The sequence below is a fragment of the Vibrio nomapromontoriensis genome (assembly GCF_050337205.1).
Taxonomy (GTDB): domain Bacteria; phylum Pseudomonadota; class Gammaproteobacteria; order Enterobacterales; family Vibrionaceae; genus Vibrio; species Vibrio nomapromontoriensis.
In genome coordinates this window covers 1-57,671 of record NZ_JAKJSS010000008.1, presented here as the reverse complement: position 1 = coordinate 57,671, position 57,671 = coordinate 1, and the positions used below count along the sequence as shown (strand labels likewise).

55 protein-coding genes are annotated in these 57,671 nt (G+C 43.4%); 20 read left to right on the top strand and 35 right to left on the bottom strand.

The features are described from left to right. Positions 1 to 155: 155 nt before the first annotated feature. A complete protein-coding gene (locus L4D05_RS08125; RefSeq protein ID WP_428793604.1) occupies positions 156 to 1,505 on the bottom strand; it encodes a sigma-54-dependent transcriptional regulator in 1,350 nt (449 codons plus the stop codon). A gap of 157 nt (positions 1,506 to 1,662) precedes the next feature. Between L4D05_RS08125 and L4D05_RS08120 the strand changes: the two genes are divergently transcribed. The 3 genes from L4D05_RS08120 to L4D05_RS08110 all read left to right on the top strand — a co-directional run bounded on the left by L4D05_RS08120 (position 1,663) and on the right by L4D05_RS08110 (position 6,417). Then, positions 1,663 to 3,732, top strand: a complete 2,070-nt coding sequence (locus L4D05_RS08120; RefSeq protein ID WP_428793990.1) for a sensor histidine kinase — start codon at positions 1,663 to 1,665, stop codon at positions 3,730 to 3,732. 164 nt (positions 3,733 to 3,896) lie between these two features. Then, positions 3,897 to 5,987 (top strand): alpha-amylase, encoded by a 2,091-nt coding sequence (locus L4D05_RS08115; RefSeq protein ID WP_428793603.1) that lies wholly within the window; start codon positions 3,897 to 3,899, stop codon positions 5,985 to 5,987. A 184-nt stretch (positions 5,988 to 6,171) separates the two neighbouring features. Further along, positions 6,172 to 6,417 carry a hypothetical protein gene (locus L4D05_RS08110; protein WP_428754270.1) on the top strand — a complete coding sequence of 82 codons (246 nt, stop codon included), beginning with the start codon at positions 6,172 to 6,174 and terminating at the stop codon, positions 6,415 to 6,417. A gap of 89 nt (positions 6,418 to 6,506) precedes the next feature. Here the strand turns inward: L4D05_RS08110 and L4D05_RS08105 are convergent, their stop codons facing one another. Further along, positions 6,507 to 7,298 (bottom strand): ribonuclease H1 domain-containing protein, encoded by a 792-nt coding sequence (locus tag L4D05_RS08105; RefSeq protein WP_428793602.1) that lies wholly within the window; start codon positions 7,296 to 7,298, stop codon positions 6,507 to 6,509. A gap of 327 nt (positions 7,299 to 7,625) precedes the next feature. Continuing rightward, the gene (gene hpf, locus L4D05_RS08100; protein ID WP_265674444.1) at positions 7,626 to 7,982 is read right to left on the bottom strand and encodes a ribosome hibernation-promoting factor, HPF/YfiA family; all 357 of its coding nucleotides are present in this window, start codon (positions 7,980 to 7,982) and stop codon (positions 7,626 to 7,628) included. Between the two features lie 784 nt (positions 7,983 to 8,766). On the opposite strand from hpf, the gene L4D05_RS08095 reads away from it, so the two are divergent. Continuing rightward, positions 8,767 to 8,979, top strand: coding sequence for a hypothetical protein (locus tag L4D05_RS08095; protein ID WP_428754267.1), 213 nt, complete (start codon positions 8,767 to 8,769; stop codon positions 8,977 to 8,979). On the opposite strand, the gene L4D05_RS08090 is transcribed toward L4D05_RS08095, so the two are convergent. Together L4D05_RS08090 and L4D05_RS08085 are read right to left on the bottom strand one after the other, a co-directional pair. Beyond that, entirely contained in the window at positions 8,953 to 9,630 is a 678-nt protein-coding gene (locus L4D05_RS08090) for an HAD-IA family hydrolase (RefSeq protein ID WP_428754266.1), read from the bottom strand. The two genes, L4D05_RS08095 and L4D05_RS08090, sit on opposite strands and share 27 nt — an antisense overlap. Before the next feature lie 125 nt (positions 9,631 to 9,755). After that, complete coding sequence (locus tag L4D05_RS08085) at positions 9,756 to 10,268, bottom strand: hypothetical protein (RefSeq protein ID WP_428793601.1); 513 nt, start codon at positions 10,266 to 10,268, stop codon at positions 9,756 to 9,758. A 75-nt stretch (positions 10,269 to 10,343) separates the two neighbouring features. On the opposite strand from L4D05_RS08085, the gene L4D05_RS08080 reads away from it, so the two are divergent. Continuing rightward, positions 10,344 to 10,817, top strand: a complete 474-nt coding sequence (locus L4D05_RS08080) for a CreA family protein (protein ID WP_428793600.1) — start codon at positions 10,344 to 10,346, stop codon at positions 10,815 to 10,817. Positions 10,818 to 10,887: 70 nt separating this feature from the next. Here the strand turns inward: L4D05_RS08080 and L4D05_RS08075 are convergent, their stop codons facing one another. Then, positions 10,888 to 11,838, bottom strand: a complete 951-nt coding sequence (locus L4D05_RS08075; protein ID WP_428754262.1) for a sensor domain-containing diguanylate cyclase — start codon at positions 11,836 to 11,838, stop codon at positions 10,888 to 10,890. Positions 11,839 to 12,047: 209 nt separating this feature from the next. Between L4D05_RS08075 and L4D05_RS08070 the strand changes: the two genes are divergently transcribed. Beyond that, positions 12,048 to 13,352, top strand: a complete 1,305-nt coding sequence (locus L4D05_RS08070; RefSeq protein ID WP_428793599.1) for an inosine/guanosine kinase — start codon at positions 12,048 to 12,050, stop codon at positions 13,350 to 13,352. A gap of 171 nt (positions 13,353 to 13,523) precedes the next feature. Then, positions 13,524 to 15,272 (top strand): formate--tetrahydrofolate ligase, encoded by a 1,749-nt coding sequence (locus L4D05_RS08065; protein ID WP_428793598.1) that lies wholly within the window; start codon positions 13,524 to 13,526, stop codon positions 15,270 to 15,272. A 150-nt stretch (positions 15,273 to 15,422) separates the two neighbouring features. Here L4D05_RS08065 and L4D05_RS08060 read toward each other — a convergent pair whose 3' ends face one another. Further along, on the bottom strand, positions 15,423 to 16,055 hold the full coding sequence (locus L4D05_RS08060) for an OmpA family protein (RefSeq protein ID WP_428793597.1): 633 nt from the start codon (positions 16,053 to 16,055) through the stop codon (positions 15,423 to 15,425). Between the two features lie 181 nt (positions 16,056 to 16,236). On the opposite strand from L4D05_RS08060, the gene L4D05_RS08055 reads away from it, so the two are divergent. Then, positions 16,237 to 16,860 (top strand): thioredoxin domain-containing protein, encoded by a 624-nt coding sequence (locus L4D05_RS08055; RefSeq protein ID WP_428793596.1) that lies wholly within the window; start codon positions 16,237 to 16,239, stop codon positions 16,858 to 16,860. 62 nt (positions 16,861 to 16,922) lie between these two features. After that, positions 16,923 to 17,396, top strand: a complete 474-nt coding sequence (bamJ, locus tag L4D05_RS08050) for a BamJ family beta-barrel-assembly machinery protein (RefSeq protein ID WP_428793595.1) — start codon at positions 16,923 to 16,925, stop codon at positions 17,394 to 17,396. A 121-nt stretch (positions 17,397 to 17,517) separates the two neighbouring features. Here bamJ and L4D05_RS08045 read toward each other — a convergent pair whose 3' ends face one another. The 3 genes from L4D05_RS08045 to L4D05_RS08035 form a co-directional block, all read right to left on the bottom strand. After that, entirely contained in the window at positions 17,518 to 17,883 is a 366-nt protein-coding gene (locus tag L4D05_RS08045) for a RidA family protein (protein ID WP_265674455.1), read from the bottom strand. Between the two features lie 449 nt (positions 17,884 to 18,332). Further along, a complete protein-coding gene (locus L4D05_RS08040) occupies positions 18,333 to 18,866 on the bottom strand; it encodes a GNAT family N-acetyltransferase (protein WP_428793594.1) in 534 nt (177 codons plus the stop codon). After that, entirely contained in the window at positions 18,863 to 19,132 is a 270-nt protein-coding gene (locus L4D05_RS08035; RefSeq protein WP_428754251.1) for a type II toxin-antitoxin system TacA family antitoxin, read from the bottom strand. The genes L4D05_RS08040 and L4D05_RS08035 overlap by 4 nt, the downstream gene beginning before the upstream one ends. A gap of 331 nt (positions 19,133 to 19,463) precedes the next feature. Here L4D05_RS08035 and L4D05_RS08030 point away from each other — a divergent pair, with 331 nt between their 5' ends. Then, positions 19,464 to 19,802, top strand: coding sequence for a cytosolic protein (locus L4D05_RS08030; protein WP_428793593.1), 339 nt, complete (start codon positions 19,464 to 19,466; stop codon positions 19,800 to 19,802). A gap of 150 nt (positions 19,803 to 19,952) precedes the next feature. Here L4D05_RS08030 and L4D05_RS08025 read toward each other — a convergent pair whose 3' ends face one another. The 9 genes from L4D05_RS08025 to L4D05_RS07985 all read right to left on the bottom strand — a co-directional run bounded on the left by L4D05_RS08025 (position 19,953) and on the right by L4D05_RS07985 (position 31,249). After that, positions 19,953 to 20,195 (bottom strand): hypothetical protein, encoded by a 243-nt coding sequence (locus L4D05_RS08025; RefSeq protein WP_428754247.1) that lies wholly within the window; start codon positions 20,193 to 20,195, stop codon positions 19,953 to 19,955. A 40-nt stretch (positions 20,196 to 20,235) separates the two neighbouring features. Then, positions 20,236 to 20,451 carry a DUF3820 family protein gene (locus L4D05_RS08020; protein ID WP_265674459.1) on the bottom strand — a complete coding sequence of 72 codons (216 nt, stop codon included), beginning with the start codon at positions 20,449 to 20,451 and terminating at the stop codon, positions 20,236 to 20,238. Between the two features lie 60 nt (positions 20,452 to 20,511). Then, on the bottom strand, positions 20,512 to 20,829 hold the full coding sequence (locus L4D05_RS08015) for a cupin domain-containing protein (protein WP_428793592.1): 318 nt from the start codon (positions 20,827 to 20,829) through the stop codon (positions 20,512 to 20,514). A gap of 97 nt (positions 20,830 to 20,926) precedes the next feature. Continuing rightward, positions 20,927 to 21,670 (bottom strand): alpha/beta fold hydrolase, encoded by a 744-nt coding sequence (locus L4D05_RS08010; RefSeq protein WP_428793591.1) that lies wholly within the window; start codon positions 21,668 to 21,670, stop codon positions 20,927 to 20,929. Positions 21,671 to 22,066: 396 nt separating this feature from the next. Next, on the bottom strand, positions 22,067 to 23,860 hold the full coding sequence (locus L4D05_RS08005; RefSeq protein ID WP_428793590.1) for a DUF4955 domain-containing protein: 1,794 nt from the start codon (positions 23,858 to 23,860) through the stop codon (positions 22,067 to 22,069). A 4-nt stretch (positions 23,861 to 23,864) separates the two neighbouring features. Further along, a complete protein-coding gene (locus tag L4D05_RS08000) occupies positions 23,865 to 25,667 on the bottom strand; it encodes a methyl-accepting chemotaxis protein (protein ID WP_428793589.1) in 1,803 nt (600 codons plus the stop codon). Positions 25,668 to 25,766: 99 nt separating this feature from the next. After that, a complete protein-coding gene (locus L4D05_RS07995; RefSeq protein WP_428793588.1) occupies positions 25,767 to 28,862 on the bottom strand; it encodes a chondroitinase family polysaccharide lyase in 3,096 nt (1,031 codons plus the stop codon). 93 nt (positions 28,863 to 28,955) lie between these two features. Beyond that, a complete protein-coding gene (locus L4D05_RS07990; RefSeq protein ID WP_428793587.1) occupies positions 28,956 to 30,287 on the bottom strand; it encodes an autotransporter outer membrane beta-barrel domain-containing protein in 1,332 nt (443 codons plus the stop codon). Between the two features lie 32 nt (positions 30,288 to 30,319). Further along, positions 30,320 to 31,249: a transporter gene (locus tag L4D05_RS07985; RefSeq protein ID WP_428793586.1), complete on the bottom strand. Its 930-nt coding sequence runs from the start codon at positions 31,247 to 31,249 to the stop codon at positions 30,320 to 30,322. 290 nt (positions 31,250 to 31,539) lie between these two features. Here L4D05_RS07985 and L4D05_RS07980 point away from each other — a divergent pair, with 290 nt between their 5' ends. Then, positions 31,540 to 33,918 (top strand): hypothetical protein, encoded by a 2,379-nt coding sequence (locus L4D05_RS07980; RefSeq protein WP_428793585.1) that lies wholly within the window; start codon positions 31,540 to 31,542, stop codon positions 33,916 to 33,918. A gap of 64 nt (positions 33,919 to 33,982) precedes the next feature. Here L4D05_RS07980 and L4D05_RS07975 read toward each other — a convergent pair whose 3' ends face one another. From L4D05_RS07975 to L4D05_RS07955, 5 genes are all read right to left on the bottom strand, one after another. Continuing rightward, complete coding sequence (locus L4D05_RS07975; protein ID WP_428754230.1) at positions 33,983 to 34,189, bottom strand: helix-turn-helix domain-containing protein; 207 nt, start codon at positions 34,187 to 34,189, stop codon at positions 33,983 to 33,985. 9 nt (positions 34,190 to 34,198) lie between these two features. After that, positions 34,199 to 34,747, bottom strand: coding sequence for a DUF2975 domain-containing protein (locus L4D05_RS07970; protein WP_428793584.1), 549 nt, complete (start codon positions 34,745 to 34,747; stop codon positions 34,199 to 34,201). A gap of 174 nt (positions 34,748 to 34,921) precedes the next feature. Continuing rightward, positions 34,922 to 35,284, bottom strand: coding sequence for an antibiotic biosynthesis monooxygenase family protein (locus tag L4D05_RS07965; protein ID WP_428754227.1), 363 nt, complete (start codon positions 35,282 to 35,284; stop codon positions 34,922 to 34,924). A gap of 494 nt (positions 35,285 to 35,778) precedes the next feature. Continuing rightward, positions 35,779 to 36,810, bottom strand: a complete 1,032-nt coding sequence (gene tdh / locus L4D05_RS07960) for an L-threonine 3-dehydrogenase (protein ID WP_428754226.1) — start codon at positions 36,808 to 36,810, stop codon at positions 35,779 to 35,781. A 128-nt stretch (positions 36,811 to 36,938) separates the two neighbouring features. After that, positions 36,939 to 38,132: a glycine C-acetyltransferase gene (locus tag L4D05_RS07955; protein ID WP_428754225.1), complete on the bottom strand. Its 1,194-nt coding sequence runs from the start codon at positions 38,130 to 38,132 to the stop codon at positions 36,939 to 36,941. Positions 38,133 to 38,304: 172 nt separating this feature from the next. Between L4D05_RS07955 and L4D05_RS07950 the strand changes: the two genes are divergently transcribed. Both L4D05_RS07950 and gloA2 read left to right on the top strand, forming a co-directional pair. Then, the gene (locus L4D05_RS07950; protein ID WP_428793583.1) at positions 38,305 to 39,228 is read left to right on the top strand and encodes a LysR family transcriptional regulator; all 924 of its coding nucleotides are present in this window, start codon (positions 38,305 to 38,307) and stop codon (positions 39,226 to 39,228) included. Between the two features lie 65 nt (positions 39,229 to 39,293). Further along, complete coding sequence (gene gloA2, locus L4D05_RS07945) at positions 39,294 to 39,686, top strand: SMU1112c/YaeR family gloxylase I-like metalloprotein (protein ID WP_428793582.1); 393 nt, start codon at positions 39,294 to 39,296, stop codon at positions 39,684 to 39,686. Positions 39,687 to 39,703: 17 nt separating this feature from the next. Here the strand turns inward: gloA2 and L4D05_RS07940 are convergent, their stop codons facing one another. Further along, entirely contained in the window at positions 39,704 to 40,435 is a 732-nt protein-coding gene (locus L4D05_RS07940) for an SDR family NAD(P)-dependent oxidoreductase (protein ID WP_428793581.1), read from the bottom strand. Positions 40,436 to 40,749: 314 nt separating this feature from the next. Here L4D05_RS07940 and L4D05_RS07935 point away from each other — a divergent pair, with 314 nt between their 5' ends. Then, positions 40,750 to 41,520, top strand: a complete 771-nt coding sequence (locus tag L4D05_RS07935; RefSeq protein WP_428793580.1) for a helix-turn-helix domain-containing protein — start codon at positions 40,750 to 40,752, stop codon at positions 41,518 to 41,520. Positions 41,521 to 41,588: 68 nt separating this feature from the next. Here the strand turns inward: L4D05_RS07935 and L4D05_RS07930 are convergent, their stop codons facing one another. From L4D05_RS07930 to L4D05_RS07905, 6 genes are all read right to left on the bottom strand, one after another. Then, on the bottom strand, positions 41,589 to 42,374 hold the full coding sequence (locus tag L4D05_RS07930) for a LytR/AlgR family response regulator transcription factor (protein WP_428793579.1): 786 nt from the start codon (positions 42,372 to 42,374) through the stop codon (positions 41,589 to 41,591). Position 42,375: 1 nt separating this feature from the next. Further along, positions 42,376 to 43,428: a sensor histidine kinase gene (locus L4D05_RS07925; RefSeq protein ID WP_428793578.1), complete on the bottom strand. Its 1,053-nt coding sequence runs from the start codon at positions 43,426 to 43,428 to the stop codon at positions 42,376 to 42,378. 2 nt (positions 43,429 to 43,430) lie between these two features. Then, the gene (locus tag L4D05_RS07920) at positions 43,431 to 44,762 is read right to left on the bottom strand and encodes a hypothetical protein (RefSeq protein WP_428793577.1); all 1,332 of its coding nucleotides are present in this window, start codon (positions 44,760 to 44,762) and stop codon (positions 43,431 to 43,433) included. Next, positions 44,762 to 45,517, bottom strand: a complete 756-nt coding sequence (locus L4D05_RS07915) for an outer membrane lipoprotein-sorting protein (protein ID WP_428793989.1) — start codon at positions 45,515 to 45,517, stop codon at positions 44,762 to 44,764. The genes L4D05_RS07920 and L4D05_RS07915 overlap by 1 nt, the downstream gene beginning before the upstream one ends. A gap of 151 nt (positions 45,518 to 45,668) precedes the next feature. After that, positions 45,669 to 46,958, bottom strand: coding sequence for an ABC transporter permease (locus tag L4D05_RS07910; RefSeq protein WP_428793576.1), 1,290 nt, complete (start codon positions 46,956 to 46,958; stop codon positions 45,669 to 45,671). 35 nt (positions 46,959 to 46,993) lie between these two features. Continuing rightward, positions 46,994 to 47,677 carry an ABC transporter ATP-binding protein gene (locus L4D05_RS07905; protein ID WP_428793575.1) on the bottom strand — a complete coding sequence of 228 codons (684 nt, stop codon included), beginning with the start codon at positions 47,675 to 47,677 and terminating at the stop codon, positions 46,994 to 46,996. 635 nt (positions 47,678 to 48,312) lie between these two features. On the opposite strand from L4D05_RS07905, the gene L4D05_RS07900 reads away from it, so the two are divergent. The 6 genes from L4D05_RS07900 (at position 48,313) to bluB (ending at position 55,139) form a co-directional block, all read left to right on the top strand. Then, on the top strand, positions 48,313 to 48,627 hold the full coding sequence (locus tag L4D05_RS07900; protein WP_428793574.1) for a hypothetical protein: 315 nt from the start codon (positions 48,313 to 48,315) through the stop codon (positions 48,625 to 48,627). A 270-nt stretch (positions 48,628 to 48,897) separates the two neighbouring features. After that, positions 48,898 to 51,663 (top strand): immune inhibitor A domain-containing protein, encoded by a 2,766-nt coding sequence (locus L4D05_RS07895; RefSeq protein ID WP_428793573.1) that lies wholly within the window; start codon positions 48,898 to 48,900, stop codon positions 51,661 to 51,663. 144 nt (positions 51,664 to 51,807) lie between these two features. Further along, entirely contained in the window at positions 51,808 to 53,019 is a 1,212-nt protein-coding gene (locus L4D05_RS07890) for a DUF3103 family protein (protein WP_428793572.1), read from the top strand. 335 nt (positions 53,020 to 53,354) lie between these two features. After that, the gene (locus L4D05_RS07885) at positions 53,355 to 53,900 is read left to right on the top strand and encodes a GNAT family N-acetyltransferase (RefSeq protein WP_428754207.1); all 546 of its coding nucleotides are present in this window, start codon (positions 53,355 to 53,357) and stop codon (positions 53,898 to 53,900) included. A gap of 121 nt (positions 53,901 to 54,021) precedes the next feature. Next, the gene (locus L4D05_RS07880; RefSeq protein ID WP_428754206.1) at positions 54,022 to 54,372 is read left to right on the top strand and encodes a hypothetical protein; all 351 of its coding nucleotides are present in this window, start codon (positions 54,022 to 54,024) and stop codon (positions 54,370 to 54,372) included. A gap of 92 nt (positions 54,373 to 54,464) precedes the next feature. Continuing rightward, positions 54,465 to 55,139 carry a 5,6-dimethylbenzimidazole synthase gene (gene bluB, locus L4D05_RS07875; protein WP_428793571.1) on the top strand — a complete coding sequence of 225 codons (675 nt, stop codon included), beginning with the start codon at positions 54,465 to 54,467 and terminating at the stop codon, positions 55,137 to 55,139. A gap of 135 nt (positions 55,140 to 55,274) precedes the next feature. Here the strand turns inward: bluB and L4D05_RS07870 are convergent, their stop codons facing one another. The 4 genes from L4D05_RS07870 to L4D05_RS07855 all read right to left on the bottom strand — a co-directional run. Beyond that, a complete protein-coding gene (locus tag L4D05_RS07870; protein WP_428754328.1) occupies positions 55,275 to 55,637 on the bottom strand; it encodes a cytochrome b562 in 363 nt (120 codons plus the stop codon). A 205-nt stretch (positions 55,638 to 55,842) separates the two neighbouring features. Continuing rightward, the gene (locus L4D05_RS07865; protein ID WP_428793570.1) at positions 55,843 to 56,598 is read right to left on the bottom strand and encodes a phosphatase; all 756 of its coding nucleotides are present in this window, start codon (positions 56,596 to 56,598) and stop codon (positions 55,843 to 55,845) included. 155 nt (positions 56,599 to 56,753) lie between these two features. After that, positions 56,754 to 57,308: an RNA-binding S4 domain-containing protein gene (locus L4D05_RS07860; RefSeq protein WP_428793988.1), complete on the bottom strand. Its 555-nt coding sequence runs from the start codon at positions 57,306 to 57,308 to the stop codon at positions 56,754 to 56,756. A gap of 121 nt (positions 57,309 to 57,429) precedes the next feature. After that, on the bottom strand, positions 57,430 to 57,671 hold a 242-nt coding region (locus L4D05_RS07855; RefSeq protein WP_428793569.1), incomplete at its 5' end, for an IS3 family transposase.

Here is a 57,671-nt window from a genome sequence, read left to right as displayed (position 1 = left end):
TCACTTCACGAAATGAGTTTGCAACTAGTCCTACTCTCTACTCTCTACTCTCTACTCAAGAATAAAAACAATCAATTTGCCAACTTCATCGACACAAATCTCGTTGCTTCGTTACTCCGATGCTTATTGCTTAGTTGCTCTGTAGTTTAGTTACGTTAGGTATAATCCCCTCGATTCAGGCCCAGCTTTTGCATTTTTTGATTAAGCGTTCGCCTTGGTATATCTAACTCAAGCATGACATCGGTAATACAACCATGATGGCGAGACAAAGCATCACTCAACACCTTTCTTTCGAAGTTATGTAATTGAATCGCTAGTGGTACACCACTTTGAGTCATTTCTGTCGTAGAGCTAGGGCGCATCGTCAGAATTTCCATGACTGACACGCTATCGTCAAGGGCAAAACGCATTGCGGCGTTCCTTAACTCACGGACATTACCGGGCCACGAATAACTCAATATCGCCTGTCGATCGGCGTCGCTTAGTATTCGTGCATCTTCACGAGTGTGACTAATAAAGTGTTCAAACAAGATCAAGGCATCTTCTTCTCGCTCTCGCAAAGGGGGAATGTGAATTTGAGCAACATTGAGGCGATAATATAAGTCTTGTCGAAATTCGCCGTTGTCACTCAAATCCTCTTTGGCTGCGGCAATCACTCGAAGATCCGTGTTGATCGTCTGATTTCCTCCCACCCGCTCTACGGTATTTTCCTGTAAGCAACGTAGAACTTTAACCTGCATGGCAAGTGGCATACTCTCGATTTCATCGAAAAACAGCGTCCCTTTATCAGCATATTCGAGCTTACCAATTCGCCTTTTACTCGCCCCCGTGAAGGCGCCAGCTTCGTGACCGAACAACTCACTTTCAAATAGATTCTCGGGTACCGCCCCACAATTAATTGGCACAAATTGACGTTTACTGCGCGGACTTTCATTATGTAAACTGATGGCCACCAGCTCCTTACCGCATCCCGTTTCACCATAAATAATGACATGAGTATCAATGCGAGCCAACTTAACCACCTGAGCCCTCAATTGCACCATTACCGCACTTTGTCCAATTAACACTTGCTCAAGTCCGTTAACGCTAGCCAAATATTCTTGCCGATGCTGAGCCGACGCTTGCGCTCGGTACAGGAGCACTGCCTCGTTAACACGTTGCGACAATCTTTCTGGTTGAAAGGGCTTCTCAATAAAATCAAACACACCTTGTTGCAAGGCACTTACCGCCATGTCGACATCGCCGTGGCCGGTAATTAAGATCATTGGGGTTTGAATATTGTTTGCCGTTAGGTCGGCGAGTAGTGTTAAACCGTCTATATCGGGTAGTCGCACGTCACTGACTATCGCATCGTAGTCGCCATTAAGAATCGCAGACTTACCGGCTAACCCTGTGCTAAATGCCTCCACTTCAAAACCTGCAAGTTGTAACCACTGGCTCGTCGCTTGTCGAACAATGTCGTCATCTTCAATTAGTGCTACTCGTGCCGCATCTACGAAAACCATAACCTATCACCCAAATGAATACTCCATATCTACGTTAGGTAAATTTGCAATAGGATAAAAGGAGCTAAGTCGCACTTTTTGATCACAACTCTTTTACATCAATAAGAAACAGCGCAGTCTTTTAATAAAAGAAAATCAGTCTATTGCGGGATTCATGATGAGATATAAGTGGATAATTACTGTCGTTGTCGTCATGTTGATTGGGCTTTTCTATAGCACTAGCCGAGAAGTCTCACGGCAATGGCTTAGTAATCAAACCCAAATACTCGTCCAAGAGCGCTTGCTCGACTATATCGGCGAAGTAAGACGGACATTAAAGCGTTTTTATCACCTTCCTTACCTAGTCACCAATAACCCTAGAACCATCGCATTGGTGGCTGGTGATTTAGCGCAAAAGCAAAGTGTTGAAGACGAACTCTTCCAACTTGATAAAGCTGCAAATACGAAAGGTTGGCTGATTCTGTCTGCCACAGGTGAAGCACTTGCATCTAGTGTTGCGGGAGAACGATTCAGCCTCTCTGATAGACAAGCCATCGCACAACAAATTCACTCCCAAGGCGAACGTGTATCGTTGGTGAGTAAAACCAAAGGTTCGTCTCCGTTTTATTATTTGACCGCCCCAATCTTTATTGGCTTAGACATTGCTGGCATTGCTGTCGTGCAAATTGATCTCAGTCTGTTAACCGAACAAATCATTACCAGTAGCGACGTCATTACCTTTCAGAACCAGCAGGATCAGTTCTTTTTATCCAGTAGTACTCAATACGGTGCTGATTGGCTAAACGACTCTTCCCATCACATTGTGCAAAATGCCGAGTTGCTGTATGACAACACGCGCATTAAAACGTGGCAACTCACCAACTCACAAACCATTTCCGCAGATAGTTACCTTGCCCACACCGTTAAGCTTGACGACTTAAATTGGAAAATCAGTTACCTGACCCCGTTGAAACCAATGCAACAGACGATTAATGTTGTTGGCTGGAGCACAATCACCGTACTACTATTCGTCACTTTACTGATTATCATCTTCTTTCAACGTCATCAAAAGCAACAAAGTAAACAGCAGATCCAATCCATTTTGGAGGAGTCACAACAACGCCTTACTCAGATGATCAATAAGACACATGTCGGTTTAATGGTAATAGATGATCACGGACTTCTATTCGATGTTAACCCTATGGCAAAACGCCAATTCTGTCTTCCAGATAGACATAGCAAAGCGATACATGCATGGGAGTTGTTTGACGCGGGTAACCCCAACTCCACCACGCTCAAACTACTTAAGAATCTGGTGACTCATAAAGAACATACCGAGCTGAGCGCGGTGGATACGATGGCAAAGCGAAGTGATGGCACTCTTTTTCCGGTCCTTTTTTCTTTAACTCTATTCCCATGGCATGGTCAGCATTTTTTCCTTGCCACCGTCATTGATATCAGCAAACGGAAAACTGCTGAACAGGCCCTACAGCAAGCGAACCAAGCGCTTGAGAAACGGGTTGAAGAACGCACTCAGGCTTTAGAACAAGCGCAACACGAACTCGTTCAAGCAAGTAAAATGGCGGCATTAGGTCGAATGTCCAGTGCAATTACTCATGAGTTAAACCAACCTCTCACTGGGCTTCGCACATTGCTCACCACCAACGAGCTTTTAATGGAACGCAATGAGTACGAAATGATGCGTGCTAACCACACGTTAATTCAAACGCTCATCGATCGCATGGCAAATATGACTCGCCAGCTAAAAAGCTTTGCCTATAGCAAACCCGAGTTACTCAACCCAGTTTCGTTATCTGAAGCACTCGAAGAGACATTGCGGATTTATCAGTCAAAACTGGCCACTATTGACGTGCGGGTTCGAGCGCCAGAAGTGCTGCCAACCATCCTAGGCGAAGAGCAACGTCTTAGACAGGTATTAGGCAACCTTATATCCAATGCCATCGATGCGCTCAGCGATACTAAGCAGCCAATACTCACCATCGCTATTAGTAAGGTGAATACCATGATAGAAATACGAATCATAGACAATGGCTGCGGCGTAAACCCTTCTTCAATAGACGCAATATTTGAACCGTTTCACACCAGTAAAAAGATAGGCGACGGACTTGGGTTGGGACTATCAATTACCGCTAACAACATGCGAGATATGAACGGCTCTATCAACGCAGACAATAATGCGCAACACGGCATGACTTTTACCCTAATGCTGCCGGAAGCCAATGTTTAACGCTGGCATTTAGACGCATATATCACCAGATTAATATAGCTTCTACGCCCTACGCGCTCATAATGTGAACAGCAGCAAACTTTGAGGCGTAGAGTACAAGAATGATGTGCCTTGAATATTAGATAAGTACAGTGAGGGTGAAAAATAATAACAACGGAATGACCATGAAACATAAGACTCTGTTCACCTCTTTGCTTATTGCAATGCCGTCACTCTTCGCGTCGTCTGCGCTTTTGGCATCGCCTTATCTCACGATATCTACGACCACAACCAGTCGTGATTACCCGCTAGAAAATGGCAACGCTGTGGTGGTGCCACTTACTAAAGACAAATATCAACTGACTATTTCTGGAATTGATGGGCAATGCGATAATCAGCTTCCAAGCAAAATTAAATTTAATACGCCAATCCCTTTGCTGTGTGGTGAAACCACTCAGTTACCACTTATCATTAGATTCACAGGGGATTATTCGTTTTCCTATCAGGAAGAAAACCAAACCTTGTTGTTTAAGCGGCAACCTAAAAAAGTCGCTCAAACGGCATTTAAACGCCCACTGCCGAAGGTACAGTGTGAAGCGTTTATTGACGGCCCGAAGGATATTAATGTCTCCTCTTCCTTTGCTGATGGCACATTACTTCGGGAGGTATTTTCCGGAGAGGAATTACGCGTCAACAATGGTCAGGTCACGGTAACGCCTTCTCAAGCAAATGGCGGTCTCATCCTTCTAGAGCCGGTACAGGCGCTAGCTAAAACATCCGACGCAGAAATAAACAAAACTATTAACTACCGTAATGCCAACATCTATTTTGTCATGGTAGATCGTTTCAATAATTCTGATAGCCCCAAATCGCAACCGTACTCTCGACACAACGATAACAAGCAAGAAATTGGCACTTTTCACGGTGGTGACTTAAAAGGCGTCACAGAAAAGCTCGACTATATTAAGAGCCTTGGCACTAATGTCATTTGGTTGTCACCAATTGTTGAGCAAGTGCGCGGGTTTGTTGGTGGAGGTGACAGCGGATCTTTCCCATTTTATGCTTATCATGGCTATTGGGCACGGGATTTTACCAAAGTCGATGAAAGTTTCGGTAGCGAGGAAGATCTAAAACGTCTAGTTTCAGAAGCCCATAAACTCGGAATAAAAGTCCTACTAGATGCCGTCATTAATCACCCTGGTTACGCAACGCTAGCCGATGCACAATTTGATGGACTAAATGTTATTACCACACCGGAAAAGCTACCGACTCAATGGGCTGACTGGGCACCTAAGAAAGGGGAAAACTGGCACAGCTTCCATAACAACATCAACTATCAATCATCAAATTGGAAAGACTGGTGGGGATCCGATTGGGTTCGAACTGGACTGCCCGGTTATGACCAACCCGGATCAAGTGACACTACGCTATCTTTGGCGGGATTACCCGACTTCAAAACCGAGTCAACTAAACATGTTCAGCCTCCTCAATGGCTGATGAATAATCCCGGCACACGCGTCACATCAAGAGACAGCTATACCGTCGCCGACTACCTCATAGAATGGCAAACGGATTGGGTGAAGCGCTTCGGTATAGACGGCTATCGAGTTGATACCGTCAAGCACGTAGAGCCAGAAGTGTGGAAGCGACTTAAATCCGAAGCGACTGACAGTTTAGAACAATGGCGCACGTTAAATAACACCTCTGGTCAGCCTTTCTGGATGATGGGAGAAGTGTGGGGACATAGCGCTTATCGCAGTCCGTATTTCGATGATGGGTTTGATGCGTTGATCAACTTTGATATGCAGAAAAAACTCGACAAAGGCGCCGCTTGTTTTAGTCAAATGGCCGACACTTATAAGCACTACTCAAATTCAATTGCTGACTCTACGGACTTTAATCCCGTCAGTTACATGTCATCTCACGATACCGAACTGTTTTTTAGCCGATTTAAAAACTACCAAATGCAAAAAAGTGCTGCCAACGCCCTGCTGCTGAGTCCGGGCGCAGTACAGATTTATTACGGAGATGAAATCGCGAGAGACATAGGACCTTTCGCCGATGATTTCCATCAAGGTACGCGTTCAGATATGCTTTGGTCACTCGACACCAATAAACAGCAACTACTCGAACATTGGAAAACCGTCGGTCAATTTCGAGACCGTCATCCTGCAGTCGGTGCTGGTGTGCACCACGTTATCACTGATGATGATGCATTTGTATTTTCCCGAACCCTCGGTGAAGATAAAGTCGTCGTTGCGTACTTTGGTCGATGAATCGAACTTATGGCGCTCATTGTATGAGCGCTTGTTTTTAAATACAGATAGAACAACGTAGCTAGTGGGATCTAAAATAGGAAAATACCTCCGCTTTCCTCGCCAGTACTATTCACATTTTTTGGCTACCGAGGTAAAGTGCCCGCTCTATTAGTCACATTAATCAACATACAGCGGTAAACCCATGAACACAGATAACAACATTATCGACACTCTTGAATCACTAGAGCAATTCTTGCTTTCGGTCGAAAATGGCGGCCTCGGATTGGAAGGCGTTGCCGGTGTAGGAATGGCGACAAACAATTCTGATGGTCGCCACTTTGTTGCGGTTTTCAATGAGAAGCAAGAGTTGCTTCTTGCTCGCTGGATCAGCGATGAAATATTTGAAACAGGTAAAGAGTTAGTTCGTACCGGACCTAAACGTCATTAATATAGGTTAAACCCGTAAGCGACTAGCCGACATTCTGCTACTTTGTATACTGGGCCACTTAAGTTAAACAAGCCTGTTAAATGAGTGGCTCAACCTGCACGCAATGCAAGTATTTTTGCAAGATCTGAAAGATCCGAATACTGCACCATGGCTTCTTGCTTAGTCTCTACAGCAACGATAGACATTCGGTCCGCCAACTCATTACCTTCAATTCCCACATGCCCGTTAACATGGTGAATGGCCACTTGATTCGAGATTTGCTGATACAGTTCAAACATTGGCTTAATCAAATCTAGGTTTTTGATCTCTCCCCCCGACTTCTTCCAGCCCTTTGCTTCCCATCCTTTCGCCCACGTGGTGATACACTGAATCGCATACATAGAATCACAATATATGGCAACGCTGCTTCCATCCGACACGTACTCTTTTGCCAGCAGCATCGATTGATGCAAGCCATTTAGCTCCGCGGTGTTATTGGTGCCAAACGCCTGATATTTTCCATACCACAGCGCAACCAGTGAATTATGTTGATACACTGCGATACCCGCTCCAGCCTGCCCTGGGTTTGGGTCGCTCGCGCCATCGGTAAATATTTTAATCTCCAATGGCATCGCCGTAATATCTTGTTGAGTAAGGGGAGCAGTTTTAGCCTTTACCGTCTTATTTATCGACGTTTTAGTCGCTGGCACCTTTCCTCCTGTAGCAGGCTTCGACGAGCTCATCGCATAGTTGGAACTGTACGCCTGTTCCGCTTCAGCCAAAGAAGGAAAAGACTTAAACTTCGCACCAGTAAACTTATCCACTTGAGCCTTGCAGTCTGCCCATGTTGAAAAAATGCCGGTTTGTCTTCCTTTCCACACTACGTAATACTTTTTAGCCAATGCTTTACCCTTTTCTACACTTAGAATTACCCGTGATGCTATTAACCCGTGATGTTAGGCTTCATCGCGACAAAAATACATGAACCATAAAATGACTCATCAATGACAGTACAGTAGCCAAGCTGGTATGAAAATACCATCCAACCTTGTCTTTTTTAGTGCACCTGCTGCTATTGTCATCACTTTGCAACTGGATTAACCGATAATGAAATCACAAACCGTAATTTGGTCTGTTTTGTGCGTCTCAGTGTTATTGCCTCTTTCTCATCAAACCATATGAAAAAAGCCAGCACTAGGTGCTGGCTTCAAAAATTAACGGCTTAAAAATTAAACTAGTTTCATTTCTTGAATGATATCTGATGCAATTTCAGGTTTCGTGCTTGTTGGTTTTTCATGAAGCCCTGATTTGAGCTGCCCTTTCCTGTTTCGTAACCCTGTCTCTAATTTCTTAACCGCGCCTGCGATAGCTGGATACATTACGTCGTCAGTCGCTTTTGCTGAAACTCTAACACCTTCATAATTAGTAAAGACTTCCACTTGATGCTGGCCATGTTCCTTTGTGATGATAATGTCACAGCTAATCAGTTGTGGAAAGTGAGCGGAAACCTTCTCAAATTTGCTTTCTATTTCTTTGCGAGAATCGTCGTTGATTGATACATGATGTGTTTGAACATTTACTTTCATATAATTCTACCTTTCCAATCACTGTGTCATTTAAACGTAGCAAACTCCACGTCATTTAACCAAGTGAATTTGTACACTTGTGTGATTAACTTCCTTGTTCTCAAATAATTTTCATACAGCCCCTTGAATACGTAGCCGATAGACAGAATATGTAGGGGCAGGAAAAGGGATAAACGATGTGTTTTTGACCTACCAATAGGTTCAGAGAAAATTCAACCTATTGATAACTAAAGGACGAGTCACGCCCCGCACATAAGCTACACTGTAACTTATTACTTGCAAACTTGTCGCTAGCCGCGACTTTTTACCGGGTCAATGACATGACTTCCGGCAGTTAAACTAACAAAACAGTACAGGTTTAGGCATCGGGTAATCTACTTTGAAAACTTACATTTCAAATACATTCAAGAACTCGCACGATTACTCACCTTTTTTGCCGTAGAGACAAAACCCCACCCTTTCTCCCCAAGCATTACTGCAGACGAGTCCCATACAATCGTTCCATTTTCGTCATCTTGTCGTTAGCTCATGTACAAAACTTCACGCCGTTTATGAAAGTAATCAACAAATCATAAGGGGAGGTAAATACAGCGTCATTACACAGCTCAACCTATAGTCCTGACTAATGGGATCGATATAAGTAACCACCTGGAGCTATAAATTTAGTGATATCAGTCGCAGGTTGTCATGCAAGAGGCTAATTTTTCAACATAAAATTAGTGATGCGTATTATGCTTAGCTTGATGACAGACTAGTCAATTGATTGAATCATAAGGTACTTCCAATGAAGAAATACACTATCGACACGCAACATCGCAACGACTGCCCTGAGTGCGATTCGGATGAATACCTACTGTCAGAAGATGGGGAAACATTCCTTTGTGCAAGCTGTGGATTCTACACGCAAGAATACTCCAAAGATTGGACGGTGATGTATGTGAATAAAGTATTGGTTCAAACACAGCCTAACTCACAACTTTGCTGTCTCATTCATTAAACCGTTAAGCTCGCCAATATGCGCGACGACTTGAGTCATCGCGGACAGGCATGTCACATTGGGTTGATCAACTTTGCATACTTTAGCGAAATGTACTGTCCTAACTCCCGTCGCAATGCCCATGTTGACACCTTTTACCGTGTCATCAATATAAACGCATTCCTTCGGAAGAAAACCCATAATCGTCACAGCGTAACGCAATAGATCGGGTTCTGGCTTCCAACTATTCGCATCAAAAGCCGAAATAACCTTTCCTCGGAACCGTTCAGAAAGGCCAACAATAGACAACATATGCAATGCTTTTTTAGTAGGGCTATTAGTGACAACGCAGTATTCAATCGCCTGATCATCCAAATAATCTAACAGCTTTTCCACACCATGAATTGGCGTGAGTTTTGATTCAAATAGCTCCGTGGTCAAGCGTCGATAAATGGGCTCAAGCAGATCCAGCGACGCATTAGATTTGGTGATACGCTTTGCCGACATAAGCACATCAGCAATTTTGCCTCCTGAGAAGTTTTCAGCCGCCACCTCCAATGATAGAGACACGCCTACCTCTTTAAAGGTCGCTACCAGCGCCTCACAACATAGCATTTCACTGTCGACTAAGGTTCCATCGCAATCAAATAAGACACACTTTACTTCTGACATACTACTTTACATACCCACAGCTACTTAATTCGCTATAAATATTAATAGACTATGGGTACGCAAAACGGTATCTACACGAGGGTTTACAACATTTCTCTAAGTAATACACGAAACTTTCGTGCTGATCACCGTTTTTCAATCCATATGTTCACTAAGTTTGAATTTTCGTCACTATTGATGTTCAAGGTCTCATGAATCAGTGACAAAGCGATGTCATCATGACTCGTTGACGCTGTTGCACCGACGATATCAGACACAACGACCACGTCATTTTCACGGCACATAATCGCCGCAGAAACGGCCTCTCCTTCACTAAAGCCTACATACAGGCTGTATTCTGGATCTAGGATTATCTGTGTCAAATACTCAACAATGAAATTTTGAGCCTCGTCGCTTTCCCATATTTTTGACTGAAGAAGTGAAAACATAATGGTAAGTCGATGAAAATCAACGAGATGCCACTCAATTTTTGCGGAGAAACCTTCCGCAACCGAGACAGGTTCAAGAAACCTACTGGTTAAAGAGTCGAGATATAACGCTCGTCCTTTAATGCTTTCTGATGTGGGAAATTCGACATCTACTTGGCTTGCTAACCATTCATTCTTTTTGTTATATAGAGCCATTGCCGCGTCTTTCATTGTAAATCCTATTTGATTTTTTGCTGACCGTGGTTATTGTATACACAAGCTCTTATTTTAAAGGATTGCCCCAATATGTTGAAAAAGCTCATGATTGTTCCAGCTCTTGCCCTTGCCTTAGCGGGCTGCGGAGATAAGGAGGTTGGTGATGTTTCACTTGGCATGTTTACATTAAAAGACATTAAACTCAACACATTAACCGATCCTGAAGTACCCGGTGTTACGTGTCATATCGCAAGCATTGAGGCTAACTTAAGCTTTTCAGACCCAAGTGACAGTTCCATATCATGCCGTCAAACAGGTGAAATCACACCTGAAATGATAGAACAAATAGACAAGTCCAAATCCGGTGAAATAGTATTTAGAAAGTCAAAAAGTATACTTTTCAAAACCATGAAAGTGCGTCGTATCTTTGATGCGGACAACCAAACCCTCATGTATTTATCCTACTCAACTAAAGAAACATCGGGTAGCTTTAAACACAGCCTATCTACGGTTCCGTTGTGGGGAACGAAAGCATTCGTTGAGCCAACTACAACTGCGCAATAAGATTTAGTAAAGAGAGCCCATTATTCATGGGCTCTCTTCTAGTTAAACTAGGATTCTAATCCTAACCCCGTCAGTCATCGGACTTTAAATTACATAATGTACAATCCAAACACTTTGTAACAAGCGTTTGTTTATAACACGACACCAGTGTTGAGTTTTTGCTATTTCTCTTTGCCTGCATTAACGCCTCGTCAGCAATATTAGTCAGCTTCCCTTGTTCTTGCTGCTCAGTAAGATGTGAGATGCCAATGCTGACCGTTACACTAAATACCCGACCTTCAACGCAAGTAAACTTAAAAGCCCCCACTCTTTCGCGCAGCCTTTCTCCAAGGAAGTACGCTTCACGTAACTCCGTATTTGGTAGCAAAATGGCAAATTCATCGCCCCCAAAGCGACAGCAATAGTCTTCAACACGTAACGATTCCAACATAATTTTGCCAATTTGTTGGAGTACATGATCACCAGAGCTATGACCAAGTACATCATTAATAAACTTAAAATTGTCAACATCTAGCATAAGAAATGAAAATGGCTGCTTATGGCGTTGAAACGAAGCATATTCACGAGCGAGTTGTGTTTCTAAAAATCGCCGATTATAGACTCCGGTTAACTCATCTCGAATTACCATCGTCTCCAGTTCATTGTGCTTCGCAATCGTGTCGCTCACGTCTATGGCTATCCCAAAAATTCCTATGACCTCACCATTACTATCAAATAAAGGTGATTTCATATTTTGGTAGTACCGAACTCGGTTATCCTTCAAAATATTTTTTTCTAGCTTAGATACCGTATGCCCATTAAGAACCAACTGGTCATTAATTAAGATATCTTCACTTTGGTCTAGGTTAAAAAATGCATCATCCTTTTTCCCTAGAATTTGCTCATTCGATAAATTGAACAGTTGGCAAATAGCTTCATTCACGAAAACATAACAACCTTGCACATCTTTAATAAAAAAGTAACTGTCGAGGCGGTTAAACGCTTGCTTAAAGTCAACCTTACTAATATCAAGTTGATTCAAAATCGCACCCCTTATTATTGTTTTTATCTAGCCTAGTACTCTGTTTACCCATGTCAATGATAAGGCTACCAATATGAACCCAAGCTAATAACAAACCGGTCCAAATGCTACATAGTGTGGATTTTACGACAGCATTCGTGCAATTCATTGCAACAAAATGAAACACATTGTGATATTATGCGGAAAATTTTGTTCCCTTAGCGTTTAGTATGAGATTCCCCGGACAACGTAAATCAAAGCATTACTTTCCAACAAGTAAAAAGAACCTATCAGTGAGCCAAGCTCAAGCTGCGCCGAAATACTTTCGACCAACCATCATTGGTGTTGGGCAAACTATTGTCGATATTGAAGCTCGTGTGGACGACTCCTTCTTAGAAAAGTATGAGTTGAGTAAGGGACACTCACTTGTTCTCGAAGAAAGCAAAGCGGATGCTTTGTATCAAGAATTAGTTGAACAGGGCTTAATTACTCATCAATTTCCAGGTGATACGATAGGTAATACCCTTCACAATTACTCCGTTCTTGCTGATAGTAAATCTGTGTTGCTTGGCGTGATGTCGAAAAACATTGAAGTAGGTTCGTATGGCTACCGCTACTTATGCCGCACTTCGTCACGTATGAACCTCAACCATTTACAAACTGTCGATGGACCAATTGGTCGCTGCTACACGTTAATCACTGATGATGGCGAACGTACCTTTGCGATCAACGAAGGTGAAATGAACCAGCTGCTTCCAGAAAGTATTCCAGAATCTATTTTTGATAAAGCGTCTGCGTTAGTCGTCTCATCTTACTTAATGCGTGGCAAACCAGAAGATCCAATGCCATTAGCTGTAGCTCGCGCTGTAGAGCTTGCTAAACAAAAGTCTGTACCTGTTGTCCTCACTCTCGGTACGAAGTGGGTTATCCAGGGTAACGAACAGTTTTGGCAAGACTACATCAAAGAGAACGTCACTATCGTGGCGATGAACGAAGAAGAAGGGGAAGCCCTAACGGGGTTTGCAGACCCTCTTCTTGCGGCAGATAAAGCGCTTGATTGGGTTGACTTGGTGTTGTGTACTGCAGGTCCTCATGGCCTTTACATGGCTGGCTACTGCGACAATGTTGCACTTAGAGACACCACTCATGAGCTCTTAGAAGGCCCAATTGAAAACTTTAACCAGTTTGAATTCAGTCGAGCGATGCGCAAACAAGATTGTGCTGATCCGCAGAAAGTATACTCTCACATTGGACCGTATTTAGGTGGTCCGCTTGAGATCAAGAATACCAATGGTGCTGGTGACGGTGCTCTTTCAGCTCTGCTACATGATATGACGGCCAATGCATTCCATCACAACAATGTACCTGGGTCGGACAAGCACGTGATGCCATGCCTAACCTACTCTTCTTTGTCGCAAATATGTAAATATGCGAACCGCGTCAGTTACGAGGTGTTAATGCAACACTCACCAAGACTGACTCGTGCGTTGCCCGAACGAGAAGACAGCCTAGAAGAAGCATACTGGGATAGATAAATTTAAAAGAGGCTCATGAGCCTCTTTTTTTGACTGAAACAAAGCTAACCATTTGATCTGGTCAATTTTAGTACAGCGTACTGAATTTTTGTCTTTACAAAGAATTATTAGCCAGTATTATCTCGACGCAAACGTTTTCCTCATTAATTTTGTGGCTTTAAAGGACCGTTAATGCTATCTGACATTGAAATCTGCCGTAGTGCGTCACTTTCTGCTATCACCGACGTTGCCAAAGACGCTGGTTTACTTGATCACGAAATACTTCCTCAAGGTGCGCATAAAGCGAAAGTCTCGCTAAAAGCAATTAAGCGCCTAAAAGACAATCTTGATGGTAAGCTTATTGTCGTCACTGCGATTACCCCAACCCCATTAGGTGAAGGTAAAACCGTAACCACTGTAGGTCTATCTCAAGGACTTAAAAAACTCGGCGAAAGCGTATTTGCCTGTATTCGCCAACCTTCTATGGGTCCCGTATTTGGTGTAAAAGGCGGCGCCGCTGGTGGTGGTTACGCGCAAGTCGCACCCATGGAAGAGCTCAACCTACACTTAACTGGCGATATCCATGCCGTGACTGCAGCGCATAATTTAGCTGCCGCGGCGATAGATGCTCGCATCTATCATGAACAACGCCTGGGCTACGACAATTTTGAATCTCGAACTGGACTTTCTGCGCTTAAAATCGACGTAAAGAACGTCGTTTGGAAACGAGTTATTGACCATAATGACCGCTCGCTACGAATGGTCACAGTTGGCAAAAACGAGGTCAATAAAACCATCAACGGGGTTGAACGCGAAGACGGGTTTGATATTTCTGCCGCTTCAGAGCTCATGGCCATATTAGCGTTATCAGAAAACCTTAACGATCTTAGAGCTCGCATTGGCAAAATAGTTGTTGCATACAGCATTGAAGGTAAGCCGATCACAACTGAAGACTTGCAAGTAGCCGGCGCGATGGCAGTAAGTATGAAAGACGCCGTAGAACCAACGCTAATGCAAACCTTGGAAGGTGTACCGACGCTGATTCATGCAGGCCCCTTCGCTAACATCGCTCACGGTAACTCCTCGATCATTGCCGATAAAATTGCAACAAAACTCGCGAGTTACACCGTCACTGAAGGGGGCTTTGGTTCTGATATGGGCTTTGAGAAAGCCTGTAACATCAAAGCAGCGGCAACTGATAAGAAACCAGATTGTGCCGTTATTGTTGCGACGCTTCGCGGGCTAAAAGCCAACTCCGGATTGTATGACTTTAAACCTGGCGCGCCAATCCCAGACACATTATTTGAAGATGACGAGCAAGCACTAAAAGCCGGATTTGAAAACCTGAAATGGCACATTAACAATGTAGCCAAATATGGCGTTCCTGCGGTGGTCGCCATCAATCGCTTCCCGCAGGATTCGCAACAAGAGTTAGATTTGTTGACCCAGTGGATCAAACAGTTTAATGACAACTGTCGCGTCGCTATAAGTGAAGGGTTTTCCCTTGGTGGAAATGGTACGATTGATCTTGCAAAGCAAGTGGTCGCGGCCTGTCAAACACCGGTTAACTTCAAACCATTGTATAGCGCTGAACAAACGGTCAAAGAAAAGCTCATGGCAGTGTGTGAAGCTGGGTATGGGGCAGCGAATGTCTCGTTATCTTACCAAGCACAAAAACAGCTTGAGCTGTACGAAACTCAAGGCTTCAATCATTTGGCAGTCTGCTTAGCAAAGACACCACTATCTATCACCACAGATGGCAGTGTTAAAGGCGCTCCCGTTGGCTTTGAAGTGGTGATCAGAGAGCTCAAGCTTTGTGCGGGTGCAGGCTTTATTTATGCGCTTTGCGGCAACGTAATGACGATGCCGGGCTTACCCGATAAACCCGCCTTTATGTCTCTAGACCTTGATGATGAGGGTAACATCATCGGTTTAAGCTAAGCCGGTTTGGCTAAATCAGAATAATCTAGCGAAAAGACCAATTAAACGGTTACAAAAAAGCGACGAACAATCGTCGCTTTTCTATTTCTATTTCTATCATCAGGTTTCAACCGTGCATTATTGCCATACCTAACGACACTATTCGCTACTTTACTTAGCGACAATTAACGTTAACTCTACACGCCGATTACAAGCTTTACCAAAAGAGGTACTGTTGGTACAGGCCGGCACCGCCTCACCGTAGCCACGCGTATAAATGATTTGGCGAGAGACTTGGTTCTTGATTAGCGTTTCTTTCACCATTTCCGCGCGCTTGTCCGATAACACATCATTTCTCACTATTGCCCCTGTATTGTCAGTATGACCACCAATTACCACATCTATCCCTTGCTGCTGAGACAAAAAATTGGCCAAGTGGAACAACCATTGGGATGAATTATCAGAAACACGTGACGAACCAGTACTAAAATGGATTTTTTCTTTTAGACGAATCATAACGTAATCGCCTGGGACGAGCTCATAATCAAGCCCATGATTAACCAGATAGGTTTCTAACGAATCCCAAGCCTGAGTACGATATTGACCATTGGGACCTTCCACTGTCGCCCCCATTTGCCCTGAATGACTGATATGAGGTGCATTGACCCATTCAGGATGCATGACGTCGTGTTCAGACCGTGGAGCCGTATCGAGCATGCCTGCGAACATTTTGTCAGTTATCGATGACGTAGAACTGCAGCCCGCCAATAACCCGACCGCAATCAAACACGCAATTTTCTTCATGACACACTCCAAACGCTCGTAGCAACATCCAATATTTCTTTTATCGGCGTGAATATCAGAAACTTTACCAACGAGAAGAAAATATTCTTCATTTAGCTGTTTCAGATTGTTACTAATTGCTTGTCTGAAGTAATTGGTAACAGTTACACTCGAGGTATTATTAATAATATGATGCATCAACATGTTTAAATCACTTAGCAAACTCGCCGCAGTACTTTCTCTCGCTGTCCTAATCACCGCTTGTGGGGAATCCAATACACCCGTTGAAGGCAAACAATACAAAGTTCTACCTAACGATCTTAGCCAACATAACCTTCCTCAAGTGACGGAAGTTTTCTCATTAGGCTGTGGCCATTGTCGTAATTTGGAGCCACTTTTGCCGGAACTTGAGGAGCTTACCGATTCTAAGCTAGGCAAAGTACATGTGATGTTTAACGACAGCGCACAAATCGCTGCGATGATCTTTTACAGTGCCGTTATGCAATCTGAAGACCAGCGTATTCCTGAAGACATGAAACTTGAATTGTTTGCTCTAGTTCAAAACAGCGAGTTGGATGGCCAGCAAAAACAAATTGAGTTAAATCGAATTTTTGAGTCTCGCACTATGGTCACACCTTACGACTTTGATGAAGCGCAGCAAAAAGAGCTATTCGAATACATTGAACTGGCTAACACGGTATCAACTGAAGCTCAAATCAACGCAGTACCAACCTTTATCGTCAATGGTAAGTATGAAGTGGTACTCTCAGGTCACGAAGACATCAAAGAAATCGCAGAGACGATAAATTACCTAAAAACCAAATAAGCATCACCGTAGAAGCCACTTTAACCAGTGGCAATTTACCTAAATTAGATCAAGGAATTACCGTGTCAAAGATACTTATCCCTCTCATCGTTGTACTACTCGCAGCTTTTATGATTTACCGTACATGGACAAATAACAAAGCTGGCGAAGTCAACTTGCAACAAGGTCAGGCTTTCTTGCAAGAAAATGGACTAAAAGAAGAAGTGACTACAACCGAAAGCGGCCTTCAATATCAGGTATTACATAAAGGCGAAGGTACGATTCACCCTTCAGCTAAAAGCAAAGTAAAAGTTCATTACCACGGTACGCTCATCGATGGCACCGTCTTCGATAGCTCTGTTGATCGCGGCACGCCGATTAGCTTTGGTTTAAACCAAGTGATTAAAGGTTGGACTGAAGGTCTACAACTCATGAATGAAGGTGACAAATACCGCCTGTTTATTCCTAGTAACCTTGCCTACGGCAAAAGCGGCTCAGGCCCTATCCCACCAGCCTCTGTTTTGATCTTTGATGTTGAGTTGATTGCAATTCAGTAGTTAGAGTTTTACGACGCTTAGAGTGCCAACACAAAGTATTCAAGCTTAAATAGACAAAAAGCTCCTTATTAGGAGCTTTTTTTGTGATTCCTTGGCAGATAATTAGCCCTGCCTACCCTCACTAGGGCAAATAGTCATCACCAGCTGCTGCGACAAACGCCATTTCTACCAATAAATTCGGATCGGCCAGTTCAACCTTAACGCATGCACGGCTTGGTGCGCATTGCTCTGGGAACCACGAATCCCATACTTCATTCAGCGCATCGAAATTAGCGAAATCTGTCACGTAAACAGTGACGGAGAGAATTCTAGATTTGTCACTACCGATGGATTGAAGCATGGTTTCAGCTTGGTCGAAAATCTGCTGGACTTGGCTTTGCATTCCGGCAGATGTGTCCGACTCCGCCACTTCAACAAAGTGCGCAATTCCGTTAAATACGGTCACGTCAGACCAACGCTTACAAGGGTTAACTCGATGAATCGTCATTTCTTTTTCTTACCTTAGAGAACAAGCTACTATGATATCAATTTGCCTGATTCTGCCAACAATTTTAGCCATTGATAACAGGTATAATTGACCGTATTCAATAACAACCATCCGGCTTTAGAGTCAGATTTAAAAACGGTATGACATATTACGATTCTTAGCTTCGCTTTAAGAGTAAACCCAACTCACCTTTGGACAAAAGTTTGCGAGTAAACCTCCTAATTTAGTAAACCATGAATAACTACAAATATTACAAAGTCGAGTTATGGAGAGCCAACACGGTATCGACAATGATGATAATGGTAACGGTAACGGAGAAAGCAGACGAGAGGTGACGAAAGAAAGAAAAAATGGCTAGTTGATTGATAAGGTGGTTTCGGGCTTGTTCTACACTCGGGATTTAGTGTTGACTGCACAACACCTTAATCCTTATTTGTTATATTCGTAACCTATTGACTAAAAAGCTGTGCTACTGTTTTCATTGGTAAGAACATACGAATACGACCATTATGTTCACACAGGACTTCAAAACCAAACTTTGTATAAAATGCTTGTGCGGTATCTGTAAGGCAATCCACTACGATAGCATAAGCTCTCATATGGTGATTAACTTCCCAAAGGTACTTTAAAGCGCGAATCAAACTGACCTTTCCTAGTCCTGAGCCATGAAACTCTTTATGAACAGCCAACTGAGCTAATAGAAAAACAGGAATTGGATACCTAGGTAATTTTTTCGCTAGTTTAGCAGGTAAAGTCTCTCTGCTGATTGAGCTAGGCGCAACGCTATAAAAAGCACAAATAGCGTACTTCTGATTAAGCATTGGTTGAGAACTTGGTAAAACCATAGTTCGGCTAATACCAGCTTGCATGTGTTTTACTGCTTGAGTTTTGATAAATGTATTTAACTCTGACTCACCACAATCAAATGAGCTACGATCATGCTTTGATTTACTAAGTTCAACGAACTCTTTTCCCCAACTCACTTGATGCCACTCTCATCTGTGAATTTTGCTGCTTCAAGCAAAGCTTGATTAGGCGCCTTTGCTTTATCACATGCCATAATAAATTCATCGAAGACACTATCTTTAACTACGATACTTTCGTGTTCTTCAATTACATGAGTTGCATCTTCGTCCATTAACCTAACTACATACTCTGTAAGGCTTTTAAGACCAAGCAAAGCCGATGCTTTTTCTGCTTTTGCCTTAATCTCTTCGTCAAGGCGAATATCTAAACGTGCTGTTGCCATAGAACCTCCTGCGTACGGATATATTCCGTAATCATGACGATTATAGTGCAAATATTGGACTTATACAATTTGTACGGATAACTTCCGGAAAAATCCCGTATAATTTTCTCAATATTTGGATTAGATTTGCGAGGCTCTCTGGACAGTTAGTTCGTTGGGGCACTTTTTTGTTACATACCTAGTCAACAAGGCTCTGGACAAAACTGTGTTTCAAGTTGGCCTAGTGAATGTCCGGAAATAGCACAGAATTACCGCCTTTAGCAACTAAATCTCTACTACGTTCTCCCATGATAGTGATAGAATCTCCGCATCAGAATTACCGAGAAACCCAATGTTTATCCATCATGTTAACGGCATCGACTGGCTGGTTATTACAGCTTTTGAAGAACTGAAAACCATGTTTATCGAAGAAGCCGGTGCGATCCCTCTTTGCTTCTCTACCACCAGCGAATTGAACCTGATTGATCAAGCCAAGCGCACTTATGGATATTTGCCTACACTTAGCGGCGTAATCACCGATACTGGCACATTTCAAAGCCAGAATAACGAAGAAGATTTACACCCCCAGCTTGCTTGCCTAGTTGAGGGGCGTGGTCGGGTGTTTATCTATCACGGCGGCTTTGTGGCTTTTGTGGATGACGAACAAACCTTTATTACCCGAATGGACTGAAATTATTCAGTAAGTTGAAATCGCCGAATTAGCTTCTCTAGCGAGGAATGGATCAAAAAAAGAGTCAGCCTGGCGGTCTGACTCTTGTGCAGGAAAACACAGGGTATTGTCGAAGAGGTTAAAGATGCTTTGGTCGGTTGCAGTCGCTGATTACTTAGGCTGGTGACCCGTCTTCTTCGCAAACTTTTGCATCGCCTCAGCAAATGTTGTTGTCCTTCCTTTGGCTTTAAGCTGTATTACCTTGTACCCCATCTTTTCCAGCGCTTGGCGCTCTGCCAAGACAGCGTTGTCATCTGGCTGGCTACCTTCGGCAGGCTGATGAATGTAACACCCCTCTAATTGGCCATCTTCAACCAGTTGGTGGTGTTTCAGTGTATTGATATCAAAATTCATAGTCAGTCTTTTCGTTAAAATGGGGAATTTCTGTGGTAGGTTAGATACGCTTTAAGGGCTTTACCACGCTGTCTAAACCTTCTATTTTGAGTGCTAAACAGAGCTTTAATAAGTCGCCTAGATCACCGCTAGGGAATCCTTTTTTATCAAACCAGAGTAAGTATTCTTCTGGAAGATCGATAAGCATACGCCCTGCGTACTTACCAAACGGCATTGGCGTTCTGGCAAGTTTAACTAAATTCTCTTTATTTAACATAATCTATTGTCTGCTGATCTTTGCCTATAATGGCGTGACTTAGTGGCGGATTCGCTTACGCTAGTAAAACACGGCTAACCAAATCGTTTTCTCTGTCGCCGATGTCGATTTTACGCGATGTTTGGTATGTGCTGGAATATTGACGTAGTCACCGACATCGAGCACGGCTAATGTTCCATCATCATATTCAATGACACCGGTTCCTTTTAGAACAGAAACCCATTCATGTTCTTCTTGGTCGTACCACTCTCCTTCTGCACTCGCATGGCCATCGGAAATAATACGCTCGATACGAACGGACTTATGCTTTTGAATATCTTCAAATAGCTCGTTGTTAATAATATCTGGAATCTCACTAAAAAGATTGCCACCTTCCATCTTTTCACTCCCAAACCTTGTAAGTTCGCGATAGATTAGCATAACACTCACGTAGCCAACACTATGACGCAAACACCTTCCTATGGGTGCCTTCTGATCAGGTTGCAGTATTTAGCATCATTGCGTCAACGCATTCCGTCGCGTGGCTGGCAACTAGACCATGGCTTGCCCCATCAATCTCAATTAAATTCGACTTAGAAAGTAGCTGGTCTAGATGCTCTGCTATGTTCTTTGCCACCACGTTTGACTGATTTCCGTAAATAATGGTGGTACAAACCTCTAGCGCCATTAAGTCAGATTGAGTAAATTCTGCGTTTGTACAAATATCCCAATGCCGAACGTTATTACGCTGCAGGTTTGACATCATCAATTTCACTGAATTCGGAAATTGATCAAAATGATTGCCTCCACTCCAAAAGTCGATAACTAGCCCACACGCGTTGGGAAGATCCAATTCAACGGAGCGACGATAATGCTTTAAAAAGTCAGTCACTAACTTCATAGATGGAAGATCTTCTTGAACGTCCAACACCCACGTAGCGACAGGCTCGAATAACGTTAATTGACTCAATTGTAGGCGACCAGATAGCGCCAATGCTAACGCAACCACGCCCCCATAGGAATGACCGACTAAATGAACAGGTTCATCACATTCTTGTTCAATAATCGCTTCAATAATCGATCGTTCAGTTTCAATATTAGCTGCATCAAAATCGCTTGGATCTGGCGTACCACAATGCCCAGGAAGTTTAATTAGAATACAGCGATAATCTCCCGTAAGCATTGGTAACATTTGTTTCCACGTTGATGTGGTGGCGTAAGATCCGTGAATCATTACCATGGGTTTACCGCTTCCATAGCTTTGATAATATTGTTCAAGATTTCTATTTGAGGTGGCGATATTCATTCTATACTGGCTTCAAGCTATTTAATTGGTAAGTCACGCTAAGGCAATTTTTACTCTTTCGCAATCCCCCAAAAGGCATACATTTAAGGATATGGGGAAAGTTGTGGTATTGGCGTAACAAGGCTTGAAATGACGCCACAAGATAAAGCCACTCTGTCAGAGCTTAAGCTGAGGCTCAGTGAGATAAAACAAGAAATCGCCGAATTAGAAGCAAAGTACTCTGCAGGTTTCTAATACCCAAATAAAAGCCACCTACACATTAGGTGGCTTACCCATACTTTGCCCCGAGATCATGCCAAAGAGGTATTCAAGAATTTAATCAGAACAGCACTAACGTACCCACTCAGGTAGCACACCCAACCGTTGTTCTAATTGAGCTTGATACAAAGACTCTGGGAAAACTCGACTACCATCTGACTCTAACCAAGCTTGTGGCTGATCAGGCAACCATTTTTTGTAACTGGCCTCGCCTTTTTTAGTCGCATGCTTAGAATATTCTTGCATGGACGCAAAGGTAATCGGACTGCCATGATTACCAATCATATACGGCGCGATTAAGCGGCCATATTTGGATTTAGTTGACATCATTTCAAAGCCGGTTTGCGGCGCGCCGATGTGCTCAAAGTTCCAGTAGGTCAGCCCTGCTAAATGATTGGGTAAGTTACTAATAGCCGCTCCCCAGCGAGATGGTATCCAACCCCCCTTTAAATTATCAAACAAGTTAATACGCGGTTGCGCACCGTGTAAATCTGATGACGTCGATGCGAGATAACGGGTTCTCAAATGCACATTAGATGACGCTCTATGAGAAAAACCAGGCGCGTGCCAGGCATTAGACTCATCATTTACATCCATCGACAAGTTATTGAAAGACGCATTGAACTGCAGTGATAAATGACCCGGCGTTCCTGTAAGCAAAACATCTCTGACGGTAGAATAACCCGTTGCGCTTAATTGAACCCCTGCATTGAAGTCAGCGAGCGTGACCTGTTTCACCCAGCCATTCACCACGTTGTTTAACTCAAGTAGGCTCCAGGCGCTGTCGTGGATTGTGCCGTCTTTGCTTCTTGCGTGGTGTTTAAATTTTTCCTGCCAATTCCCTCTTAGGGTTAAATGTTCAATGCCCACGTTTTCAATGGGCTCGTACGCTTCAACCAACCACGTATCTTGGGGATCGATATCTATCTGTACAGGTGCTTTGAACACCAGCCCATCCCCTTCAACTTCGGTAATTTGGTGATATTCAACAATGTTTAAGCTACGGTTTATTGCCGTCCATGACGCCTCTAATTGATAGGGGTAAACCTGTTTCTCAATGATCTCTTTTCGAGAAATTTTACCACTTAGCCGTACCCAATCACCTGCCTCAAAGCCTTTGGTACTTGATAACGTTATCGATTTGCTTGCCCCACCAACTAGCGAAGCGATCACGCGACTGCTGTGCGTGCCTTTACTATTACCTTCAAACTTAATAATGCGCGGTGTGGTCCACATTTTACTACTATCAACAGGAAGTAACGGCTGGGACATATACAATTCTGTCGCCGTTTGTCCCATACCTCTTAGCACGATATTACTGCTTCTGATCTTAATAGTCTGACCATCTAACACGTCTAATTTTGACGCTGGATCAATGCTAGTCATGTCAGAGGCTTCGTTAATGCGATATCGGCCTGCTGAAAACTGTACGATCGCGCCCCGTTCAGCATCCTTTCCGACATACCGTTCGGCTTCAGAGACTGCCCTCTTAATCGCTTGCTTATCACTCTTACCGTCATTGGCGTTTGCGCCATAATCATCGACGAGGAAAATTCTGTACCCAGTTGTTTGGTCATATTTGATATCTTCAGCGGTAAACGAACTCGCCTCATGATTTACCAACATACTGGTGGGGATCGGTTTTTCGCCAAAATGATACCCTGCATAAGAAAAGTTATTCAATACCGGTTGATCGGTTTTGTTTTCTCCAGAATACAAATCACTATTGTGCTGACGCGTTGCCAAGTAATGTTGCCAATAGTCTGACACTAATACGTCATCCGCGATGGCAGTTGTAGACAAACATAACAGGCTAACGCTCAATAAGTTGGGTATGCTTTTTATCTGTTTTTTACTATCCATCATAACCCTAACCGATCGTCTTAAAGCGACTGACGTGCTGATTGATCGCATCTTGCGCGTTGGACAAATCGGCGGTGCCATCTCTTAAACGTTTTGCCATATCTGACGTATTGTGTGAAATATCCACAATTACTTTCATACTGTCGTTGAATGACTCGGCGGTTGAACGCTGCTCAACAACGGCTGATGAAAGGTTAATTGTTTGTCCTGTGACATTATTGACCCTTTCTAGTACCGCTTGAATTTGCTCTCCCACTGCCTCGACTTGCTCTTTTGACTCATTTGCATACCCCTGACTAGTTTGCATAACGGACACGGTCTCCGTTGCTTTGTCTTTCAAGGTCTGAATTATCTGTGCAATTTCGGTGGTGGATTCTTGGGTTCTCATGGCTAACAATCGAACTTCGTCTGCTACAACCGCAAATCCTCGCCCTTGCTCACCTGCTCTCGCCGCTTCAATGGCTGCGTTAAGTGCCAATAAGTTGGTTTGTTCTGAAATACTGTTGATCACCTCAAGAACCGAGCTGATGTTATGTGTTTCTTGCGCCAATGATTCGATACTTGCTGAAGCATGATTCACCGCCTCATAGAGCTGCCCTGTCACGCCTATTGTTTGCAACGTACTTTGATTACACGTTTCAAGTAATGACTGGCTCGAACTGGTGTCTTCTGCCACCTGCTCTACCGCAAGGCTTATTTCTGAAATCGTCGCAATCATTTGTGTCATGGCACAAGCCATTTGCTCGCATTCTATTGCCTGTTGCTTGGAACTGCTTTCGTTGCTATCAGCCATGGCGATGATGTTTGAAGACGTTGTATTCAGGACTTCAACTTGGTTTCTAACGTCACCAATCATACTGCGAAGTGCCGAAACCATACGATTAAGCGAATGGGACAATGTACTCAGTTCGTCTGAGCCGGTGACTTTGAGCTCATGAAATAACTCTCCACCCGCAATTTTTTCCACTAGGGTGTGAGTTTGTTTTAACGGCACGGTTAACGAGCGCCAAAGCACGAAGCACGTCAATATACCCACCACAAGCGCGATGATTGAAACCGTTGTACCAAGCAACATACTGGTGTTCTTATTTTGCTCCATCTGTATGGTCACTTCTTCAACAATCAGTTTTGCGTTGTCACGAACTTCGGCAGCAAAGACAAGCATCTGTTCACGAGATTCCACCGACTGCTTAATTAGCTGCAATAACGCATCAAACTTTTGAAGATATTGTACGGTTGTCACGTCACTTATCGCTTTTAGTTCAGCCGATGCTTCTGCCCTTTGTTCCATGTTGGAATCATCTAAAGTCAGGACCACTCTCTCTCGCATGTTACTCAGATGGGATACTTTTAAAGTTTGTTCTGCTGAAGAGATGGATTGCAACCACGCTTGTTCAATATCGATTAAATTTTGGTTGAGCTCATAAACGTTAAGAACGAGTTGGTTAAATTGGTTAAACTCTTGTCCATATTTGACATTCGCAGTTTCGAATTTTTCAACATAGTCACGATGCACGTCGTCGGATAGTAAATGCTTGCTGGCAATAAAATTATCAAGATTGAACTTATGCCAACGGTTGAAACGCTCGGCATAGATCGGGTCCCTTGTGCTCACGTAGCTGTTTTCTAATACTTGCAGTCCAAACACTTCGCGTGCTCCAACATTTGCAAGATTGAGCTGCGTGACGTTTTGATCATACTGCTGTCGACTGTATATACCTTCAATAAGCATGCTGATAATAAAAATAATGAGCAGACCAAAGCCAACGATAAGCCGCTGCGCAAACCCTAACCTAGCTAATGTGAACATGTTAACGTCCTAATAGTATGTAATTTAAAAAACAGCAAGGAGGCCTAAACCACCTTACTGTTTGAGTCGTGTTTCTGTTTGAAACGTGTCACTCTGTTGTTATTTCGTTTTCTGCAGAGTGACCTGTTGCGGTATACCGAAGTAACTTTCAAAGCTCAATCTAGTGGTATTACCGGAGTGTGATACCGTCACTTTATCGTTGGCGATTTTGGCATCCCAAAGACCTTCAATTTCAATACGAACCGCGGTAGGTTTCGCCTCGGTATATCGAGTCATATTAAGATCTGGTGTCACACCGCTGACAACCACTTCATCATCGTTGATCACTCTAGTCATAATGATCGCGGGTTGAGCGATACTTTTTACCAACTGCTTATCGAAGGAAGTTGATTCAAATGCGACATAGCCCGTCGTTTGTGTTTTAGCATCGTAGGTCACGTGCGCATTTCGGTCAGCTTGAATGACGCGGTAAGGTTTAACTTCACTCTGTAAGTCACTCGCTAACGCTTTCATTTTCTCTGGTGTCGCTTCAAGTACCAATAAATACTCGTAAGCATCGCTACTTGGGTTATTTCCATGGTCAATCCATGCACTCGCGAAATGCCCCTTAGTAACAGCGCGAGTCTTGTTGTGAGCAGATTCTTGTTGCTGACGACGCACCTCAACTAATGAATCACTGACCATCAGATAACCATTGCTCTGCCCATCAATTAGCCAATCTCCTTGGCCTAATTGTTGTTCAAAAGACGGAGCGTCAATTTTCACGCCATTGATCCAAATATCACTCGCTTGCTCGGTGATAGCGTGTTGGAACAACGTCGTTTCAACATGATAAGGGGATGAGCTCTTAGAAATATCAGTACCAAGCATGACAATACGGTCATCTGTAGCAAAAGTGGTTTTCCGGCTAGTAAAGCTGCTGTCGAACTTCGCCATAGATGGCGCATCAAACTTAAAGCCAAACATGCCATATTTGCCATCAATATGAGACGCGCCACTAAATGGTTGGTTACCACGTAACATTAACGTGTGTGAGTTCGGGCTATCTAACTCTTCCAATGGTAAATGAATCGTGGTTGCACCCGGATTACGGTTCCAATCCCACCCTTCTTCTACAAAACCAATGGCTTGCTGCTTTCCATATGGAACCACTTGTACCGCACCGTGGCTTTGGTAGCGGCCATATCGGTTATCTCGATAGTAGATTTCAGATGACCAAACATTACTGTTGTAACCCTTCATCGTCACCATTTTGTCGTGATAGCGATGGATACCAAATGCGCCACCATTAAATGCCCAAAAGCCCTGTGGCAACGTTGCGGCTTCTACTTTTTCACCAAACAATTCTGTAGAGTCTGCCGTTGATTGTTGAGTCATTTGCAAGTAGGCAGCGGCAAGTTGATGATCAACAGGTGCATCCGTTTCTGGGTTACCAGACATCGCAAGCCAACGATACGACTCACTCATATGGCGTAGTTCTGGTGGGTTGAATGGATGGCGACCCGATAGACCAATACCAACTTGAGGGTTACTGTATACCCAAGCAGACAACATGGCTTTTTTCAGTGCTGCACGCCCAGTGTTACTGACACTAAATGGTGTACCATCTAGAATGTAAACCAGTTGAGCGGCATTGGTAAATGCGGGGAACGAGTAACCAGGATAGTTACCTTCATGTCGCCACGCGGTACCATCGGGTCTTAACCCGTCATAACCACCCGGTGGGGTTTGAGAAAGTGCGATATTGATGTAATTGCCAAACTTCTTCAGCAACGCAACCTTTCTATCCTCATTAGGTTCTAATAGGATTAACGCCAAATGTTGTAACGACAGCGTGTTAAAGTAATCCAAATCAGAACTTTCCGGCCCTGCAATCATATCGAAGTTGGCTTTAAACTCTCTTGAATACCAAAGCAAAGCGTCAAAAATAGGTTGTTGCAGCTCTTGCTCTGCTAATACATCAGACATCAGCATAGCCGAAATGTACCACCAGCGAGAGCCGTAACCCCAGTGGTGGGTCGTGACAAGTGAACTACCATGGACGAAACCCTGATCCATCATATGAAGGGTCATGTTGACGTACATTTGTTCTAGCTCTTGCTTCTCTGTCTCAGAGTCTGCAAGCAGGCGATATCTGGCGACATTTAGCATTAGGCTCGCGTAGTCATCAATATCAACATACTCTTCAAACAGCTCCTTATCACTCGCCTTCATAAACTGCGGTTGATAAATAACTTTTTGCGGGCGTGTAATGATGTGTCGCCCTGTAATGTGGCCTTCATCGTCGATATTGATCGACAATTCTTGATACTTTTCTCTAATGTTATCGACAGAGCGAAGATCGGCATAGCCGCGCAAATTTCTTGCTTCAACAAATACTTGAGTCAACGAATCAGAGACTTCTTGCGCAGCAAGCAACTCTTCAGATGTCGCAGTCGGTATTTCTGCTGGTAGCCCGAAATCAATTTCTGGGATCACGATACGAGTTTTAACTTGATCATCTGACCATTGGTAACGTGCGTCATCCACCGACAACATAATACGGTCGATATAAAATGCGCCAGACTCAACACTTGACGGCGCTAAGAATCGGATACTATCCATATCACTTCTTGGTCCACCGAGAATCGCTTCACCACCCGCGCCTTCACCTTGTGCGCTATCGGTAATACTCACGCCTTCAACTTCGCGCCCTTGGATATCATTTTGTAATGACACACCAATTGTTCTCCAACCGGTGAAGTTCATGTTCACTTTAAAACCAGCATCGCCCGTCGCCTTTCCTCCAAGGCCTCGCCCTAGATCGACAACCATATAATCATCGACTGGAGTTTCGTTATATACCCAAAACGAAAGTACTTGAGTCGCTCGACGACCCCATGCTTGACCCGCTTCAGTGTCGGTAATCAATCGAATAGGTTCATTTACCAGCAATGTACTGCCAGATGTCCAATCCCATTTCAATGAATGCTCACCTAGAATATAGCGATCATCACTCAGTGTAATCGTTGATCCTTCACCTGCAGACACGCCTGCTGGGATTGACTGATCAAAAGAAATAATTTGTGACTCCATAACCGGAGCCAATTGTTGCGTTTGCTGAACGCGTTCTACAGGCGTGAATTGCGAACAACCTGCTGCACCAAATAGAAATGAAAGCGCAATCGATATTTGCGTCAATTTGGTAGAAAACATAAAGAATGAATCCTTATTTGAAAGGTGAAACCGCGGTATCGATGTGCTCTACTGACAAAAATAAAGCACACCATCGCGGTTTCAACCTATAGGCTAGAAACGATATAAGGCACTAAGTGCGACAGAGACATCTTTATAATCATCGACTTGGTAGTAATTCACACCACCAGTCATTGACCAAGCTTGGCTCATTTGTAGCTGAGCATTCAAGCGCGTTTCCAACATATCGCCACCAACCTGATTTCCAACAATGACAAAGCGTGAATTAGAATCATCGGCTACTAAGTTCGCGCTCTCGCGAACCCTTTCATCATTAAGGTCGGCGTAATACATCATGCTAAACGTCGGAGTTAATAGTCCAAGTTTCGTACTATAACTTTGATGTAAATTGACGCCAGCACCTAATTGGGAAATAGAGTACTGTTGACGGTCATATCTTAAACTCGCTGGCGAGCCAGTTTCTTGATAATCAGTATGTCGATACCATTGATATTTATAAGAGACCTTAGGTTCAATCATGAAATAATTCAGATCGAACATCGCACCCATTGTATATTGAATACCAAAGTTATAGGCATCGTAACTTGCCGTGGCATTCGTCTCGCCTTGGTATCCAGAAGACGCACCAATTACACGTTCGGTGCTATTCATATTTCGACCAAAGTTTACATTACCATCGATGAACATATAGTCATTATACCAACCTGCATACATCATGGTTTGGATACTTTCGACTTCTTTAGTATTCTGAGAGTTCTTTATATCAATATCAGACTTGGAATAAGCCATCGAAAAACCAAGCATATTGGTGTCATTAAATGCTCGATCAAAACCAATATTCAATCCGTAATTGTTCATTGAATATCCGTTGACGTTACCTTGACTTGCTTTGTCGCCAGCGCCACCAATGAAACTTACCCAGTTATTCCAACCGGTACTTGGATTGCCATAACTTGCCCCACTTCTAAGCAACCCTATTCGCTCATTAGCATTCGCTCTCAATTTATCGACCAATAGCAAGGTAGCCATGATCTCGCTTCCCTCAGCGTCAGGGGTAATTTCACCTGCAAGACGAGCTGCGGCCTCATCACTACTGCCCACTGATGCAAACAAGTCCAGTAGCTGCTGTGACACTTCAGATCCATTACCCTGATTGTCTAAAGCAAAATTAAGCATATAATCCGCGACAACTAATTCACTGCCTGAAGCGCCACCTCTAGCAGCTTGAGCAATAAAATCATTCACGTTATTAGCATTAGCGTTAACTAAAAATGGTGTATTGTGCGAAATAACTTGGTTTTGATTATACTCATCAAACCCTTGAGTAGGCGAAAGAACAGTATCCGCCATTACATTAAATGAAAGCGGCGATATCGCAAAGCATACTGCCAATGTAGTTTTATTAAAATTAAATTTAGAATTCATAATAAATCTCGAAATTAGGTAATGAAAATCAATTAAAAGCTAGCTCTTACGCCTAACTTTAAATATTTGACTCGAAGATCATCTTTTCCTAAATCGAAGTTCTCTTTATATTCGACATCTTCAATGTAATATTCTGCTGTTAAGCTAACTGAGTCAAAAATTGGGTAGCTCATTTGCAGCGCGTAACGAGATACTTTATTTAGCGCTAACGTTCCATCAAGCGCGGCACTTTCATACCAAGTATGTTGGTTTCCCCAACCAATCGCTTGTCGTACGTATGGCGAGAAAGTAAAGCCATTGTCCGCTCGATAGAAGTAATAAAGGCGAACTTGCTCACTACTTTTATCATCCGTTAATCCCCACGTTTCACCTTTATCGCTTCGAACACCATTGTTGTAATACGATGCAGTAATACGACTGTTTGGAGAGAACGAATAACGTATGCCTGGCTCTAGCTCCCATTGCAGGTAATCTGACTCTCTGGTAATTCCTTGGCTTGCGTTAGTATCCGACTGCCTTTCTATCCCGCCTTTCAAAACTCCCCATAACGACCAGCTATCAGCAATATCGTGGATATAGGTGACTCCTGCTTTATAATGGTCGACCTTCGTTCTACTGTTACTTTCAAACGAAGTCACATCTTGGCGGATATTGAGGTGCGGTTGAATCCACCCCTCTGCATAGCGGAAGCGATACGCCGCTTGTCCCTCTGTCCGCGTATAATTTTGGTTTGTTTCGTGCGTCCTATTTCTATAACCCAACGTGTAATACCAATTCGAACCATCGGGATTAATACTCATATCAAGCCTTGGCCCTGCGTAATTATAAGTCGTTCCGTAGTCGCCTGACTCCCATGACAATGTGGCATTCACTCGTGCAGCCTGCGCACTTAAGGGAATCATGCACAGCGCTAAACTTATACAACTAACTCGCACCGACGGTGAGAAGAATTTGGTTTTCATTGTGACCTTACCATCCTATGTTAACAATCTCACAAATTTTCACTTCGCCTAAAAAACAAAAGGCAACGAAAGTCAGAGAACTATCAATTAGTTGTCAGGTAACGTCAACACGTGACAACGAAAGAAATGCGCAAGATCACGGAACATATCGCAAGCACATGAAGCTCATCACACTTTCGAATTTCACCACTTTGACTTACAAACACTTTCACTTAGCCTTTCTGAAAATAAAATACGCCTTCAACGAAAAGTAATGAAGGGAAATATCTGATTACCAATAGGGAAGACTAATGAAACTGAGATATAGCGCGATAGCTTTAGCAGCCGCTGCTGCTCTGTCTGGATGTAATTCTGAGAGCAACGACGCAAGCGACAATAATGGCCAACCATGGATACCGCCTAGTGCATCTAACGTCGTATTAAAGGGAGATCCACTCGTCGGATCAACACTAACTGGGCAATATCAGTTTACTGATGCTAACCATACACCTCGCCCAGAAGGCGATAGCCTCTACGCTTGGATGCGTCAAAACGCTCAAACACCTTATGTCAATGACAGCGTCATCGGTAATGACCTGACTTTGCCATTACTACCAGAGCACGACCAGTCTCACGTTTACTTCTGTGTTACGCCAGTTGCTGACGGCACATCGAACACTGTTGGTGATCAGGCCTGTTCTGCGCCAGTGAAAATTGACGCGCCTGATAATGGCGACAAACCTGAAGCATCAAATGTCACGATTGACAACACCTCTCCGACGGTTGGCGATCCTCTCGAAGGCAGTTACGACTATTATGATGCGGACGGTGATTTAGAAGCAGACTCTGAATTTGAGTGGCAACAAGATGGAAACCCGATTAGTGGTGCGGACACCAAACAATTCAGTGTCACCAATGTGCAAGAAGGTAAAACACTGTCTTTCTGTGTTACGCCAGTTTCTGAAAATCCAGACAATACCCCACACTATCCGACGATTGGCGACAAAGTATGTTCTCCGGTTACCGATGCTGTTCTTCCACTATCCGGTGATGCGCCAATCGCTAACAATGTAGATATTACTGGTAATAATACCGTAGGTTCATCGCTAGTTGGTGAATATGATTATACCGATGCAGATGGTGACCTCGAGGGAAGCAGCCTACTAGCGTGGAAGCGCAACGATACACCAATTTCAGGCGCAACCTCTGCAAATTACACGATTGACTCTGCAGATAAGGGTCAAAGCTTAACGTTCTGTGTCACTCCTGAAGCATTAACCGGTCTTCCTACTACTGGTGCAGAAAGCTGCTCAGCACCAATGACTGATATTGGTGACCCAGTAGGTGATGTTCCAACAGTAACGCTGAAAACCATCACCAGTGATAACGATGTGAATCACACTATCCTAGGTGACGTATTAACCGCAGGTTACGACTATACGCCTTCTTCTTCCGGTAGTGCTGATAACTCAAGCGCCGTATGGAAAGCCGCAGGTACGGCCATCAACGATGTTTCATGTGCTACTGGCTCTGATTGTACGATCACCGTCAAACAAGAGTACATTGGCAAAGAGCTCAGCTACTGTGTGACTCCAAAAGCCAACGATAGTGTTGCAGGTACCGAACAATGCACCACAGGCATCAAAACATTTGGTATCAATTTCTCTGGTAAACTTGAATTTGGTCAAGATGTAACAGTTACGGCACAAGGCTACACAGTCAATGCCATTTCTTGGAAAATTGACACCTCAAACATCCAAGGCCCAGCAGGTGACCTAAGCCGTGTAGACGTTGCGACAAATACGACTGGTGCTACAACTGATACCTACACCATTGGCGGCGAAATCATCGCAAAAATCACGCCTGAATTTGAAGCTGGTCAAGGTAATAACAACGGTGTTGTAGATGACAATGATTGGCATCAAGCTATTACACTTGGCACCTTACCAGCAAGTGAAGCGAACTCAGCAGAATATATCGGTAAAGAGTTAGAAGTCTGTATCGACTCTGTAGAAAAAGGTGAACAGTGTTTTATCGCTTCAGAGCAAAGTGATATAACGGGTGGTGTCTACTACGACGAACTCGACGTAACCAAACGCGCGATTGAGCCGGCTCGTCAAGTCGTGTTGCGTCATTCAGGCAAAGCTGTGGCTTTCCACCGTCCTCTGTCTGCGGCTGAATCCATGCTTAAAGACCAAGTGGGATATGGCGTGAATCTACCTGACTACACAAGAACTCAAACAATTAATGGTATTCAATGGGCTGTATATTCAGCAGAAGTTGATGCAAACAAAGTCGCACTCAATGCCTGTTTAAACCTAAAAGACGATTCAGCTTGGTTCCTTCCAAGCAGCCGAGCAGATAGTTCTTACAAGGCCAACATTTATGTTGACCAAGGTAATGCTGCACCTGAATTTAACTACTTGATGCGATTAACAAAAATTGCCCAAAATACGGCAGAAGGTCTAGTTGGTCGAATAGAAAAAGATGGCACTGATTACCATGTTTCTCCAATTTACGGCTGGCCAATTAACGGCGAAGGCGGTACTGCAATGGCTTACTGGAGTGCATCGCAAACAAACTCTAACACTGATACACTCAATGCAGTTCAGTTCTACAAAGATGGTTCATCAGGTAACAACTCTATGTCTAACTGGCGCTATGTGTCTTGTGCACAAGTTGCTCAGTAACGAATATTCAATCGTTATTTGATAATATGACAAAGGGGCTTTTAGCCCCTTTATTCATATGCTGCTACTTCACTTCGTAAACCAAAATGTCACCGGGCTGACACTCCAAGACTTCACATATTTTTTCAAGCGTACTAAAACGAATTGCTTTCGCCTTACCATTTTTAAGAATCGACAAATTTTGCTCGCTCACCCCAACAAGTGCCGAGAGATCTTTCAAACGCATTTTTCGTTTTGCCATCATGACATCAAGATTAATCGTAATATTCATATCTAATCCTTAGATGGTGTATTGCTGTTCATCAGCGATAAGCTGCGCTTCTTTCATGACCCAAGCAACCACAAGGATTATAAAACCACAAAGAACGGATAAGGCGTCTAAACCAACAAATGAAATCGCGAGTATTCGCTCACCAGGAGGGTTATTAAAACTTAAAGTAACCGAAATGAGAGCACTGTAAATGACCCCGCCTAATACCCAATAAAAAAATGCAAACCCGATCTTTTTGAAACAGTTCGCCGTTCTGACAGTAAACACTTCTGATTGCTCGTAACTCTTAAATAGCGTGACTAATACGCCAAGTGCATAAACTAAAATCCCACATGGCAGCATACTGACTAAAAAAGCTAATAGTCGTGTGGTAAGCGTTAAGGGTTCTTGCGTGTATGAAGCAATATCGAAACTTAATTGCACAATCCCCATTGAATTGAGGAAGTCATTTTCAGTTTGAATCGATAGCCAATAGTACAAGTTCATAACAGGCAATGAGACCATTAAGAACTGAAGGATCAGACGAATTCTGTGGCTATATGTTTGTATTTTTAGCATGGTAAAGCTCCTCATGGTTGAGGAGCCACAATAACACACAAAATATGAACAGCAATAATTTTTTATCGATAAACGATAAAAAATTATCAAGTAGCAACATCCTCGTCACGCCGACAAATCACCGTACTGAAGAGCATGGGTCATAATCAATCGGCGCAACGTCAAAAAGGCCTATTATTGGCGAACAACCTCGTATAACGCAGGGGCGTTAACTACCCCTTTTGGTGCTACAATTCCGTTCTCACGAAAATACCTACGCATCTCGTTCGTCGCTTGTTCAAAACTGGTGTCAGATTCCCACACAGCGACATTAACAAATTCAAAAGTAGAACCTTGGGTAATAGACTGATGAAGATTAGTCGAAACATAACCTGGTTGATCTTTCAAAAAATCTCGTGCCGTTTCCCAGAATTTTAGGGCTTCTTCACTCTTACCCTCAGGTACAGTAAAGGGATTAATGAGCACTACTTGTGCATAGGTAGTGAATGGAAGTAATAATGTAGCGGTTAGTAAACCGAGTGATTTGCATTTCTTCATTATGAGCCCTCTTTGAGTTAGAGAAATGATATATGCAAAAAGTAGCACACCAAAGCTTTCATAACTCACTAAGTTGTAAGAAAGTTTTAATCCGAGGTTCGCTTGTGTACCCACGACAAAACGATGCCATCTTTCATAGGCTTATAACACAAGACATTGCTATGATTCGATTCAGATTATACGAACGGTCACGCTCCGCCCCCCAAAATTAGCCATATGAAAAAATCGCTTAGAAAAATCTCGTATGGACACCATATCAGCATGAGATTTGGGAACGTCGATGACTAACAGGAAAGGGTTGAAAAAATCAATGGGGATGTGAAAGACTATAAGTAACGAAAAATTTGATGTGTTTAATTACATCTAACCAATGAAAGGAGAAATGTCCCAAGCGCTTCTTGGGACATTTTTTAAAAACTTTATCGGCAACTAAGGCTATCTGAACCTTTTTATGGCGCTAGAGCCACAACATTGCCAATACGTTTTAATTTATCTTATTCCCAATCAAGGATAACCTTGCCAGAAAGCCCGCTACGCATAGCGTCAAAGCCTGCTTGGAAGTCATCAACCTTGAAGTGGTGAGTGATGATTGGTGTGAGATCTAGGCCAGATTGAATCAAACTTGCCATCTTGTACCACGTTTCAAACATTTCACGACCGTAGATGCCCTTAATTACCAAGCCTTTGAAAATAACTTGGTTCCAGTCTACCGCCATATCTGAAGGTGGAATACCTAGAAGGGAGATTTTACCGCCGTGGTTCATGTTAACCAACATGCTGTTAAATGCTGATGGGTTACCAGACATTTCAAGGCCCACATCAAAGCCTTCCGTCATGCCAAGTTCGCTCATGACATCTTCTAGCTTCTCTTCCAGTACGTTAACCGCGCGGGTCACGCCCATTTTTTTGGCAAGCTCTAGGCGGTACTCGTTAACATCAGTAATAACAACATGACGTGCACCAACGTGTTTCGCAACAGCTGCAGCCATGATACCAATTGGGCCAGCACCAGTAATCAGGACATCTTCACCCACAAGGTCGAAAGATAGTGCAGTGTGTACAGCATTACCAAACGGGTCAAAAATAGACGCGAGATCGTCAGAGATCTCCGCTGGGATTTTAAATGCGTTAAACGCCGGAATAACAAGGTATTCTGAAAATGCACCGGTACGGTTAACACCAACCCCCGTAGTATTACGGCAAAGGTGGGTACGACCACCGCGACAGTTACGACAGTGGCCACAAGTAATATGACCTTCACCAGAAACACGGTCACCAATCTCAAAGCCACGAACTTCCTGGCCAATACCAACAACTTCGCCCACGTACTCGTGCCCGACTACCATAGGAACAGGAATCGTGTTTTGAGACCATTCATCCCAATTGTAGATATGAACATCGGTACCACAAATAGCAGTTTTCTTGATGCGGATAAGAAGATCATTATGACCCATTTCAGGCTTTTCAACCTCGGTCATCCAAATGCCTTCTTCTGGCTTTAGTTTCGAGAGTGCTTTAATTTTCATGTTGTTACCTATAATTTTCACTTACGATATGACAAGCAAAAATACAATTCTAATGTTGAACGAGCGCGATAGTTGGCGCTCGTTCGTTGACAAATACACTTAAAATCTTGCTCAAGATTTGGCAAAAATTAAATGATTGCCATGTCTTTACCAACTTCAATAAACGCATCAATAGCGCGATCAAGTTGCTCACGCGAGTGCGCCGCAGACATTTGAGTACGGATACGAGCTTGCCCTTTCGGTACGACTGGGAAAGAGAAACCAACGACATAAATGCCCTTTTCAAGCGCACGTTCTGCAAATTCTGCCGCCACTTTAGCGTCGCCTAACATAATTGGAATGATAGCGTGATCCGCACCACCCATGGTGAAACCAGCGTCTTCCATACGAGTACGGAAGTGCGCTGCGTTCGCCCACAGATGGTCACGCAAATCACCACTTTCTTCTAGTAAGTCTAGAACGCGGATCGATGCATTAACAATTGCTGGTGCCACAGAGTTAGAGAACAAGTACGGGCGAGAACGCTGGCGTAACCAGTCAATGACTTCTTTCTTACCAGATGTGTAACCGCCTGATGCGCCACCCATCGCTTTACCTAGCGTACCGGTAATGATGTCGATACGGTCAACAACATCATGGTACTCATGCGTACCTGCACCAGACTTGCCCATAAAGCCTACTGCGTGAGAGTCATCAACCATCACTAGTGCGCCATACTTATCCGCTAAGTCACAGATTGCAGGAAGGTTTGCGACTACACCATCCATAGAGAACACACCGTCCGTCACGATAAGTGTATGACGAGCACCGGCTTCTTTTGCAGCGATCAACTGCTGCTCTAGTTCTTCCATGTTGTTGTTTGCATAACGGAAACGCATCGCTTTACACAAACGTACGCCATCGATGATTGAAGCGTGGTTTAACGCATCTGAGATAATCGCGTCTTCTTTACCCAAAATCGTTTCAAACAAACCCGTGTTGGCATCAAAACACGATGTGTAAAGAATCGTGTCTTCTTTACCTAAGAAAGTAGATAACTTCTGCTCTAGCGTTTTGTGAATATCTTGTGTACCACAAATGAAACGTACAGACGCCATACCGAAGCCATGTTCGTCCATGCCAACTTGACCTGCTTTGATTAGCTCAGGGTGATTGGCAAGACCTAAGTAGTTATTGGCACAAAAGTTAAGTACTTCTTCACCTGAAGAAATTTTTACCGCTGCTTTTTGCTGAGAGGTAATGATGCGCTCGGACTTATACAGTCCCTCTACTTTTACTTCTTCAATTTGATCTTGGATTTGTTGGTAGAATGCAGAAGACATCTTAGATTCCTTTTTATTATCCTATTTGCATCGCTTGTTATAGCTGCATAGGTTGCGTAGGGAAAGACTCATACCAATCTGGTAAGTCTTTAATGAAACCATTCTAGTTCATTGTGAAGAAAACGATTATCCCTTAAGATGGAAAACCATTAGTGAACCTGAGGCAACAATCATGTTTAATCACAAGCTCATCAGCTTATTACCGGATCTCGCCTCCTACATCATGGTGGTTAATGAAGGTAGTTTTACCGCTGCGGCCAAAAATCTTGGGGTAACACCGTCCGCATTATCTAAAACCATCACTCGGCTAGAAAATGCCCTTTCCGTTAAGCTATTTGAACGAACCACTCGTAAGCTCGTCATCACACAAGCAGGACAAAAGGTCTATGACCAAAGTGTGCTTATGGTCAATGCTGCGCAACAGGCCATAGAGGTTTCTCAGTCCGATCATACAGTCCCTAGCGGTACATTAACGGTGGCGGCACCAGAAGCTTTCCTAAACTCAGTATTACAACCCTTTATTACTCCGTTTCTCAAACAGTACCCAGAGATACAACTCAAAGTTCGCGCCCTTGATGGCAACATTGATCTAATGAAGATGGGAATTGATATCGCGTTCAAGCTCACCGATAAACCAGACGAAAATCTGGTCATGAAAAACGTCGGCCCAACGAATCTCGTTTTATGCGCCAGTCCCGATTACATCGCGCAATACGGCATGCCAACGACACCGGAAGACTTAGTCCAGCACGACTGTTTATACCTTGCCGAAACTGCACGAGACAACATTTGGGATTTTTTGAAAGATGATGAATTTCTGACGGTCAAAGTGACAGGTCGCTATGCTGTCAACCAGTCTCAACTCCGTTTAAGTGGGGTAAAAGAAGGCCTGGGAATTGGCATATTTCACGATTTTGTGATCAAAGAATCGTTGGCCGATGGTAGCGCTGTTCAAGTCCTCGCAGACTGGACGATAAAAAGTAATTATCATGGTGCCATTGCACTACAGTATGCCCAAACCAAGTACTTACCCGCCAGAATGCGAGTATTTATTGATTATGTCATGTCCGTACTTCCACAGCGGCTTTCGTTATAACGGGTCGATACAAACATCGTTAAGCATGATTAAACACAACCTATCCTGGTTAGGTAAAATAACTTATGTTAAAAGCCACACATCACGTTGCCATCATTTGTTCCAACTACGCCATCTCTAAGCACTTCTATACCCAGATCTTGGGACTCAGGGTTTTAGATGAAAACTATCGCACAGCCAGAGACTCTTACAAATTGGATCTCGCTTTGCCAGACGGCACACAAATCGAACTATTTTCGTTCCCTGACGCCCCAACCAGACCAAACATGCCCGAGGCACAAGGGCTTAGACACTTGGCGTTTACTGTCGAAAATATTGAGCAAGCTGTCGAGTGGCTAAGTCAACAAGACATCCAGCTAGAACCTATTCGAGTGGATGAATACACAGGGAAACGCTACACGTTTTTTAAAGATCCTGACGGCTTGCCACTAGAACTGTGCGAAGAGTTGGCATGGTGAACACTGTCACTTGCCATCTAATATTGGATATGATGTGTCGATGCCCCATCGACATACCAATTCGCACCTGAAACAAAACTGGCCGTAGGGCTTGAGATAAAAGCGACGACATTAGCAATTTCTTCAGGCTTAGCAAGCCGGCCCATCGGGTTGCGATCCATTACACTTTGGTATTGTTGCGGTGAGGTGTTTTTACAACGTCCCCATAATCCATCTTCAGTAAATGTATCACCCGGCGACACTGTGTTTACTCTTAACTCTGGAGCATAAGTGAGAGAAAGCGATTTCATATAATGTGCAAGCGCAGCCTTGCCTGCACCATAAGCATTGGCATTAGATACCGTGGTTCCGCTCGCCTTCGAACCTATATAGGTTAAAGCTGCAATGGGGGATTTTAGTAATATAGGTACAACAACATCAATCGCTTGTTGAGTCGCCAGAAGATCTTTATAGACGACATCATCCCATTCATCAGACAACGCGCTTACATTTGGCACAAAAATATCGATATTGGCGATGGAATGAACCCAAGATGTAAACGCCTCTAAGTCATAAACATCAAGAGCTTGACCCGTTGGTTTGATCTTCACATCATCGAAATACTCTAACGCTGTATCTATTCGTTGCTGGCAACGGCCACAAAACCAAACGTTAGCGCCCTCTTTGGCAAACGCTCTCACAATTTCAGCACCAATGCCACTTGAGCCTCCTGTCACAACAACATTTCTATTTTCTAATCCTAAATCCATACAACTACTCCCAAGCAACTATTTTATTGAGCTCTATCTCCAACCTATCCACTTAAAATTTCCTCCCTTATCGCCAAAACGAGAAAATGATCGAGCGAAAGCTAATCGCTGTAACCGGGATGTCGTTAGATTTAAGGTAATCTGTTGCCAAATAACGATAGTTATCAGATGTTAAGATATTCATGTGACTCCTCAGCATTCTTTGATAGGTGACCTTAGAATCCAGTATCAATATCCATCACCCTACATACAACAAATCATCACAAAGGTACGAAATATGATACCCTTAAGGGCATATACGGAAGGAGACAAGAATGAGCGAACTGAACCGCGCAATTTGCAAAGAGATAAAACAGCGATTAAAGCAGTCTGGTTGGTCTTATAAGAATATTGCGGTGCAGCTTGGAACCTCAGAGGTGAGTATAAAAAGGTTACTTAATGGGCAAAGCAATCTTTCCGTTTCAAAACTTAATGAGATCTGCGAGTTAATAAAAGTACCTCTATCCACTGTGATAACAACAGCAGAAGACGCCATTAAAACCGTTTCGCTCTTCACTTCGGAACAAGATTCTGCATTCTATGACAAGCCTGAGCTGTATACTATTTTCCATGAAATCGTGAATGAAAATGCGAACTCATCACAGCTGATGACTGTATTTAATTTAAACAAACCTTCAACCTACCTTTACCTAAGAGCGCTAGAAAAACTCAATTTAATTAAAATGTTAAAAGGCTCAGATTTTGTTCTTCAGGTACCCAAAAGTACCGCTTTTTCCGAACAAGCTAAGTTCCCTCTGCTATTCAAAAATTGTGTCATTGAGAGTGTGCGACAACACGTGCAAGTCATTTCGCCCAATGACAAAAACGCTTACTTTATCACTTGTAAGCTTCGTCTCACTCAGCAAGAGTTTCGAGACTACAACCTTAAACTGGAAGAGTTAATGTTCGAGGCACTACGGCTCAGTCAAACAAGAAATTCGGCGACACCAAACACACAGGAATACACCATTATTGATATGGCTGCGAAAGGTGTCCATCATCCTAAATTGGCATTGCCCAAAAATATTGCTAGCGATCTAACATAAGTAGCGCACTATCCGTATATAAGACCGATCTGATTGTGAAGCATGACGAATACTAGCCAACATTTTTGTTAACGAAAAAGTGACTGCATCGCTCGACTAACGGGGAGCTTGTTATCAGCGATATACACGTACATCTTACCTGTTATGTCTTTTTTTACTTTATCGAGGCGCTCAACATTGATCAATGTTGAGCGATGTATCTGCCAAAATCGGTCTGGATCCAATTGACGAATTAACTCTTTTATCGAGCTACGTAAAATATACTCTTGATAGCCTCCTTCGACTGACGCAATCAAGGTGATGTATTTATCTTCCGCTTTCGCATAGACGATATCATCTACAGCAAGTATATGAATCTCATCATGCTTGGTCGCTTTTATCCACTTGGTGTAGTTGGTAGTTCCGCCAACGGAAAGATGCTCAATCTTCGCCATTAATGTTTGCATTGTGCCGTCAGTATCTGAGGACGCTAAGCGCTGTTTAACCCGCTGACAGGTTTCGAGAAGTCGCTCCTCTTGCACTGGCTTAAGGACGTAATCAATAGCATTCGCCTCAAAGGCAGAGATTGCATATTGATCAAACGCCGTAACAAACACGATGAGTGGTGCAGTCAGTTGGTTTTTCTTTTCCAGCGCGACCAGCTGGTTGGCCACATCAACACCTGACATTCCCGGCATTTGAATATCAAGAAACACCACACTAGGTTGGAGTGTTTTAATGGCCTCTAATGCTGATTCTCCATTTTCACAAGCTTCAACAATCGTTAGCTCTGGCCATGTTTCGGCCAACATTTTATCCAAATGAAATCGAAGTAGTGGTTCGTCATCGGCGATAACCGCGGTCACTGAGTTCATTCTATACCTCCTTTTTTGACAATAATGGCAAGGTGATACTCGATACCACTCCCCCTTTTTTACCCGCGCTTACAGAAAGAGACGAAGCTTTGCCATACAGTGTCGATAATCGCTCTCTCACATTCGCTAAACCAATCCCATTACCATTCATGCCAACAGTATTTTCAGCCACATCAAATCCGCAACCAGAGTCAATCACTTCTAAAATACACACGCCTTTCTCTGTGCGACCTTTAATGTGAATATACCCACCAGCCACATTTGGCTCAATTCCGTGGATTACTGCATTTTCTACCAAGGGCTGCAATAGATACGGTGGAAGATGGAAGGTTGTGAGTTCATCCGTTATGTCGATGTTATAGGTCAAACGAGGTCCCAACCGAACCTGCTGAATACCAAGGTAAGCTTCAATTAATGCGATTTCAGACGCCATGTCGACATGGCTTTCTCTGTGCCGGGACATCGAGCCTCGCAGTAACACCGTAAGCTTGTCCAACACTTCTTTCGCTTGACTGGTATCGTAATCAATCAGGACATTAATGTTTGCCAAAGTATTAAATAAAAAGTGCGGCTCGATTTGGCTTTGTAACTGTTTAAGTTCTGATTCTACCAACGCTTTATCTTGTGTTGCTTTGTCTAATTTGGCCTGCTCGATTTGTTGCTGAAGCAAAAACTGTTTTTCTTGTGCATAGAAGAAATAAAACGAAATCGCGGTAAATATTACCCCGAGCAGTAAAATAGGTTTTAGCCCCTGCCACTCATCAAACCCCGGATATTGCTTCAGCCACAGATAAGCATTGAGCGTACCTAAACACACCGCCCCAACAAGGGACAAGCCAACCGCCACCAAGTTGAGCTCGGCGATTTTCGGTAGAAAACGATGGATCAACCATGAGCAGCTCACCGCGCTATAGCCATAACCTAAACTAATTATGGCATTTTCCAGATAGGAAGCCGACCAGATCGATGAAGTAAGAACAGCAATCGCAAGACAAAACAACGTTGTAAAGACCATCGATTGCAACAGGTTAGAACCTTTACGTCCGCATCGCATAACTAAAACCTTCCTTTTATATTTATCAACATGTTATAGCGATCTGGTAAGTTTGCATATACGGATTTACTCTTACCCGTCACATAACGTGCAGCCAACTCCAAGTGCAAATTTGAATCGCCCGTATCCATAATTAAGTAATCCAACCATTGCGTCGCAATCACTCCACCATCTTCAGGAGACAGCATCAGATCTATCTTTGGAGTCAGTCTATCCGTTAAGCCCAATCCACGGCTCCAATCCCAATGGCTCCATGCCGCAGGGTCAAGCGACCAATGTAACATTACGTTATGTTGTACAAGATTTTGTTGTGTATAACCTAGCCCATAAGACTGAGCAACTAGAGGGTGCACTTGGGACGTATTGTCATAAGCCGTCTTCCATGTTTGCTCGCTCCACGCCCTTTCATCAAACCAATATTCAGCAATCAGACTATGCCCTGCCTCATTAGCCCATGTTACCCCCATAAGATACTGCACAGCATTGTGGCTCTCTTTTAGTTCTGTAGGGGCGGCGTCCTCAAACTGATAATTCAAATAGCGGCGCTGCATCATGGCCGAGGAGTGAAACTCCCATGACTCACCAAATACTGTGACAAAGCTGCCACCAATAAGACCCTGCCGGACATTGTCATAATAACCAACCGCCTGTATTTCTGAATCTCCACGCAAGGTGTAATACCGTGCACCTACCCCTTGCTGCTGGTTCGCTTCATCAAAATCAGAGCTGGCTAATTGCGTCCAGGTTGAGTCTGTTGCAATCAACGTCCATTCAGAGCTCACACCATAATGAGACAACGCCAACGTCCCTGCGCCCTCTTCAATTTGAATGCCGACTGGATTACGGCGGTATGGATTAAACAGATCCAGTACTCGATATCCATAACCTACGCCCCAGTCTATACGGGCCTTTCCCAATAATACATCAAGTTCTACATCACCAAATGACACCTGAGATTCATACACCGCTTCCCTCACGACTGCATCAAACTCTCTCTCTCGGTAAGCACTTGATGATGATTCTGCATCATTGAAGAGATCACTTCCCAACAATGCGACATTCGTGGAAAACGCCTTAAACCCAACACCAATATCAACCAATCCATTAACGGTTTGAACGGGTTCACGTTTTTTTTCAGGAAAAAACACTGAGTCTTGCTCCCCTACACTTTGCAAGTTAAGTTGGTAGTCCACCGTTAGCATCAACGATTGTGTCCATGACCCAGTAAGGTCACTACCATTGCTCTCCTTTGCCAACCCTATCAATGGGACGAGTACCCCTAACGCGAGGCAAACGAATACCGGTACATATTTAACCTTGCGTGCCTCGAACATTACTCTATCCCTAGCTGCTTGTTTTTTGATAGAAACGCCGGGTTATAATATTTACCTGGCAGCGAGTATGGCTCTATCGACTGATATTCGATCACCGTCTTTTTATTTAATTGTATTTGGTCTTGCAAAACCATGGCCGTCACGCGGGGTTGCCCCGCTCTGATCCCTTGTTTAAAATGCGCTTTTTTAGCTAGCTTTCCAGAGCGCAAATACAGATCGGCTTGAATTGGAAACGCATTCTTGTCATCAATCCACAAATCTATCTGCTGGTAACTGGCACCCGTGGTTTTTGCCGTCAACTTGAGCTTTTTGGTCTTTTGTACTGTCCCATCTAACGCCGTTATTTCTTCCGTTTTTAGAATTTCACCTTGATAGTCCTGACTCCATGTTAATGTTGAAATATCACCTACCGACGCCTCACCCAACAGTTTTTGCATTGGGGTTATACGAATAGGACGGCGACTCTTCGGCATCAACAGCCAGTAGTTATCGCCTAGCATAAGCATCTTTTGCCCTTGCTCTACTTTGGCTTTAAACACCACTAAGGATTCACGATTGGGCTTTAAATACACATCGTACAAGCGTGTTTTGTCCAAGTTGTCATCTTGATAAAGTTTCACTTCTGACACGACTCTGGATGCCTCTGAGTCTAAACGATAGTGGTCAGCTTGTTCGATCAAGGCACTGGCTTGCGTTAGGTTTGCATCGGCTGAAAGCACGCTGTCAGCGAAACTCGGCAGTGTCGTTAAAGCCATTATGGTGGCAACAAGCCATTTCGCTCTGATTAGGTGACTCGATGACTGTTGGTGACCTTTCTTTTGGTGACACCGCTTTGTGTAACCTAGCTTTTGATGAAATCGCTTTTGGACAGTTGGGTGGTTAATAGTTGAGCGACTATTTAGTGAATTAAACATAAGCGAGTGCCTCCGTAATTGGTTTTTTTGCCCCTTTACGCGCAGACATAAAAGCAGCAAACATACAGATGAACAAAATAGCGAGTGACGAATAGACAGCAACTTGGGGCGAGAATACGATCTCTAACGGATAGCCTTCGGAACGTCCTGGAGGCGGCGGCATTTGAACATCAGCGAATTTAAGAAATAGGGTCGTCGCAAGTGCTAGTCCTGCGCCAATCGTACTGCCAATCACTGCAATCAACATTGACTCTCTCACAAAACCGCCCACAATTTCACGCGGATAACTGCCTAACGCCGACAAGGTGCCTATTTCGCGCGTTCGCTCTGTCACCGTCATCGTCATGGTGTTAAACAAGGCAACGAACACCACTAATGCCATCACTAAACCCAACACGCCAAATATGCCGTTATACAATCCACGAACTTTATGATAGAAAAATGCTCTGTCCTGCCATGGTGTCGTCTCTAGGTTTTGTGCTGAAGTGTCGTCCTGATTGTGATATTGATTAAGCCGCTGCTCGACATCAGCCATCCCTTGCTCAGTATATTTAGTATCAGAAAGATACACCGACAACGTGCTAATGCGGTCTGTACTTAATAAGTCTTGTGCTGCCGAAAGCCCAACATATATCTGACGTTTATCCATCTCTGGAACACCAGTGGAGTAGATCCCGGTTACTTGGAAGTCCATCGCATTAAGCGCGCCATCACTTGTTGTCGCAAGTAGCGTCACCCAATCGCCTTCCGTAACGCTTAAATTACGCGCTAAATCTTTGGCTAACATAATGCCGCTATCGCTGCTTATTTCAGCGATATTATCGTTATCATTGTCACGATAACTCGACAGCACTTTTCCGGACTTCATATCAACAAAGCCATCACGTACTTCAAATTCACTCGGCTCAACACCATTACCGATGAAGATCGCGGACTTTCTACCATTGGATATCAAACCTGAAAAATAGACTCTAGGCTGAACGCTTTTAGCGTTCTCTACCCCTTTCAACAGCGCGATAAGTTCGTCAGGCTTAGTTAAGCCATTTTCCAGTGGGGTTTCTTCCTCTGACGTGAAATACCCCGCCTGAGTGACTGTAATATGCCCGACATCATTGGCGGTCGACTTTTCAAGTGATTGATAAGTAAAGAGTCCAAATCCCGCCGCAGCCGTTAATGCAAAAATAGCGATGGCGACAATGGACAAAGACAAAATGGTACGCCTGCGATTTCTCAGTAAATACAACAGCGGCATTTTGAATGAATAGATGGTTCGAGTAATCATAATCTTTTCCTTTTTCAATTAGTTTTCTATCTGGATTAGCTCGCCCATTGATAGGCGTTATGACTTGTCTTTCCATCAATTAGCTCAATCGTTCTATCGCATCGTGTTGCCATACGGCTATCGTGAGTAGCAACAATAAACGTGGTTTTCAGCTCATGACCTAATGCCTTCATCAATTCAATAACTTGGCTTGCCGACGCACTATCCAAACTAGCCGTCGGCTCATCCGCTATCACTAAGCTCGGTTTGTGAACCAACGCTCGTGCGATAGCAACACGCTGCTGTTGACCCCCAGATAATGCATCCGGCCTGTGATGTGCCCAGTCACCGAGACCGACTTTCTCGAGCATTGCAAAAGACTGCGCGTGCTGCTCTTGAGTGCTCAAACCATTTAGCATTAATGGGTAACTCACGTTTTCTAAAGCACTCATCACTGGGATTAAGTTAAAACGTTGAAAGATAAACCCTAAGTTTTGACGACGGAATTGAATCAAGGACTTAGGGTTTTTAGATAACACCTGGCTTCCAAACTTGATTTCACCATCGTAATGCGTATCGAGCATGCCTAAGATATTTAACAAAGTGCTTTTTCCTGAACCAGAAGGGCCACATAACGCCACCAGTTCTCCCTGAGTGATTTGTCCCGAGACATCGCTTAACGCAGACACTCGATTTTGGCCTAGTAAGTATTGTTTCGATATACCTTCAAACTTCATCATATTGCCACCCTCCTTTTGATTGACCATTAGCGTACCCAATCCAGAAAGTCTTAATTGGCCGTTGCGATAAACCGTCAGTAACCAAGATTAACGGTTGCTATGAAAGATGAACGGATAATGAGATTCAAACGAAGGGAACAAGAAACGTCGTGGTGATATCAGTGTCTATGGGTGTATCGATGTATGGGTGTATGGATTTTCTTTACACCTTTCGAAACGATATTGACTGTATGATAAATAATTCATGACGAGCATTTTCAAAGAGATTAATCTCTATAAAATGCTAATTTTTGACTACTAAGATCCGCGACCAATTTTAATAAACCCCATCCATACAATCACTAATATTAATATTGAGATTAGTTAGAAATATCAATACAACCAGCAATTAATGTGAACATATCGACATTAATTATATACAAGCCACGATCTCACCTTTAATAAACACGCTCTTACAACAAATTAATTTAACCACCCATTATCTTATTATCCTCACATCACATAGTTACGCATACTGTTGAATACGTGATATACCCAGTACAATAACAACATTTTGTAAATGTAAGTAAATATTTCCATTGCTATTTACTAGGTGAATTACTAGCCTCTGTAAACATTCACCAGAAGGAATTGTCATGAAGCTTCTATTTGGCAGCGTAACATCCTCATCCAGAGCGGTCATAGTAGCCATACTGACTGTTACATCTATACCAGTTATGTCATCACATTCCGGTACGGCTATTGACGATGAACGTCTACTCAATGCTCTGATTCAGCGTGGAGTAATTTGCCCTGGCCTTACAACTCAAGAGCAGGAAACGGCTCTACAAATATACTTACAAAGGAAAACAAATAATAAGAAAAAACCACAAGTCTCTAATAAACATCAACTTAATGAAATGGTGGATAGCGAACCACAACCTTGTATTTCACCAACAACACAACCGTAAATATGGTGAATTATTGCTAATAATGATAACGAAGAACACTGGCCTATCACTGGACTTCCTTATCAGATGCTACCTTTATATTAATAATCATAAGGTGACTTGGTCTTGATAAAGTAGCACATCGTCATGGCTCTCACCTTAAATAAGGATTAAGCGTAATAAAGACATAATTCTTACTATCGCACTAGTGAGTATATTAACAATCATTCTGTTTAATCAGACTGTCGAACTACGCCAAGTGTTAATTGAACCATTAACTAAAGGGATAACATGATTACTATAAAGAAGAAATTAATAGCTTGTTCAACCATAGCTATTATTGGAACAACATCAGCTTTGGCACAGACGCCAGTTGATCTTGCCATAGCAAATCCAGATCAGCTGGCCGATATGTTAGTTCGTAAGGGAATAATAAACAGCGATGCGTCCAATCAGCAAAGAGAAAAAGCCGTACAGTCTTACTTGGATAAAAAAACAAGACACGGTCTCCAAGGTGAAGCTCAATTCAATAAAGCGGCTCTAGCTAAGCGAGAAAACATATTAAAAGCAATCAAGCGTAATAAAGGACCAAAACAACAGAACGTATTCGCGCTTGAATTGGGGACTAAACGCACCGACAAAGTACTTGCATTACTTATCGACTTTCCGGATTTACCCTGGGATGACAACCGTTTGACCAAAATACACACTCAAATGCTTTATGATAACTACGATAATACGCACTATCAAAGTCTTCTATTTTCAAAAACAGGTTACACCGGTCCCAACGGTGAAAGCTTAATTTCGATGCGTCAGTACTACGAGAGTGAATCAGGCAATAGTTACAGTGTGTCGGGCGAAGCTAAAGGTTGGTACAGAGCGAGTAAGAACTCCGAGTACTATGGCGGTAATTCGCCTGTCACCGACCGTGACCAAAATGCACAACTATTAGTACGTGAAGCCCTAGCACAATTAGCCAATGACCCCAGCATAGACCTATCGGATTACGATATTGAGGACCGCTATGATTACGATGACGACGGTGACTATCGTGAACCTGATGGCGTTATCGATCACTTAATGGTCTTTCATGCTTCGGTGGGCGAAGAAGCCGGGGGAGGCGTACTCGCTGATAATGCCATTTGGTCACACCGATTCAATTTAGGTAAACCCTACATACTCGATGGTACCAGAAGTGGTTTAAGCACACGTTTCGACGGTCAATATGCCGCTTTCGATTACACTATTCAACCGATTGACGCAGCTGCTGGTGTATGCGCTCATGAATACGGACACGATCTAGGCTTACCTGATGAATACGATACTAAATATACAGGAAAAGGTGAGCCTGTTTCTTATTGGTCTATCATGTCTTCAGGCAGTTGGGCTGGAAAAATTGGGGGGACACAGCCAACCGCATTTAGTTCTTGGTCAAAAGCGTTCTTGCAACAATCCATTGGTGGCCACTGGGTAAATAACCAGCAATTTACAATTGACGAAATAGCAAAACAGACAAAAACCATAAAGCTGTATCAAACCACCGATAACACACAGAAAAATCAAGTACGTATCGATCTGCCGATGAAAAGTATCCCATCAATTGCTCCATTTGAGGGGGATCATCAATTCTATTCCAATCGTGGCAATAATCTACGTAATACCATGTCGACCACTTTAAGCATACCAAGCTCGGACAGTGTCACCCTCACCTTCAAGGTCTGGTTTGACATTGAAGAAAGTTATGACTTTGCACGCGTGCTAATAGATGGTCAGCCTATCGCAGGGAACATCACAACCTCAAATGACCCGTACAACTCAGGGCTTGTTCCCGCCTTTACAGGCAGTTCCAATGGGTGGACCGACGCTGTATTTGATCTATCAAATTACTCGGGTCAAGACATCAGGCTAAGCTTTGACTACCTTACCGATGGTGGCGTAGCAGAAGAAGGAATGTACATCGATAACCTAATGTTATCCATCGATGGTGTGACCAACGTGCTGGCAAATGGAGAAGGTGCCGATACTAATTCTTTCGTAATGAGGGGCTTCACGATTAACCAAGGATATCATGAAGCCGAACATTATTACTTATTGCAATGGCGTAGCCATAACGAGGTGGACGAAGGTCTAGCCAACATCAAGCGCATGGGGCAGTTAATGAGCTTTGAGCCTGGCTTGGTTGTCTGGTATGTCGACAATTCACTCACTGATAACTGGGTAGGCAAGCATCCTGGTGACGGGTGGTTAGGTGTCGTTGATGCAGACCAACAAACATTAAAGTGGGCAAATACTGGCCAAGCTGCACCAACTCGTTATCAAGTCCGTGATGCTGCCTTTTCATCACAAGATCAAGCCTCACTACGTTTAGTCGCCAGTGATGGTGACATACTCGAGGATTCCAGCCTAGTAGGTAACTCCACATTCAATGATGCTGATGATTATACGTCACCTGATATTCCGGATGCGGGGCGCAAGTTGGCGACCTTTGGGTTGAATATTGATGTTATAGAACAGGACCAAAAGAACGCGTATGGCGTCATCAGCCTGACTGCAGAGCCTGCCCTCAACGTACCTCCAGTCGCTGATTTCACGGTCAGTGCCGATAGCCTAAGCATCACGACAATCAACAACAGCTACGATGATGATGGTGATAGTTTGCTATGGCATTGGGAATTCGGTGACGGTGGTACAAGCAACGATGCATCCCCTACCCACTCATACGAGAAAGAAGGGATATACACCATAAAATTGACCGTAACAGATGCTCGTGGTGATACATCACAACAATCAAAAACTGTTGACATAAAACGGCCAAACCAACTGCCAACAGTGGGGGCGAATTACATTCATTTAGGACGTTTAGTCACACTCTGGTCAAACAGCACAGATTCAGATGGTCGCATTGTAGACACCGAGTGGCATCTTCCAAGTGGAGAAATAAAACACGGTAAGTTCATTATGCATCTGTTTCCAAGCTATGGAAGCCACAATATAACGTTACGCGTCATCGATAATGATGGTGGTATCGTCTCCAAAGTAATTAGTGTTGATTTATAACTTCCAACTACGGCTCTATTTGATCTGAAAGCGTCTTACCAACCGTGTACCCAGAGTCAATTCTGGGTGCATGTTCAGCAACATTATCAACATACTGTTGTACGACCCAAACGCCAGATAAAACTCATTGAAAGGATTTATGATATGAATAGAACATCCGCCCTCGCTCTTTCTGCAGTAACACTCTTTATGACTGTCACTTCAGTGCAAGCGTCTACAACTCCATCAACCCCGACTCAACATAATTTGACGCAACCAGCCGCCACAGTGTCGGTTACCGAATCAAAACGAGCTCTCGCTTTAAACTTAAGCCAGCAATATACTCAACTTACGACGGTGCTCCATGAAGAGATCAATCAATACAAACTGAACGCGCCATTGAATTCATTCAAACGCAGTAATCATCTAGCCCCTTTCACGCGCTCTATGACAGTGATGGATGAGAGGCTACGTATAGCCAAAGGGATCAACGACTATACCGATAGCATTATGGAATTACGTTTAGCAGATGAAACCATGTTGGCACGCTGGCAGGCAGGGCAAGCGCCATTATTTGCGTGGGAACCTGAAGGGAACGACAAAAACTGGAATTATATCGAAGCCTACGATATCAACGGCAACGTTCATTTACTGGATGTCTATGATATACCGTCACAACCAGTGCTAGTCGTAGATACTAACTCACGTAAAGAATTGAAAGCAGGTATTAAGGCGATGAATGATCAAATCGCACATCTGCAAGCGCTTAACACGACGGATATCGCACCTAGATCCATTCCACATCATTCTCGTGGAACGGAGCACGCAAAAGCTCGTATGGCCGATACACCGAATATATCAACAACGGTGTTAAAAAAAATTCAACTGACAGACGACCAAGAACCTTGGATTTCTGGAAAAGCTGAAATTTACGCGATTGTAACTGGTGTAAACCCGAGCCGTGACGAACCGGTACTGGATATTATTGATATGCCCTATTTAGACTATAGTGGGATTGAATATTCACCGAACCAAGTGATGATCTATTGGCAACGTTACCGCTGGTCTGCCGCAGATATGTTATTAATGGAAAAAGACGACGGCATGAATTATAAGGATTTAGCCCGTACTTTATTAGAGGCGGCAACCGCTGCTCTAAAAGCGATTCCAAATCCTGAAGTACAAGCCTATGCAATCATTCCTCAATTAACCGGCAAAGTGTTAGAAGCAATACCGGATAGCTGGGCAACCAACGATGATGACTTTGTCGATGTTTATTACACGTTACGCCAAGGCGAACGTTACGACGACTACTCCGCCGCGAGTAACAATGCCACCGCGACTTTTACACCATTAACGATTAAGCCAACTCAGTAGTATGTGCAGCTCATCGTAAAGACGGCTAATAATTATTAACTAATGCCTAAGGTAAATAGCATGGTTTCAACTGAGTCGAGAAGCTTTCTTTAAATTTATGTCACGTGTCAGAGTCATATTTCTTCCACCCCGGCTCTGATACTGCTCGCCCCACATGACCATGATTCAGCCCGGAAAACCCCTAGCATATCATTAGACAAAATCAGAAATATTTAGCACACACATGTTAGCAGCACGCCCTAGCCTTTTTCTAAAATAGAAGTAACATGGTTTCATCGTTAGTTTTCACGCGCCGTAACAGGTACTTTATACATTAACCGAAAAGGAGCCCTCTAGTGGCGAGCCGTGACATTCAGATTAGACCAGCTCAGGCAGGTGAACTGCCCTGTATTTACGATCTAGTGACCACCGATGAAGAATGGACGAAGTTTAACGGACCTTACTTTCCTTATCAGACGCCAACCCTATCCGAGTTCTCTGCTGGCACCTTTTCTCGGTTATGTCGCGGGGATGATATGCAGTTGATAGTTATGGACGGCACACCAATAGGAAGTGTTAGCTATTATTGGGAATGTGAAGCCACACGTTGGCTAGAAATCGGCGTCATCATTTATAACTCTCAATACTGGGGAAAAGGCATTGCTTATCACGCTGTGCCTTTCTGGATTAGTCATTTATTTGCGACATTACCCATTGAACGTGTTGGGCTCACCACGTGGTCCGGAAATCCAAGAATGATGGCGTGCGCTGAAAAACTTGGACTTACCCAAGAAGCCCGTTTACGTTATGTTCGTTATTTCAATGGCAAGTACTATGATTCCGTAAAGTACGGGATAACTCGACAAGAATGGTCCACCATCACCAAAAAGAAATCACGTTGACCGCTACGAGTTGATTCAAGAGTTATTCATCATGCCTGTTGGCGGATAATTCCAGGCTTATGCGTATGGTCACAGACTAGTGCTTACTGTATAGTCTGTCGTTTTTTAGGGAACTCCCGTTATGGAAATGCTCATCGTTTCGTCAGAACAACAAAAACGTTTGATCATGATATTCAGCCGTACTACGGCAAAAATGTCTGATAAAGCGGTACTTAATGACCTCAATTCACATCAAGTTAACTCATCGGTTTATCCAGCGTTCAAACTTGCGCAAGACCTTCGCGTTGAGCGTATAGGATTTATCCAAGGTAATGACAAAGCAAATTCACTCGATGGCGGCGACTTCCTCTACCGTTACCTCTCAAAAGGCTACATTTGTTTAGGCAACTATACGGGTCAACCTAAGCCTGACTTAACGCCATGGGGAGTACGCTCAGTGCGTATGCAACCTAAAATTGGTTTTGGTTTGTAGCATTTTGATTAACGCATCGTCCCTAAATTGGCACTTCGTTACTCGCAAAGTTCCAATATAACGCCACAATCTCCACCGATAATGAGAGAAGTATGAACATTAGTGACCTAGAACGAGATGCCCTTTATAAGGTTATTTATGCTCGTAGGGACGTTAGAAGAGACTTTATTTCTACCCCAATTCCCGATGACGTATTAGAGCGAATCCTTAATGCGGGGCATCATGCTCCCAGCGTCGGCTTCATGCAACCTTGGGACTTTGTGTTAGTCACCGACGACCAAACCAAACAAGCGATAAAACAAGGCTACGATACCGCGAGCGTCGAGTCAGCCAACCAGTTTAGTGCCGATAAAAAGGAACAATATCAAAGCTTTAAACTAGAAGGTATTTTAGAAGCCCCACTTGGAATATGCGTGACTTGCGACCGGGAACGAAACGGACCTGTTGTCATAGGGCGAACCATAAAAAAAGAGATGGATCTTTACAGTACGGTTTGTGCTGTACAAAATATGTGGTTAGCAGCAAGAGCGGAAAATATTGGTTTTGGATGGGTAAGTATCATACATGATGACGTTTTGAGAACTGCACTAGACATACCCGACCATATCGATATTATCGGTTACCTATGTTTAGGCTATGTCTCAGAGTTCCAAGAAAAGCCTGAACTAGAAACATTTGGTTGGTTGCCGAGAGCTCCATTAAATCAGGTCGTCCACCACGGTAAGTGGACAAAAAACACGAAACCAAATGCCCCTGATACAAAATGAGTTCAATACTACCTTAGTACTTCTGACTAAACATAACCTCTGATATTAAATAATCAATATTATTTAATATCAGATACCTACCAAAATAGAAAATTAGCTAAGTGTAATTAACTCGTGAGAACGAGAAGACTTAACTTAGCCAAAAAGGCGTTGCCAAATGCTTGGGTTACGTCGGTCATGGTATTCAATACGTAAAGAGTCCACTTCTCGTAGTGTCTGCTGCGCGGCGTCTAAATCACCCTGCTGCAAATCCTCATCAACTTGTTGTAAAGCAGATGATAATTTTTTAAAACCTTCTTGGTAAAGATCCATTTTTTCAGGTGGGTAATCCCCTTGCTTACTTTCTGCAATTAACCTATCCAATGTTGACACTGGTGTTTGCATCTCTTCAACAGACTGCGCTTCAGCCGCCTGTTTAAATGCGAGTTTCATCGCCTGCATATTCTTTTTAAGATCGAAGCCTTCTGTTGCAAACGCTGTGGAGCTAACCGTAAGCATGAGTGCAAATGCACCTGCTTTTATTGTTGTATTCATTTGGGATTCCTTTTGAAATGAAAATGACCTCGATTCGACTGATGGTACTCTAGCACCAACAGGCAAAGTGAGGTCACTTGCCGACGATATTGTACTGAATTCCGTTTGCAATTCGTAACAATAATTGTTTCTAAACGTAATGACTTAACTGCACAACATCTATTGTCGATTACGATCCGTGCTGTAACGACTCGAACTCTACAATAGGCTCTCTTCCGCGCAATTGTAAGAAGCTAAGAAACTGCTCAGTACTGAAAGTGATAATTTTATCAGTCGGCATGTCAATCTTGACCAATAATTGACTCGCAAGCTCAAGTTGACCGATCGTGTCACAGAAATGGGAGTCACTCCCCGTGGTGATATAGCCACCAGCCTGTTTAACCGCTTTCGCAATTTCATAGCAACGGTCGATACTGCCTACACGGCTGTGCCCTTTCAAAGTAGAGTTATTGATTTCAATAGCAACGTGATGTCTTGCTGCGCAACGCGCCACCGCATCAAAATCAAAATCAAAATTTGGGTTACCCAAGTGTCCCAACGCGTCTATCTTACCGCTTTCAATGACATTGATCAGAGCTTGTGTATGCGTCTCTTTGGTTGCAGGTCGAAATACTGGCTCATGAAAGCTAGCAATTACCCAATCAAGCGCGCTAAAAGATGTTGGGTGCACATCAATTTCACCCGCTTCGTTAAGGATATTAGCCTCAACACCGCGAATGATCGCCACATCAAACAAAAACCGTGGAAGCACTCTCTGATTTGAAAAAAACCAGTAGTGAGGTGCACCAGGCATTGAGTCCGCATGATCAGTGGTACACAGTATCTTCAACCCGCTTGCATTTGCCGCTTTGGCATTTTCCATGATTGTACTGTATGCGTGCCCACTCGCGTACGTATGAGTGTGAGTATCAACAACAAATTGCATTCCTGCTCTCCTAGCTTTCAATGACGCTTTTAGTAACTGAAATAGTGTTACTAAATGAGTATTTGGGGAATTTTTCTAACCGCGAAATGAAAGATCGCAATATCACTACTTTTCACTCACCGTCACTTAGTTTCCTTCAACGTATCACAGATATATTAAAAGAAATCGATACCACCACGACCACTGTTTGGATCTTTCTTTTTTGACGTTTCAATTGAAGGCGCTTCAGTTGCTTTAGGCTTTGATTTCTTGCTGCTCTTATCTTTCTTTTTAGCAGAAGCGCTTAAGCTGGAACCAGTTTGTTTGGCTGGGTCTCTCTTAGAAGACGAGGCATTTTTCTTAGCATCACGTTTGGCTTTTTTTGACTCTTTTGATGCCGATTTAGAGCTAGACGCTTTGTTCGTCTCTTTCTCATCGGTATTTTTTGTCGTTTCTAACGGCGGCTGATCGCACACCACCACATAGTACTCTTGGTTAAATTCGAAAAAATCACCATCATACATTTTACGACGTTTTCTTGTTTCCAATTCGCCGTTAACCGCAACATAACCTTCCGCGATAAAGTGTTTAGCTTCGCCACCACCACCGACTAAGTTTGCCACTTTAAACAGCTTATAAAGCTCTATCGGGTGACTGGAGACCTCTATACCAATCGCCTCTATTTCTATCGCATCTTCTTCGTAGCTTTCGTCAAACTGTTCGTCATTCATATCGCGGTTACTCAAGATAAGTGTCTTAGTATCATTGCCTCGCATTGTACTGGTTTGCGCGCATTCAATCTAATAAAAAGCCCCGTAAAATGAAGTGACCCCGTAAAGTTGGACATTTCTGTTAAGCGGCTTTTAAGGCCTGAGTTCGATATTCTATCGGAGTCAGGCCTTTCAGTTTCACTTTTATACGCTTGGTATTGTAGTACTCGATGTACTCTTTGATTTGCTCTATCAGAGCATCTTCAAAGCTTTGGTTGTGATACATCTCGGTTTTGAGCAAAGCAAAAAAGTTTTCAGCAACAGCATTATCCAAGCAGTTACCTTTTCTCGACATGCTTTGCGTTAAACCACTCTCCGCTACCT

What these genes read in the sequence shown, in the direction of transcription:
- L4D05_RS07985 (WP_428793586.1), bottom strand. Translation starts at nt 31,249, where the DNA reads ATGAAAACCAAATTCTTCTCACCGTCGGTGCGAGTTAGTTGTATAAGT.
- L4D05_RS07930 (WP_428793579.1), bottom strand. Translation starts at nt 42,374, where the DNA reads ATGAACTCAGTGACCGCGGTTATCGCCGATGACGAACCACTACTTCGA.
- gloA2 (WP_428793582.1), top strand. Translation starts at nt 39,294, where the DNA reads ATGTTAAAAGCCACACATCACGTTGCCATCATTTGTTCCAACTACGCC.
- L4D05_RS07915 (WP_428793989.1), bottom strand. Translation starts at nt 45,517, where the DNA reads ATGGCTTTAACGACACTGCCGAGTTTCGCTGACAGCGTGCTTTCAGCC.
- tdh (WP_428754226.1), bottom strand. Translation starts at nt 36,810, where the DNA reads ATGAAAATTAAAGCACTCTCGAAACTAAAGCCAGAAGAAGGCATTTGG.
- L4D05_RS07950 (WP_428793583.1), top strand. Translation starts at nt 38,305, where the DNA reads ATGTTTAATCACAAGCTCATCAGCTTATTACCGGATCTCGCCTCCTAC.
- L4D05_RS08090 (WP_428754266.1), bottom strand. Translation starts at nt 9,630, where the DNA reads ATGTCAGAAGTAAAGTGTGTCTTATTTGATTGCGATGGAACCTTAGTC.
- bluB (WP_428793571.1), top strand. Translation starts at nt 54,465, where the DNA reads ATGAACATTAGTGACCTAGAACGAGATGCCCTTTATAAGGTTATTTAT.
- L4D05_RS08005 (WP_428793590.1), bottom strand. Translation starts at nt 23,860, where the DNA reads ATGATGGATAGTAAAAAACAGATAAAAAGCATACCCAACTTATTGAGC.
- L4D05_RS08115 (WP_428793603.1), top strand. Translation starts at nt 3,897, where the DNA reads ATGAAACATAAGACTCTGTTCACCTCTTTGCTTATTGCAATGCCGTCA.
- L4D05_RS08065 (WP_428793598.1), top strand. Translation starts at nt 13,524, where the DNA reads ATGCTATCTGACATTGAAATCTGCCGTAGTGCGTCACTTTCTGCTATC.
- L4D05_RS07910 (WP_428793576.1), bottom strand. Translation starts at nt 46,958, where the DNA reads ATGATTACTCGAACCATCTATTCATTCAAAATGCCGCTGTTGTATTTA.
- L4D05_RS08085 (WP_428793601.1), bottom strand. Translation starts at nt 10,268, where the DNA reads ATGAAAGACGCGGCAATGGCTCTATATAACAAAAAGAATGAATGGTTA.
- L4D05_RS07975 (WP_428754230.1), bottom strand. Translation starts at nt 34,189, where the DNA reads ATGAATATTACGATTAATCTTGATGTCATGATGGCAAAACGAAAAATG.
- L4D05_RS08035 (WP_428754251.1), bottom strand. Translation starts at nt 19,132, where the DNA reads ATGGCAACAGCACGTTTAGATATTCGCCTTGACGAAGAGATTAAGGCA.
- L4D05_RS07980 (WP_428793585.1), top strand. Translation starts at nt 31,540, where the DNA reads ATGAAACTGAGATATAGCGCGATAGCTTTAGCAGCCGCTGCTGCTCTG.
- L4D05_RS08045 (WP_265674455.1), bottom strand. Translation starts at nt 17,883, where the DNA reads ATGACGATTCATCGAGTTAACCCTTGTAAGCGTTGGTCTGACGTGACC.
- hpf (WP_265674444.1), bottom strand. Translation starts at nt 7,982, where the DNA reads ATGAAAGTAAATGTTCAAACACATCATGTATCAATCAACGACGATTCT.
- L4D05_RS08120 (WP_428793990.1), top strand. Translation starts at nt 1,663, where the DNA reads ATGAGATATAAGTGGATAATTACTGTCGTTGTCGTCATGTTGATTGGG.
- L4D05_RS07880 (WP_428754206.1), top strand. Translation starts at nt 54,022, where the DNA reads ATGGAAATGCTCATCGTTTCGTCAGAACAACAAAAACGTTTGATCATG.
- L4D05_RS07965 (WP_428754227.1), bottom strand. Translation starts at nt 35,284, where the DNA reads ATGAAGAAATGCAAATCACTCGGTTTACTAACCGCTACATTATTACTT.
- L4D05_RS08095 (WP_428754267.1), top strand. Translation starts at nt 8,767, where the DNA reads ATGAAGAAATACACTATCGACACGCAACATCGCAACGACTGCCCTGAG.
- L4D05_RS07900 (WP_428793574.1), top strand. Translation starts at nt 48,313, where the DNA reads ATGAAGCTTCTATTTGGCAGCGTAACATCCTCATCCAGAGCGGTCATA.
- L4D05_RS07940 (WP_428793581.1), bottom strand. Translation starts at nt 40,435, where the DNA reads ATGGATTTAGGATTAGAAAATAGAAATGTTGTTGTGACAGGAGGCTCA.
- L4D05_RS07890 (WP_428793572.1), top strand. Translation starts at nt 51,808, where the DNA reads ATGAATAGAACATCCGCCCTCGCTCTTTCTGCAGTAACACTCTTTATG.
- L4D05_RS07935 (WP_428793580.1), top strand. Translation starts at nt 40,750, where the DNA reads ATGAGCGAACTGAACCGCGCAATTTGCAAAGAGATAAAACAGCGATTA.
- L4D05_RS07970 (WP_428793584.1), bottom strand. Translation starts at nt 34,747, where the DNA reads ATGCTAAAAATACAAACATATAGCCACAGAATTCGTCTGATCCTTCAG.
- L4D05_RS07905 (WP_428793575.1), bottom strand. Translation starts at nt 47,677, where the DNA reads ATGATGAAGTTTGAAGGTATATCGAAACAATACTTACTAGGCCAAAAT.
- L4D05_RS08055 (WP_428793596.1), top strand. Translation starts at nt 16,237, where the DNA reads ATGTTTAAATCACTTAGCAAACTCGCCGCAGTACTTTCTCTCGCTGTC.
- L4D05_RS07995 (WP_428793588.1), bottom strand. Translation starts at nt 28,862, where the DNA reads ATGTTTTCTACCAAATTGACGCAAATATCGATTGCGCTTTCATTTCTA.
- L4D05_RS07895 (WP_428793573.1), top strand. Translation starts at nt 48,898, where the DNA reads ATGATTACTATAAAGAAGAAATTAATAGCTTGTTCAACCATAGCTATT.
- L4D05_RS08000 (WP_428793589.1), bottom strand. Translation starts at nt 25,667, where the DNA reads ATGTTCACATTAGCTAGGTTAGGGTTTGCGCAGCGGCTTATCGTTGGC.
- L4D05_RS08080 (WP_428793600.1), top strand. Translation starts at nt 10,344, where the DNA reads ATGTTGAAAAAGCTCATGATTGTTCCAGCTCTTGCCCTTGCCTTAGCG.
- L4D05_RS07920 (WP_428793577.1), bottom strand. Translation starts at nt 44,762, where the DNA reads ATGTTCGAGGCACGCAAGGTTAAATATGTACCGGTATTCGTTTGCCTC.
- L4D05_RS07865 (WP_428793570.1), bottom strand. Translation starts at nt 56,598, where the DNA reads ATGCAATTTGTTGTTGATACTCACACTCATACGTACGCGAGTGGGCAC.
- L4D05_RS07925 (WP_428793578.1), bottom strand. Translation starts at nt 43,428, where the DNA reads ATGCGATGCGGACGTAAAGGTTCTAACCTGTTGCAATCGATGGTCTTT.
- L4D05_RS07955 (WP_428754225.1), bottom strand. Translation starts at nt 38,132, where the DNA reads ATGTCTTCTGCATTCTACCAACAAATCCAAGATCAAATTGAAGAAGTA.
- L4D05_RS07990 (WP_428793587.1), bottom strand. Translation starts at nt 30,287, where the DNA reads ATGAATTCTAAATTTAATTTTAATAAAACTACATTGGCAGTATGCTTT.
- L4D05_RS07860 (WP_428793988.1), bottom strand. Translation starts at nt 57,308, where the DNA reads ATGAATGACGAACAGTTTGACGAAAGCTACGAAGAAGATGCGATAGAA.
- L4D05_RS08110 (WP_428754270.1), top strand. Translation starts at nt 6,172, where the DNA reads ATGAACACAGATAACAACATTATCGACACTCTTGAATCACTAGAGCAA.
- L4D05_RS08060 (WP_428793597.1), bottom strand. Translation starts at nt 16,055, where the DNA reads ATGAAGAAAATTGCGTGTTTGATTGCGGTCGGGTTATTGGCGGGCTGC.
- L4D05_RS08010 (WP_428793591.1), bottom strand. Translation starts at nt 21,670, where the DNA reads ATGGTAATGATTCACGGATCTTACGCCACCACATCAACGTGGAAACAA.
- L4D05_RS08020 (WP_265674459.1), bottom strand. Translation starts at nt 20,451, where the DNA reads ATGTTAAATAAAGAGAATTTAGTTAAACTTGCCAGAACGCCAATGCCG.
- L4D05_RS07870 (WP_428754328.1), bottom strand. Translation starts at nt 55,637, where the DNA reads ATGCTTACGGTTAGCTCCACAGCGTTTGCAACAGAAGGCTTCGATCTT.
- L4D05_RS08070 (WP_428793599.1), top strand. Translation starts at nt 12,048, where the DNA reads ATGAGATTCCCCGGACAACGTAAATCAAAGCATTACTTTCCAACAAGT.
- L4D05_RS08025 (WP_428754247.1), bottom strand. Translation starts at nt 20,195, where the DNA reads ATGAATTTTGATATCAATACACTGAAACACCACCAACTGGTTGAAGAT.
- L4D05_RS08030 (WP_428793593.1), top strand. Translation starts at nt 19,464, where the DNA reads ATGTTTATCCATCATGTTAACGGCATCGACTGGCTGGTTATTACAGCT.
- L4D05_RS08015 (WP_428793592.1), bottom strand. Translation starts at nt 20,829, where the DNA reads ATGGAAGGTGGCAATCTTTTTAGTGAGATTCCAGATATTATTAACAAC.
- L4D05_RS08125 (WP_428793604.1), bottom strand. Translation starts at nt 1,505, where the DNA reads ATGGTTTTCGTAGATGCGGCACGAGTAGCACTAATTGAAGATGACGAC.